Below are 54807 nucleotides of genomic sequence, written 5' to 3'. Positions count from 1 at the left end.
GGCGGCGAACACACGGCGGCCCGGCCGGTTCAGGAGCTCGTCGGCGAGGGCCGACTCCAGCTCGCGCACCCGCTGCGAGAGCGACTGCACCTGGTTCTCGAGCTGCAGGATGCGCGCGATGCCCTCGAGCGAGACGCCCTCGGAGGACAGCCGGGCGACCTCGCGCAACTGCACCACGTCGCGCATCGAGTAGCGACGCGACTTGCCCGCGGTCCGGGTCGGGCTCACGAGCCCGAGCCGGTCGTACTGCCGCAGGGTCTGCGGGTGCATCCCCGCCAGCTCGGCGGCGACGGCGATCGCGAAGACGGGCGTGTTCTCGTCCATGTCTCCTCCTCCGACCGGTCGCGCCGAACCGGTGCTAGTAGCGGGCCTTCTCCAGGATGTCCTCGCGCGGGTCCTCGTCCGGCTCGGCGGCGGCGTAGGCCTCGAGGGCCTCCCGGGCGGCACCGGACAGGTGGCTCGGGACGGCGACCTGCAGGACGGCGAGCAGATCGCCCGTGCCCTTGGGGGTCGTGACGCCGCGGCCCTTGACGCGCAGGACACGGCCGCTCGGGGTTCCGGCGGCGACCCGCAGCTTGACAGGCTCGCCGCCGAGGGTCGGCACCTCGATCGTCGCGCCGAAGACGGCCTCGACGAAGGTGACGGGGACCGCCACCCGCAGGTTCAGCCCGTCGCGCTCGAACACGGGGTGCTTGCGGACCGAGACGGTGAGCACCAGATCGCCGGGCTCGCCGCCGTCCGGACTGGGGCGGCCCTTGCCGCGGACGCGGATCTTCTGGTCGTCGGCGACGCCGGCCGGGATGCGCACCGAGAGTGTGCGCCCGTCGCCGGTCTGCAGCTGGACGGTGTCGCCCCGGGTCGCGGTGCGGAAGTCGATGGTGGTGCTGGCGGTGACGTCGGCACCCTTCTGCGGGCCGCCGAAGCCGCGGTAGCCGCCGCTGGGCTGGCCGAAGCGGTTGCCTCCGCCGCCGAACATGCCGCCGAGGATGTCCTCGAAGCCGGGCGGCGGGCCCTGCTGGGTGCTGTAGGAGGTGCGCCCGCCCTGGCCGAACATGCCGCCGAAGACGTCGTCGAACCCTCCTGGCTGGCCGCCCGCGGTGAAGCGCGCTCCGCCGCCCATGGCGCGGATCTGGTCGTACTCCTTGCGCTGCTCGGCGTCCGAGAGCACGGTGTACGCCTCGCTGATCTCCTTGAAGCGCGCCTCGGCCTTCGCGTCCCCCGGGTTGGAGTCGGGGTGGAACTGGCGGGCGAGCTTGCGGTAGGTCTTCTTCAGGTCCGCGGCGGAGACGTCCTTGGACACGCCGAGGACCTTGTAGAAGTCCTTGTCGAACCAATCCTGGCTGGCCATGTGCCTCTTCCTGTGTCGAATGCGGCGAGGGACCCCGCCCCGGTCCGGCAGCGTGCTGCCGAGCGGGGCGGGGTCCTCCGCGGTGGTGGTGCCGGTGGCGGGGTCAGTCGGCGGGGACTGCCACGACCACCTTGGCGGCCCGCAGCAGCGAGCCTCCGAGGTAGTAGCCCGCCTCGACGACGTCCGCGACCGTGGAGGTCTCGGCGCCGGGGGTGGGCTGCTGGAAGATCGCCTCGTGGATGTTCGGGTCGAACAGGTCGCCCACGGCGCCGGTCTTCACCAGGCCGAGCTTCTCCACTCCGCCGCGCAGCTTCTGCGCGATGGCCGTGAAGGGCCCGCCCTCGGCGAGGTCGCCGTGCTTCTCGGCGCGGTCGAGGTCGTCGAGCACGGGGAGGATGACCTTCACCGCGTCGCCGATCGCCCGCTCCTTGTCGACCTGGCGGTTCGCCTCGGTGCGCTTGCGGTAGTTCGCGTACTCCGCGGTCACCCGCTGGAGGTCGGCGAGGTGCTCGGCCGCGAGCGTCTCGGCGCTGGACTGGCCCGAGAGGAACGAGAGGTCGGCGTCCGAGAGGCTGGTCTCGACGTCGGGCCCCTCGGCCTCGATGAGGCCCTCCTGGTCCTGGGCGTCCTTCGCCGCCTCGGCTCCCGCCTCGCCGCCGGTGACCGGCTGCTCCTCGGGGAGGTCCTGGGGCTCGTTCTCGGCTGCCATGGCTACTTCGTGTCCTTCGGCTCGTCCTCGTCGATGACCTCGGCGTCGACGATGTCCTCGTCGTCCTTCTTGTCACCGTCGGCCGGAGCGTCCGCGGGGGCGCTCTGCGCGGCCTGGTCCTGGGAGTAGATCGCCTGGCCGATCTTGGTCTGCGAGGCGTTGAGGGCGTCGAACGCGGTCTTGACGGCCGCGTCGTCGTCGCCGGCGAGCGCGGTCTTCAGCGCGTCGACGTCGCCCTGCACCTCGGACTTGACGTCCTCGGGCAGCTTGTCCTCGTTGTCCTTGATCAGCTTGTCGATCGAGTACGCCAGGGTCTCGGCGTTGTTGCGGATCTCGGCGGCCTCGCGGCGGGCCTTGTCCTCGGCGGCGTGCTCCTCGGCCTCGCGGACCATGCGGTCGATGTCGTCCTTGGGAAGCGACGAGCCGCCCGTGATCGTCATCGACTGCTCCTTGCCGGTGCCCTTGTCCTTCGCGGACACGTGGACGATGCCGTTGGCGTCGATGTCGAAGGTGACCTCGACCTGCGGGATGCCGCGCGGGGCCGGCGCGATGCCGGTCAGCTCGAACGTGCCCAGGTTCTTGTTGTCGCGCGTGAACTCGCGCTCGCCCTGGAAGACCTGGATCGCGACGGACGGCTGGTTGTCGTCGGCCGTGGTGAAGGTCTCGGACCTCTTGGTCGGGATCGCGGTGTTGCGCTCGATGAGCTTGGTCATGATCCCGCCCTTGGTCTCGATGCCCAGCGAGAGCGGGGTCACGTCGATCAGGAGGACGTCCTTGCGCTCGCCCTTGAGGACACCGGCCTGCAGCGCGGCGCCGACGGCGACGACCTCGTCCGGGTTGACGCCCTTGTTGGGCTCCTTGCCGCCGGTGAGCTTCTTGACGAGCTCGGCCACGGCCGGCATGCGGGTCGAGCCGCCGACGAGGACCACGTGCGCGATGTCCTCGACCTTGACGCCCGCCTCGGCGATGACGTCGGTGAAGGGCTTGCGGGTGCGCTCGATCAGGTCGCTGGTGAGCTCCTCGAACTTGGCGCGGGTGAGCGTCTCGTCGAGGTTCGCCGGGCCGTTCTCGGTGAGCGAGAGGTAGGGCAGCTGGATGCTGGTCGAGGTGCTCGAGGACAGCTCCTTCTTCGCCTGCTCCGCGGCCTCCTTGAGGCGCTGGCGCGCGATCTTGTCCTTCGAGACGTCGACGCCGGTCGAGTCCTTGAAGCGCTTGACCAGGTGGTCGACGACGCGCTGGTCCCAGTCGTCGCCGCCGAGGCGGTTGTCGCCCGAGGTCGCGCGGACCTGGATGGTCGAGAAGTCGTCGTCCTTGCCCACCTCGAGGAGGGAGACGTCGAACGTTCCGCCGCCGAGGTCGAAGACGAGGATGAGCTCGTCCTCCTTGCCCTTGTCGAGGCCGTAGGCGAGAGCGGCCGCGGTGGGCTCGTTGATGATGCGCAGGACGTTGAGGCCGGCGATCTCGCCGGCGTCCTTGGTCGCCTGGCGCTCGGCGTCGTTGAAGTAGGCCGGGACGGTGATGACCGCGTCGGTCACCTTGTCGCCGAGGTACTGCTCCGCGTCGCGCTTGAGCTTGCCCAGGATGCGGGCCGAGATCTCCTGCGGGGTGTACTTCTTGTCCTCCACGCCGAAGGTCCAGTCGGTGCCCATGTGGCGCTTGACCGACGCGATGGTGCGGTCGACGTTGGTGACGGCCTGGCGCTTCGCGGTCTCGCCGACGAGCACCTCCCCGTCCTTGGTGAACGCCACGACGGACGGCGTGGTGCGGAAGCCCTCGGCGTTGGCGATGACGGTGGGCTCGCCTCCCTCGAGGACGGCCACGACAGAGTTGGTGGTTCCCAGGTCGATGCCTACGGCACGGGACATATGCGTTGTTCTCCTTCGCGATCGGCGTCGCGCGGGCGGCAGCCGGTCAGTTGACGGGTGGTGCGGAATCCTCTGCGGGAGTTGAGCCCCGCACGCTCAAGTTTACGCATCCGTCGTCTCGCGTCAAGTCCGGAGGCGAGAAGTTGAGTCGCATCGGCTCAACTCTCAGACTCGCGGGTCCCGCGGCTTCCGGCCGTTCACCTCCTCCCCCTACGGTGGGCCCATGACGACGCGCACCGGCCGCTGGCCCGTCCTCGCCTGGGGCCTGTGGGACTGGGGCGGCTCGGCCTTCAACGCGGTGGTGACCACCTTCGTCTTCACCGTCTACCTGACCACCGACGGGCTCTTCGGCACATCGAGCGGAGTCTCGGCCGCGCTCGGCTGGTCGCTCGCCGCCGCCGGCGTGGTCGTCGCCGTCATCGCGCCGATCACCGGCCGCCGGGCCGACCTCGGCGGGCGCCGCCGGTTCTGGCTGGGGGTCCACTCCTCCGTCGTCGTCCTCTGCATCCTGCTGATGTTCCTCGTGCGCCCCGACCCGGCTCTCCTCTGGCTGGGACTCGGACTGCTCGCGGTCGGCACGGTCTTCTTCGAGTTCGCGAGCGTCAACTACAACGCGATGCTCCTCCAGGTCTCGACCCGGGCGACCATCGGCCGCGTCTCCGGCTTCGGCTGGGGCATGGGGTACGTCGGCGGCATCGTCCTGCTGCTCATCGTGTACGTCGGCTTCATCTCGCCCGAGGTCGGGCTCTTCGGGGTGACGGGGGACGACGGCCTCGACGTGCGCGTCTCGATCCTGGTCGCCGGCGTGTGGTTCGCGGTCTTCGCCCTCCCGGTGCTGGTCGCGGTGCCGGAGACGCCGGCGCGGGCGAGCCGGGCGGAGCGCGTCGGCGTGATCGCCTCCTACCGCGCGCTCTTCGCGCAGGTCGCCGCCCTCTGGCGCGAGAGCAGGAGCACGGTGGCCTTCCTCATCGCCAGCGCGGTGTTCCGCGACGGGCTCACCGGGGTCTTCACCTTCGGCGGCGTGCTGGCGCAGGGCACCTTCGGCTTCGACGCCGGCGAGGTGATCCTGTTCGCGATCGCCGCGAACGTCGTGGCCGGAGTGGCGACCATCTCGGTCGGCGCGCTCGACGACCGCATCGGCCCCAAGGCCGTGATCGTCGCGTCGCTCATCGGCCTGGTCGTCTGCGGCACGGCCGTCTTCGTCCTGCACGACGGGGGGAGCACGGTGTTCTGGATCTTCGGCCTGCTGCTGTGCCTGTTCGTCGGCCCGGCGCAGTCGGCGAGCCGCAGCTACCTCGCCCGCCTCATCCCGGAGGGACGCGAGGGCGAGATCTTCGGCCTCTACGCGACCACCGGGCGCGCGGCCTCGTTCCTCGCTCCCGCCGCCTTCGCGGCCGCCGTCTCGATCGCCGCGGCGGTCTCGGGCAGCGGCGAGGCGAACGTGCAGTACTGGGGCATCCTCGGGCTCGTCCTCGTCCTCGCCGTCGGACTGGTGCTGCTCCTGCCGGTGCGCCGCCCGCCGGCGACCGCCCCCGTCGTGCCGGAGCCGCAGCTCGCTCCGCCCGCCCGCCGGGACTGACGAGGCCCGGCGCACGGAGACGCGGCCGACGTCTCTCCGCGCGCGCCGCCGGACGCGGTCAGACCGTGGCGATCCAGAACACGATCAGCAGGAGCGTGACGAGGAAGCCGGTCAGGAAGTTCAGCGCGAGGAAGCGCTTCCAGCCCGCGTTCGCCTGCTCCGCCTCGGCGTCCTCGAGGGACCGGTACGGCCAGATGCTCACCGCGTACGGCACCGCGAGGATCGCCGCGAGGGTCCCCGGCCAGGGCAGCAGGAGCAGGAGCAGTCCGCTCGCGACGTAGGCGCCGATGGCGAAGCGCGTGGTCGCCTTCGCCCCGATCACGGTCGCGATCGAGCCGATGCCGCCCGCCCGGTCGGCCAGGATGTCCTGCACCGCTCCGAAGGCGTGGCTCGCGATCCCCCAGAGGAAGAACGCCACGAGCAGCGCCACCAGCGGTCCGGTGACCACGGTGCCCGCGAGGGCGATCCCGTAGACGGCGGGGCTGACGAAGTGGGTGGCCGAGGTCAGCGAGTCGACGAAGGGCCGCTCCTTGAAGCGGAGCCCCGGCGCGCTGTAGGCGATCACGGCGAAGACGCTGATCGCGAGGACCAGCCAGGAGACCGGGGACCCGAGCAGCACCAGCGCCACCAGGAACGGCACGTTCGTGGCCACCGCCGCGATCAGCGTCGCGCGGTGCTCGCTCCGGTCGAGCACGGCTCCCTCGACGCCGCCCTTGCGGGGGTTCCGCAGGTCGGACTCGTAGTCGAAGACGTCGTTGATCCCGTACATCGCGAGGTTGTAGGGGATGAGGAAGTAGATCGTGCCGAGCACGAAGGCGAGGTCGATCTCGCGGGTGGTCAGCAGGTACGCCGCCGCGAACGGGTAGGCGGTGTTGACCCAGCTCAGCGGGCGGCTCGAGACGAACAGCGCGCGCAGCCGGTTCACGGCTCGCTCCGACGTCGCGAGGGCAGGAGGACCCAGAGCGCCGGGAGGGCGAGGGCCGCGGCGATCGCGTAGGCGAAGTCCTCGATCGGAGCGACGCCGATCCGGATCCCCGAGATCAGGTCGTCGTCGTAGGCGACCAGCAGGCCCACCCCGATCATGATGTTGTCGAACACGGCGGTCGTCACCAGCAGCACGGCGAGCGTGCCGAGGACGGCGGGCAGGCGCAGGACGCGACGGCGCAGCGCGAGCAGCAGCAGGACCAGCACCACCGCGAGGAACACGGCGTTGAGGAGGAGGTAGGTCACGCGCGCGCCTCCGCCCGCCGGGCGACCCGCTGCGAGAGGAAGCCGTGCACGTCCATCGTCAGGTAGCAGAGCAGGGTGAGGAAGAGGACCTCCTCGACCGGGAGCTCCGGAGCGAGCTGCAGACCGGTCATGTAGGAGGTCTCGCCGCGGAAGAACACGCCCAGGCCGATCCCCACGAGGTCCCAGACCAGGAAGAACGCGACTCCCACGGGCAGCACGATCGCCGCGCGGCGGGCGTCCGCCCAGAAGAACAGCCGGAAGCGGCGGTCGAGCACGATCATCCCGGTGATCGAGACGAGGAGCGCGAGCAGGTAGAGGATCCCCACGCCTACTCCCCCACGGCGACGGGCGCGACCGGAGCCGACGGCGTCTCCCGCACGGGCAGCGGCTCGGTCGACACGTCGCCGCGCACGCGCTTGAGCATGACCTCGGCGCTGATGATGCACATCGGCAGGCCGATGCCGGGGATCGTGGAGCTGCCGGCGAAGAGCAGCCCGTCGACGTGCCTGCTGACGTTCCCGGCGCGGAAGAAGGCGCTCTGCGAGAGGACGTGGGCCGGCCCGAGCATCGAGCCGCGCCAGGCGCCGAGATCGCTCTCGAAGTCGGCCGGGCCGATGGTGCGGCGGACGACGATGCGCTCGGCCAGATCGGTCGCGCCGGTCCAGGTCGCGATCTGCGCGACGGCCTGGTCGGCGATGGCCTCGACGCGCGCGTCGCCCGCGCCGTCGACTCCGCCGTGACCGATCGAGGTGTCGGCCGGGATCGGCACGAGCACGAACAGGTTCTCGTGCCCTTCCGGAGCCGTGCTCGCGTCGGTCGCGCTCGGGCGGCAGACGTAGATCGACGCGGGGTCGGGGACGGTCGGGTGCTCGCCGAAGATCTTGTCGAAGTTGTCGCGCCAGTCCTTCGTGAAGAGCAGGGTGTGGTGCTCGAGCTCGGGCAGCTCCCCGCGCACGCCCAGGAGGACGAGGACGGCGCTCGGGCCGGGCTCGCGCTTCTCCCAATAGGACGGCGGGTAGGTCCGCAGCTCCTCGGGGAGGAGCGACTGCTCGGTGGTGAAGAGGTCGGAGGCGTTGACGACCAGGTCGGCGGGGATCCGCTCCGTGCCGTCGGGGCCCGTGAACTCGACACCGACGACCTCGGCGCCTCGGCGCCCGCCGCGGGGCGAGCGCGCGGTGAGGATCCGCGTCGCGGGCGAGGAGGTGCGGACGGTGACGCCCGCCTCCTCGGCGACGTCGGCGACCGCCTCGATCAGCTTCGTGAATCCGCCCATCGGGTAGAGCACGCCGTCGGCGAGGTCGAGGTGGCTCATCAGGTGGTACATGCTCGGCGCGGCGAACGGCGAGGAGCCGAGGAAGACGGCCGGGTAGCCGAGGATCTGGCGCAGCCGGTTGTCGGTGACCGCCGTCGCCGCGAACGTGTCGAGCGGCGTGAGCAGCAGGCGGCCGAGCCTCCCGGTCCGGCTGAGCACGTCGCGGCGCAGCAGCGGGAGGAAGGAGGAGAAGCTCGTGTAGAGGAAGCGGCGCTTGGCCATCTCGTAGGTGTCGCGCGCGGAGTCGAGGTACGCGCGCATCCGCTCGCCCGCTCCGGGCTCGATGCTCTCGAAGAGCGCGAGGTTGGACTCGAGGTCGGCGAGCACGTCGATCGGCTCGTCGACGCCCTCGCTGTAGACGCGGTAGCCGGGGTCGAGCGTGACGAGGTCGAGGCGCTCCTCGGCGCTGGTGCCCATCAGGCGGAAGAAGTGGTCGAACACCTCGGGCATCAGGTACCAGGAGGGACCGGTGTCGAAGCGGAAGCCCTCGTGCTCCCATGAGCCGGCGCGGCCGCCGACGGCCTCGCGCGCCTCCAGGAGGGTCACGTCGTAGCCGTCGCGCGCGAGCAGCGCGGCGGAGGCGAGCCCGCCGATCCCGCCGCCGATGACGACGGCGCGGTGCGGGCCGGTCCTCGAGCGGGTCGCGCGGACGGGGCCGGGGCCCAGGCGCGGGCCGAGGGTCGAGACGGCCGCCCTCGCGGCGAGCGCCGCCTTGGTGGCCGTGGGCACGCTGACGCGGGCGCGGAGGAGCTCCTCAGCGGGCGTCGCGCGGATCCGGTCGGCCAGGGCGGCGAAGAGGGAGTGGGCGAGCAGGACCGCGCGCCGGCTGGAGCGCGGGAGCTCGGGCACGATGGCGGCGGCCTCGGCGAGGTCGTCGTCGAGGTCGGCGAGCAGCGAGGCCTTGTCGCGCTCGGAGAACGCGCGCGGGTCGATTCCGGGGAAGTAGCTGCGGCCGAGGCCGTCGACGTCGGCGGCGAGATCGCGGAGGAAGTTGACCTTCTGGAACGCGGCGCCCAGGCGGCGCGCTCCGGCCACGAGCCGCTCGCGGGCGGCCTCGGAGACGAGCCCCGCGTCCGGCGCCGCGAGGAACACGTGCAGGCACATCAGCCCCACGACCTCGGCGGAGCCGTAGACGTAGGCCTCGAAGGACTCGGGGGTGTGCTCGGTCTCGCGGAGGTCGGCGCGCATCGAGGCGAAGAACGGACGGGTGAGCTCGGTGCCGAATCCTGTCGCCCGAGCGGTCCGCGCGAAGGCGTGGATCACGAGGTTGGAGCTGTAGCCGGAGGCGAGGGCGCGCTCGGTCTCGGCCTCGAAGGCGTCGAGGGACTCCTCGACCGCGGCCCGGTCGAGACGGGCCTCCTCGGCGACGCCGTCGACGATCTCGTCGGCGACGCGCACGAGGGCGTAGACGTCCTCCACCCGCACGCGGACGCCCGGGGCGAGCAGGCGCGTGGCCAGCCCGAAGGAGGTGGAGTAGCGGCGGATCACCTGCGCGGACGACTCGTGCGCGACGCGGTCGTACAGTTCGCTCTGGCGGCTCATCGTGCCACCGTACGGGGGCTCGGCCGGGCGGAGCGCATCGTCGCGCGCATCCGCGCGTGGCGGGCAGCGCTCATCGGGTGCGTCCGACCACGCTGGCCACCAGCGGACGGACCTCGTTGCGGAACGCCTCCGACACCGCGGGGGTCTCCAGGGCCGCCCAGGCGCGGTCGGCGAACTGGTTCGCGAGCCCCTCGGCGTAGCTGCGGGCGCCGCACTCCTCGAGGATGCCGCGCACCTTCTCCGCGGTCTCCGGCGCGAGGTGCTCGTCGCCGATCAGCGCCTCGATGTCGGGCCAGCAGTCCGTGCCGGCCGCGTGGGCGATGAGGACGGTGCGCTTGCCCTCGCGGAGGTCGCCCAGCGTGGTCTTGCCGGTCTGACCCTCCGAGCCGAAGACGCCGAGCAGGTCGTCGACGATCTGGTAGGCGATGCCGATCCAGCGGCCGAACTCGCCGAGCGCGTCCACCGCGGCGTCCGAGGCTCCGGCGAGGATGGCTCCGGCCTGGAGCGGCGCCTCGAAGGAGTAGACGGCCGTCTTGAGGCGCTCCATCTCGAGCACCTCGTCGACCGAGGGCATGCCCGGCATGAGGGAGAAGTCCACATCGGCCAGCTCACCCGCGGCCGAGGCGAAGACGGCTTCGTCGAGCAGGGTGAGCAGGCGGGCGCGCACGCCGTCCGAAGCGCCGACGCCCTCGACGAGGCGGTGGGCGCCGGTGAGGGCGAGGTCTCCGGCGATCACGGCCACCGAGGTGCCGCGGTGCTCGGCGATCGGGATGGAGAGGCCTGCGGTCGTCGCCTCGTCGCGGTAGCTGCCCGAGACGTTCGGGCCGCCGCGGCGCACGAAGTCGCGGTCGATCACGTCGTCGTGCACGATCAGCGCGGTGTGCAGCAGCTCGAACGCCGCGCCGAGATGGGCGGCGGCCTCCGGATCCTGGCCGCCGTGGGCCTCGTACGCCGAGATCACCATCAGCGGGCGGAAGCGCTTGCCGCCGCGGGTGTTGGCCTCCAGCGTCTGCCAGAGGGTCAGGTAGCGGGGTCCGAGACGCACCGCCCGGGACCTCGCCAACGAGAAGAACCTGTCCAGGACGGCATCGACGTGCTCCTGCCTCAACCGGGACAGAACCACGGGGTCGCGCGTATCCACGTGGGAAGGCTAACAAAGGGGAGAACCCAAACGATAAGCCGGCTGATGTGTTGCGGCGTGCTTGACTTGCGGGTATGACTTCGCCAGCCGCCACTGTGCAGACGGACCGGATCGAGCAGGTGGTCCTCCTCGACGAGGCCGGGAACGCCGTGGGAGTCGCCGACAAGGCGACCGTGCACGACACGGCCACTCCCCTGCACCTCGCGTTCTCCTGCCACGTCTTCTCCCCGGACGGCGCGCTGCTCGTGACCCGCCGCGCGCTGGAGAAGCGCACCTGGCCGGGCGTCTGGACCAACTCCTTCTGCGGGCATCCCGCCCCGGGCGAGCGGATCGAGGACGCCGTCGTCCGCCGGGCCGAGCGCGAGCTCGGCGCCCGACTGGCCACGCTGGAGGTCGCCCTGCCGGACTTCCGCTACCGCGCGGTCGACGCGTCCGGCGTCGTCGAGAACGAGATCTGCCCCGTCTACACGGCGACGTTGTCGAGCCGCGACGCCCTCGATCCGCGCCTCGACGAGGTCATGGACTACGAGTGGGTCGACGCCGAGGCGACGCTCGCCGCCGTCCGCTCGACGCCGTGGGCGTTCTCCCCCTGGCTCGTGCTGCAGCTCCCCCGCCTGCTCGGCTGACCCCCGCGCCCGGATCCCTCCCCGCGAGATGCCACTTCGGTACGCATTCACCGGCGTGTCGCGTACCGAAGTGGCATCTCGCGGAGGGCGTCAGTCGGCGTAGACGTCCGTGCGGTGGAAGTTGAGCGCCGAGCGCGACGCGGTCGGGCCGCGCTGGCCCTGGTACCGCGAGCTGTACTCCGCCGAGCCGTAGGGCTTCTCGGCGGGCGAGCTGAGGCGGAAGAAGCACATCTGGCCGATCTTCATCCCCGGCCAGAGCGTGATGGGGAGCGTCGCGACGTTGCTGAGCTCGAGGGTGACGTGGCCGGTGAAGCCCGGATCGATGAACCCGGCGGTCGAGTGGGTCAGCAGCCCGAGCCGCCCGAGCGAGCTCTTGCCCTCGAGTCGCGCAGCGATGTCGTCCGGCAGCGACACCTCCTCGTAGGTCGAGCCGAGCACGAACTCTCCCGGGTGGAGGATGAACGGCTCGCCCTGCGGCGTCTCGACCAGGCGGGTCAGCTCGGGCTGGTCCTCGGCCGGATCGATGTACGGGTAGCGGTGGTTGTCGAACAGCCGGAAGAAGCGGTCGAGGCGCACATCGACGGACGACGGCTGCAGCATCGACGGATCGTGCGGGGCGAGCCCCACGCGGCCGGAGGCGAGTTCGAGCGAGATGTCGCGGTCGGAGAGGAGCACGCTGCGATCCTAGAGCGTGGCGCGACCCCGGGGCGTGGGCCGGTCGCGGGCCTTGCTACGATGTCCTGGTGCGCCCGAGCGGCGCCGCGCGAGTGTAGTTCAATGGTAGAACTTCTGCTTCCCAAGCAGATGGCGCGGGTTCGATTCCCGTCACTCGCTCTCCTCCCCCTCGCCCGCGACCGGTCCTCCGTCCGAGGCGAGCGGCTCCTCCTCCAGCGCTGCAGCGGCGTCCGTCAGCCCAGCGGCGTCCGGTCAGCCCAGCAGCGGCAGCCGACCGACCATCTTGTCGATCCGGTTCCTCGGCCCCACCAGGCTGACCGCGAGGTACTGCAGCTCGTCGGAGCCGCTCGCCGCCACGGCCTCCCTGTACTCGTCGTACACGCGGTTGGCCTGCGCCGAGGCGGGCATGTCGGCGACGAACGTCCCCGCGTGCGCCTCGGCCTTCGCCCGGATCGCGAGCAGAGCGGCCGCGTCGGCGGCGAGGACCGTGCAGCCGGCCCACGGCAGACCGGGATGCAGCGATCCGGAGGCGTCGGCGGGGCTCGGTCCGAGCAGTCCCGCGACGTGCGCGGCCGTCGCGGCGCCCACGCAGATCGCGGCGTTCACGGCGCGGCCGGCCGGGAGGGACTCGTCGACGACGACCACCCACTTGAGGCGGGCCGAGCGGGTGGGCGCGGCGGTGTCGATCTCGTCGGGGTGGAAGCCGACGGCGTCGGGGACGGGGACGGGGACGGTCATGCTGCTCCTCGGTTCGTGCGAAGTGACGTCACGAACAGTAGGCAGTCGAGATCGCCTGCGGCAGGATCTCCGTATGAACGACCAGCAGAACGGCCCAGGAGCGGCACTCGACGAACTCGACGTCCGGATCCTGCACATCCTGCAGTCGGATGCACGGATCACGAACCGGGACCTCGCAGCCGCCGTGCACGTCTCGCCGACCACCGCCCTCGACCGCACGAGGAGCCTCCGGCGCCGCGGCGTCATCACCGGCGCGACGCTCACTCTCGACTTCGCCGCCCTCGGGCGCGGCGTGCAGGCGCTGATCGCGGTCCGCATCCGTCCGCCGTCGCGGGAGATCATCGAGGCCTTCCGCGACTGGGTCGCCGGCCTCGACGAGACGGTCGGCGTGTTCGTCACCTCCGGCTCGGAGGACTTCATCATCCACGTCGCCGTCCGCGACAACCAGGACCTCTACGCCTTCGTCATCGACGAGCTGACCCAGCGCCGCGAGGTCGCCGACGTGCGCACCTCGGTCGTCTACGAGCACCTGCGCGAGCAGGTCGTCCTGCCGCTGGAGCCGCACGGCCGCGCGGAGCGGTGAGGCACCCGAGCGGCGTTCCGACGCGACACGCCGGGCGGATCCGCGGCCGCGCGCGGGATCGGGGGACGCAGAGGGCAGGGTGGAGGGGTGACAGAGCTCGTCCAGATCCCGTCGCCGGGCGTCGCCCTCGAGTACGGGCACCCCGGCCGGCCCGTGGTGGTCGTGCTGCACGACGTGTTCGGGCGCCTTCCGTGGCTGGAGCCGTTCGCTGAGGCCGTGGCGAAGCACGGCTACCACGTGCTCGTGCCGGACCTCTACGACGGCTGGGCCACGCTCGCCCCGGAGGACGCGCGAGACCTCGCCGCGATGGCCGCGCAGGACCGCACCCTCGCCGCCGTCGCCGAGGCGGTCGGCACCGGAGTCGCGGCCGGGGCCCCGCGCAGCGCCGTCATCGGCTTCGGCTTCGGCGGCCGCCTCGGGCTGCTCGCCGCGGGCACCGGGCTCGTGGACGCGGTCGTCGCGTACTACGCCACCCTCGGCGCCCAGGAGCACGTGCTGGTGCCGTGCCCGACCCTCCTGCACTACGCGCAGAGCGACGAGTGGCCCGCGGGCGACGACCCGGAGTCGTTCGTCGGACGGCTGAAGGAGTCGGGGACGCCGGTCACGGCGCACACCTACCCGGACACGCAGCGGCACTTCGCGAACGGCAACCTGCGCGACGCGGTGAGCCCCGCCTCCGCGGCGCTCGCCTACGCGCGGACGCTCTCGTTCCTCAATCCGCAGCTCATCGACACCTGAGCGCTCAGCCCTGCACGTCGTGCAGGTGGTGCTGGACGTCGTGCAGGTAGTACCGGGCGATCGTGTCGACCGTGAAGGCCGCGCCGTCGCTGCGGCGACCGCGGCGCTGCCACTGGGCGCCGGCGACGGAGTCGAACACCTCGGCGATGCGCTCGGCCGACTCGACCAGCTCGCGGCCGACCGTGGCCGGGTCCTGCTGGTCGTAGCGCTCCTCCACGGCGGTGACGTCCTGGTCCCAGTTGGGGTAGAGCGGGTCGTCGCCGGCGAGCATCAGCTGCACGCGGGTGCGGTAGATGCGGTGCACATCGCGCACGTGCGCGGCGTACTCGAGCGGCGACCAGGTCTCGTCGTCGGGCCGGCCCGCCGCGTCGTCGCGGTCGAGCACGTAGGGCCACGCGGCGGCGTTCTCGCGGATGAGCCCGGCGACCTCGTCGGCGTCGACGAGCGAGGCGTCGAAACCGCACTCGAGGCAGGGGCGCTCGAGGACCCAGGTCCAGTCCTTGGTGTCGGGAGTGATCGGCATGGCACCAGAGTAGGGCGCCGCCGGGTCAGCAGCGCGTCGGGGTGCCCTGTACGGCGCCGCGCTCGCCGTCGGCCGTCCACGGGAGCTCGGGCAGGCCCTCGGCTCCCGCCGCGGCTCCCTGCTCGACGGCGATGGCTGCCAGGGTGCGGGCGACCGTCGCGGCGAAGTCGCCACCGGGCGTCGAGCTGTTGATCGAGACGGCCACGGTCAGGCCCGAGACCGGGTCGGAGTAGGCCGCGGTGACGAAGCCGGGCGCGAGGCCCGAGAAGCCGCGGAGGGGTCCCGCCTCGTGCCCGCCGAGCCCGGCGCGGAGGTAGTCGGCGCGGCCCTGGCCCTGGACGACCGGGTCCTGCCACATCGCGTCGCCCGCGGGATCGGTCGCGAGGCCCGTCGCCAGCCGCCGGAGGTCCTCGAGATCGGTCAGCGCTCCGCCCGCGGCGCCGAGGGCGGACGGGGACGCGGCGGTGACGTCGAGGCGCACGTCGCAGCGCTTCTCCCCGGTCGCCGGGTCCAGCGCGACCGCGTAGCCGCGGGGGGACGGAGCGGGCAGGTCGACCTCGGAGGCGCCGGGCAGCTCCGTGCTGCGCAGCCCGTACCGCGGCACCACGTACTGGTCGTAGAGCTCCCCGATGCTCCGACCGGTCACCTGCGTCGCGACGATGCCGGCGAGCAGCGGACCGGTGGCGGAGTCGGACCACGCCGCTCCGGGCTCGGCCGAGGCGCCGCGCACCTGGGCGGCGGCGAGCAGCTCGAGCGTCGGCCACTGCCGCGGAGGGTTCTGGAGCACGGTCGGCCAGAGGGCCGAGCGGAAGTCGGCCAGGCCGGAGGTGTGCGCGCAGAGCTCGCGCAGGGTGAGCCCGTCGATGCCGGGCAGGGAGCGGAGCGTCTCGCCGACGTCGGCGTCGAGGTCGACCCGGCCGGAGTCGGCGAGGGCGAGGACCACGTCGCAGGTCATCGCCTCGGTGCCGCCGGTGCCGAGCCGCAGGTGCGCGTCGGTGGTGAGGGCGGTGGTGCGCTCGTCCGACTCCCAGCCGACCGCGCCCTCCCAGCTGCCGCCCCACGGCGACCAGACTCCGGCGACCGCTCCGGTCGCGCCGGCGACGCCGACCGTCTCGTCGAGGAACCCCGTCAGCGCGGAGGCGAGCTCCTCCGGTGCTTCCTGCGCGGGCGCCTCCGCCACCCGCGAGGCGGCGGCGGGCGTGCAGCCGGCCAGTGCGAGAACGAGGACCGGGACGACGAGCAGTCCCGTCCGCGTCCGTCTGCGAGATCCCATGCCGTGCGACTCCCCCGTCGTCTGCGAACGGCACCACTGTACGGGGGCGCTGTCCGGCCGGAGAGGGCCGCTGAGCGCCCGATCGCGATTCGTGTCCTGACCGTGACCGGCGGAGTCCACCCCGTTCCCAAACCGGCAGGCGCCGGGTTACGAAGAGAGAGAGTACAGCGCAGAGGCGCTGCTCCAAGGAGGTAAGAGACCATGCGCAGATCCCCCAATCGTCTGCTGGCGACTCTCTTCGGAGCCGTCTACGTCGTCGTCGGGCTCCTCGGCTTCGTCGTCACCGGAGGCGTGCAGTTCCTCTCGACCGAAGGCGGGCTCCTGCTCGGGATCTTCGAGGTGAACCCGCTGCACAACATCGCCCACCTGCTCATCGGAGGCGCGCTGCTGATCGCGGGACTGTCGACCGCCGCCGCGGCGAAGACCGTCAACGTGACCGTCGGAGCGGTGTACCTGCTCCTGGGCATCGTCGGCTTCTTCCTGGTCGACACCGCCGTGAACGTGCTGGCGCTGAACACCGCCGACCACTTCCTGCACCTGGCCAGCGCGCTGGTGCTCCTGGGAGTCGGGCTCGGCACCGAGAAGACGGCGAGGACGCGCACCGCCGCGACCGCCTGACCCGGGCGGCACCCGCCGCCCCCCTCTACTCCGTCCGCCGTGGGCCCGCCGTTTTCCGCGGCGGACGGACTGAACGGCCCCGGACGACACGATGCGGTGTGTCGATCCGGGGCCTCCTCTTCTTCCCCGAACCAGCGAAGGAGCCGCCATGACCACCGTGGCCCGCTGCAACGCCGCTTTCGCCGGACTCGGCGCCGGGCTCGTCCACCTCTCGCTCGCCGCCGGCGGCGAGGGCGTGCAGGCTCCGGTGATCGGTGTCCTCGGCGCCGTCGAGATCCTCTGGGCGGTCCTCGTCCTGGCGCGCGGCCGGATCGTCGCGGCGCGCACGTCGCTGGTCGTGGCGGTCGCCTCCCTGGCGGCGTTCGCGCTCGCTCTGGCACTGGGCGCACTCGCCGAGCCCCTGCCCGCACTGGCCGCCGCGGTCCTCCAGCTGATCGCGGTCGCTGTGGTGGCCGTCTCGCTCCGCTCTCCTCGCGCGGAGGAGAAGGCCGTCTCGCCGTCGCGCGCGCTCGTCGGGCTCCTGGCCGGAGCGCTCACCGTCTCGGCCCTCGCCACCCCCGCCATGGCCGCCTCCTCGGGCGGCTCGGGCGACATGGGCGGGATGATGCACTCGGTCGTCGACGGCGGACACGGGCACTGACGCCCTCTGGTCCCGGCGACTCCGCTCGGCTAAGGTAAGGCCAACCTAAGCAGCGAGGGAGGCCACCGTGTCGAACGTCATCCCGTTCTCCGAGGCCCTGCGCCTGCGCATCGGGCAGTCCGGCGCGGACGACGAGGGCGCCGCCTTCATGACCTCGCTGATGACCGGCTCCGGCAGCCGCGACGACTACATCGCGCTCGTCTCGCAGCACTACTTCGTCTACGAGGCCCTCGAGGCCGTAGCGGAGGACATGGCCGGCGATCCGGTCGCGGAGCCGTTCCTCTCGGCCAAGCTCACCCGGCTCCCCGCGATCGCGGAGGACCTGCGCTTCCTCGTCGGCGAGGACTGGCGCGAGCGCATCCGCCCGCTGCCCTCGACCAGCGCCTACGTCGACCGCATCCGCACCGTGGCCTCGGGCTGGAGCGGCGGCTTCGTCGCCCACCACTACACGCGCTACCTCGGCGACCTCTCCGGCTGCGCGATCGTGCGCGGGCTGCTGCAGCGGCGGTTCGGCTTCGAGACCAACGGCGTCGGCTTCTTCCTCTTCGGCGAGATCGCCGCGCCGTCGACCTTCCGCGCCACCTACCGCGAGCAGCTCGACGCCGCGGGCTGGGACGAGGAGGAGCGCGAGCGGGTCATCGCGGAGGTCGCGGAGGCGTACCGGCTGACGACGGAGCTGTTCCGCGATCTCGCCCGGACCCGCGCGGCGGCCTGAGGCCCCTGCTCCGACGTCCTCCTCCGGGCGTCAATCCGCCGACGCCTCCGCGACAGCCGCCGGCTCCGCCCGCCGCTCGGACATGAACCGCAGCACGTCCTTGTCGACGATGATGTCGCTCGGCCGGAGCGGCCGGGTCAGGTAGAGGCCCTCGAGGCTCGTGATGCGGCTGAGCGCCACGTAGGTCTGCCCGGGCGCGAACGCGCGCTGCCCGAGATCGACCACGGCCGAGTCGTAGGTCTTGCCCTGCGACTTGTGGATCGTGACCGCCCAGGCCAGCCGCAGCGGGAACTGCGCGAACTCGGCGACGATCTCGCGGGTCAGCTTCTTCGTCGCGGCGGAGTAGGAGTAGCGGTAGCGCTCCCAGGTCGCCGGCTCGACCTCGTGGACCTCGCCGTCGACCTCGACCCACACCGTCCCCGCGACCTTCGTCACGCGGCCGATCGTGCCGTTCACCCAGCGCTGCTCGGAGTCGTTGCGCAGGAACATCACGTGCGCGCCGATCTTGAGCTCGAGGTTCTGGTCCGCCGGATACGCGCGCCCGCCGAAGTCGCCGCTGATCTCGGCCGAGGCGGTCTTCAGCGGGCCCTTCAGCCGCGCCAGCGCCGCCTGGTTGATGCGGTTGACCGTGTCGTTGCGGGTCGCGAGCGTGATCGCGTCGTCGGCCGGCGGCGTCCGCGCGCCCGCCGCGTTCAGCACGTCGGCGATCTCCTTCGTCACCATGCCGAAGCGGACCGCGTTGAGCATCCACTTGAAGCGCTCGTCGCTCTGCCGGTGGATCCGGCCGAGCTCGACGATCCGCAGCGGCGCCTCCTGCCAGACGAGGGCGTCGAAGAACCACAGCGAGCGGTAGCGGTCGGCGAAGTAGGCGCGCTCCTCCGGATCGCCGGGGACGGGCGCGAGCTGGAACGGGTCGCCGAAGAGGACGACCTGCACGCCCCCGAACGGCTCGGAGCGCCGCTGCCGCGCCTGCCGGAGGCTGCGGTCGATCCCGTCGAGCAGGTCGGCGTTCACCATCGAGATCTCGTCGATGACGAGCGTGTCGATGGTGTTGAGGAGCTTGCGCAGCTCGGGCGGCTGGTCGAGGTCGGAGTCGGCGATGACGCCGATCGGCAGCCGGAACAACGAGTGGATGGTCTGGCCGCCGACGTTCAGGGCCGCGACCCCGGTGGGGGCGCAGATGACGATCTGCTTGTCGGTGTTCCAGCTCAGGTGGTTGAGCAGGGTGGACTTGCCCGTGCCCGCGCGACCCGTGACGAACAGGTGCTCGCGCGTGTTCTCGATGAGGTCGAAGACCCGCTGCTGCTCGTCGGAGAGGGTCGGCTGAGTCACCGCTCCACTGTACCCAGCGGAGACAGGCGCCCCGCCTCCTCCCCCGTCACCGCCGGCAGGAGCAACGGTGACGGAGGCCTGGGGAGGAGGCTCTGCGACCGGCTCACACGTCTCGGACGCGGGTGACCAGGAGGGCGGGCACGACGGCCGCGGCGACCCAGGCCAGCGAGGCCAGGACGGCGGTGCCGACGCCGACGCCGGTGCCGGACTCGTCCGGCAGGCGGGAGAGCGTCGACCCCAGGCTCGAGAGGAGATAGGCGGACGCATCGGTGATCCACTGCGCGTCGAGGAGCGAGCCCGCCAGCGAGACGACGATCGGGAGCACGAAGAGGACCCCGACGGCGGTGCCGATCGCCGCCGCGGAGCTGCGCAGCAGCGCGCCCAGCCCGACGGCGAAGGCCCCGACGACGGCGAGGTGGAACGCGCCGCCGACGAGTGCGCCGAGGACCTCGCCGTCGACCACCGGCGCCGCTCCCCTGCCCGCCAGCCCGGAGGCGATCAGGGCGAACGACCCGCCCGTGGTGATCAGGCCGAGCACGAAGGCGACGAGGGCGACCATCGCCGTGCGGGCGAGCAGCGAGGGTAGACGGCGTGGGACGGCGGTGTAGGTCGACCGGATCATCCCGGTCGTGTACTCCCCTCCGATCGAGAGGGCGCCGAGGACCGCGACGACGAGGCCGACCAGCTGCAGGTGCACGGTGGCGGCGGCGACCGCCAGCTGAGTCGCCCCCTCGGCGGATCCGACACCGTCGAGGGTCCCCCCGAGGATCGCCGCGAGACCGAGGGCGAGGAGGACCGAGACGCCGAGCGACCACCAGGTGGAGCGGACGGTCGCCAGCTTGAGCGCCTCCGAGGCGACGACTCCCCCGGCTCGGAGCCGGACGCCGTCGAGAGTGGAAGGACGGGGTGCGGTGCTCTGAGCGGTCATCGGACGGCTCCTTCCGTGGCGGAGGCGGTCGCGGTGGCGTACTCGACGGCGTCCGCCGTCATCGCGGTGTAGGCGTCCTCGAGCGAGCGGGTCAGCGGTGTGAGGGCGTGCAGGACGATGCCGCCGCGCAGCGACAGCTCGCCGATCGCGGAGGCGTCGAGTCCCTCCACCTCGAGCCCGCCCTCGGTGCGGGCCACCCGGGCGCCGCCTCCGGCGAGCAGCTCGGCCAGGCGGTCGGCCTCGGGGCTCGCGACGCGCACCCGGGGGCGCGCCTCCGCGAGGAAGTCGGCGAGGGGGGCGTCCGCGAGGATGCGGCCCCGGCCGAGGACGATGATGTGATCCGCCGTCTGCGCCATCTCGCTCATCAGGTGCGAGGACAGCAGGACGCAGCGGCCCTCCGCCGCCTGGCCCCGCACGAAGTCGCGGACCCAGCGCACCCCCTCGGGGTCGAGCCCGTTGACCGGCTCGTCGAGCAGGAGCGTCCGGGGGTCGCCCAGCAGGGCCGTCGCGATGCCGACCCGCTGGCCCATCCCGAGCGAGAAGCCGCCCACGCGCTTGCGGGCGACGCTCTGCAGCCCGACGAGCTCGATCACCTCCTCCACGCGTGCGCGCGGGATGCGGTGGGTCGCGGCGATGACGCGGAGGTGGTCGCGGACCGACCGCCCCCGGTGCGCCGCCTTCGCGTCGAGCAGGGCGCCGACCTCGCGCAGCGGAGCCGAGTGCTCGGCGTAGGGCCGGCCGTTGACGCGGACCGAGCCCGACGTCGGCCGGTCCAGCCCGACGATCATCCGCATGGTCGTCGACTTGCCGGCCCCGTTCGGGCCCAGGAAGCCCGTCACCCGTCCGGGCTCGACGGTGAAGTCGATCGCGTCCACCGCCGTCTTGGCGCCGAACCTCTTGGTCAGTCCTCGTGCCTCGATCATGAGGCCCCCTTCGCTCGTCCGAGCCGCCCGGCGCGGCCTCGGAGGAGGGCCCGGCCCAGCGGCGCGGCCAGTCTAGGAACGAAGGCGCCGTCGGCGTCGGACGTGGCGCGAGATGCGGGGGTGCGCCCACCCGCATCGGGGGGGGGCTGACCCCCGTACCCCGGGGCGTCAGCCGCGCTTCTGCAGGGCGGCCAGGCGGTCGTTGTAGGCCGTGAGCTCGGCCTCTCCGGTGCGGTCGGCCTGACGGTCGCGGCGCTTGGTCTCGCGGGCGTCGGAGCGGCTCCACATCATCGCCACGACGATCGCGAGCGCGAGGGTGGGGATCTCGCCGATGCTCCACGCGATGCCGCCGGCCGCCTGCTGATCGGCGAGCGCGGAGGTACCCCAGCCCATCGCCCCGTACCAGTCGGCGAGGAGCAGCCCCTCCCCCGTCATCAGCGCGAGGCCGAAGAAGGCGTGGAACGCCATCGTGCCCAGCAGCAGCAGGAGGCGCATCGCGTAGGGCACGCGGTGCACGCTCGGGTCCACTCCGATCAGCACGCTGACGAACAGGTACCCGGTGATGAGGAAGTGGACGATCATCCACTCGTGGCCGATGTGGTCCGTGGTGGCCCAGCGGAACAGCGGGGAGTAGTAGAAGCCCCAGAGCGACCCCACGAACAGCAGCGCGGCCACGATCGGGTGCGAGATCGCGGTGGCGAAGCGCGAGTGCACGGCGAGCAGCACCCACTCGCGGGCGCCGCGGGAGCCGTCGGTGCGGCGGGCGGCGGCGCGGGCGATCAGCGTGACCGGTGCCGCCGGGACGAGCAGCAGCGGCACCGCCATCGTGAGGACCATGTGCGAGAGCATGTGGGCGCTGAACAGGTACTTCTCGTACGCGTTCACTCCGCCGTTCGTGATGTAGGCCAGGAGGAGCATGCCCGCGATCCAGAGGATCGTGCGGTGCAGGGGCCAGCGGTCGCCGCGGCGGTGCAGGCGCACCACTCCGGCGACGTAGAACGCGATGGCGAAGGAGCAGACCAGGAGCCAGACCAGGTCGATGTTCCAGAGCGTGAGGAAGTTCATCGCGCTCGCGGGCGGCGGCAGGGGCTCGCCCGTCAGCAGCTGGGCCGGGGTCGGATCAGTCAGCTGGCTCGCGGCGATCTGGTCGACCGGGGTCGCGGTGCGCGCGAGCGCCGCGGCGACTCCGGAGGCGATCCCCATGAAGGCGATCTCGGCGCCCACGAGCCACCAGAAGCTGCGGCCGCCGACGCCGCCCGCCTTCCGCATCCGATCGATGAGGTAGCGGCGCTGCAGCACGCCGAACAGGCCCAGCGCGACCAGGGCCGCGACCTTGACCAGCACGAGGATCCCGTAGCCGGTGAGCAGGTTGTCGAGGGTGGCGAGCCGGAGCTCGGCGCTGACGTAGCCGGACGCCGCGACCACGACGAAGCTCACGAGCGCGAGGCTGGAGTAGCGCTCGATCACGGGCAGCAGGCGGGAGCCGCCGAGCAGGGGCCGCAACGCGATGACGGTGATGAGGCCGCCCAGCCAGATCGCCGCGAAGACGAGGTGCAGGCCCAGCGCCGTGACGGCGGCGTCGTGCCCGCTCGCTCCCGCCGCGTGCCCCTGCTGCGCCATGGGCAGCAGCGTGAGCAGGGCCAGGCCCGTGACGAAGACGAGCGCGGTCTGGTTGCGGACGGCGAAGCAGAGGACGGTGACGACGGCCGCGAGCAGGGTCGTGATGAGCCAGGCCTGGCCGACCTCGATGCTGCCGATGAAGTAGCTGAGCTTGGTGCCGAAGTCGCGGTCGAGGCTCAGGGGCGTCTGCGTGACGTTGAGGAAGGTCAGGAACCCGGTCACCGCGCTGGCCGCCGCGAAGAAGGCGGCGCTGGCGGCGGCGACGTCGAGGGCGATCGAGAACTCGGTGCGCGGCTCGGGCGCGGCCCCGGCGGGCGCGGTGCGCGCGGGGGCGACCGCGGTGCGCGTCGATCCGGCGCGGGACGAGGACTGGCCACCGCGCGAGGAGGCGTGGTCGGCGCGCGAGGAGGCGTGCGCGGTCGACGCGCGGGACGACGACCGGGCGTCGCGCGCGGCGGCGGCGCGGGGGCTCAGCGCGAACAGCGTCAGCACGAGCGAGCCGATCATGCCCGCGGCGCCCAGATTGACGGCGAGCTTGGCGATGGGGAGGCCGTAGCGGACCACGGGGCCGGGATCGTTCAGCAGCGGAGCCGCGGCTCCCCCGCCGAAGGCCAGGGCCGCGAGGAGGGCGACGAGCGCTGCGGCGACGAGCACGAGCGCAGGGCCGACGATCCGGACGGTTCGATTCACCGCTCCAGCCTACGTTCCGCGGCTGATCGGGAGCCGCGTCCGCGGACGATCGGCGGCCGCGTCCGCGGACGACGACGGCCCCGGCGCATGCCGGGGCCGTGTCGGAGGGCGCGACTACTTCGCGGCGGCCTTGAGCTTGGTGCCCGCGGAGACCTTGACCGAGTGGCCGGCGGCGATCTGGATGGTCTCGCCGGTCTGCGGGTTGCGGCCGGTGCGCGCGGCGCGGGAGGTGCGCTCGACGGCGATCCAGCCGGGGATGGTGACCTTCACGTCGTTCGACACGGAGTCGGCGAGGGTGGTGAAGAGCGAGTCGAGGACGCCGTTGACGGCGGCCTGGCTCTGGCCGGAGTCGGCGGCGATCTTCGCGACGAGCTCGGTGCGGTTGAGCGACTTGTCAGCCATGGAGTGTCCTCCCAGGACGTTCTCGCTGTCGGAACAGCTGGTTTCGATGGATCGTCCTCGGCCGGGGACGGACGTCCTCAACCGGTCGGACCGTCGGTAACCTACCAGCCCCGCCCCGGATCTCCGGCGATTCCGACCTCGAGACGCCCGGAACGACGCCGATCGCGCCGGTCGGTCCCTCCACAGGAGGCGCTCGGCGCCCCTCGTCCACCGATCCGCCGATCGCCTCTCCGCGGGGCCCACCGCCTGACGAGGATCGGCGCATGACGACGACGGCATTCCTTCCTCCACCCGCTCCGGCCGGCTCGGGCCTCCCCCGCCCGCCGCGGCTGCACCCTCCCGCCCGTCGACCGTACGAGCCCGGGCTCGCGGCGCTCGCGCTGGGCCTGCTCGCGCTCGCGTCCTCCGTGCATCCGCTCTGGGCGCTCCCCGCGGTCGCCGTGGCGGTCGTCGCGGTGACCGCGTCCGTGCGGGCGCTGCGGTGGACGGGCGAGCGGAGGAGCGCGGTGGCCGGGCTCGCCTGCGCGGCTCTCGCGCTGCTCGTCTGCTCCGTCACGGCACCCGCCTCCGTGCGGGCGGGCCTCGCCGTGCTGGCCTGGATCGCCTCCCTGCGGCCCGGCCCGTGAGCGGGCGCGGCTCCGGTCCAGCCCGCCTCGCTACAGTGACGGCGGCCCGCGCCCGAGCGGGCCGGGAGGACGGCCACGATGGCTCAGACGGACGGTTGGATCTCGACGGCGATCTGGTGGCACGTCTACCCGCTCGGCTTCACCGGCGCCGAGGCGAGCGCCTCGGAGGGTCCGGGTCCGGACGACGAGCCGCAGCACCGCCTCCGCGCTCTGCTGCCCTGGCTCGACGACCTGCTGGCGCTGGGCTGCAACGGGCTGCTGCTCGGGCCGGTCTTCGCCTCCTCCACTCACGGCTACGACACGGTCGACCACTTCCGGGTCGATCCGCGCCTCGGCGACGAGGCCGACCTCGACGCGCTGATCGCCGCGTGCCGCGAGCGCGGGATCCGCGTTCTGCTCGACGGCGTCTTCAACCACGTGGGACGAGAGCACCCCTGGTGGCGTGCCGCGGTCGCGGCCGGCGAGGGCTCCTCCGAGGCGGCGCGCTTCTCCCGCAGCGAGCGGTCGCAGGAGGTCGACGGCCTCCGCGTCGACGTGTTCGAGGGCCACGACGCCCTGGTCGAGCTCGACAACGGGAACCCCGAGGTCGCGGAGCACGTGTCCTCCGTGCTCGCGCACTGGCTCGAGCGGGGCATCGACGGCTGGAGGCTCGACGCGGCGTACGCGGTCGCGCCGGCGGCCTGGCACGCAGCGATCGACCCCGTGCGCCGGCGCTTCCCCGACGCCTGGTTCGTCGGCGAGGTCATCCACGGCGACTACTCCGGCTACGTGCGGGAGTCGGGGCTCGACTCGGTCACGCAGTACGAGCTCTGGAAGGCCGTCCGCAACTCCCTCGAGGAGGCGAACCTCTTCGAGCTGGCCTGGTCGCTGAAGCGCCACGACGAGTTCGTCCGCGAGTTCCTGCCCCTGACCTTCCTCGGCAACCACGACGTGACCCGGATCGCCAGCGCGATCAGCGACGAGCGCCACCACGGCCACGCCACGGCGATCCTCGGCTTCGTCGCCGGCGTGCCGAGCATCTACTCCGGTGACGAGCGGGGCCTGCGCGGCGTCAAGGAGGAGCGGATCGGCGGCGACGACGCGATCCGCCCCGAGTTCCCGGCCGATCCCGCCGAGTGGCCGGGCGGGGAGGCGTACCGGGCCCACCAGGAGGTCATCGCGTTCCGCCGACGGAATCCGTGGCTGGTCGGCGCGAGCACCCGCACGGTCGACCTCTCCAACACCGCCGTGCTGCTCGTGGCGGAGGGCCGGGAGGGACGCACCGCGCGGCTCGCGCTGAACCTCGGCGACGAGACGGCGACCGTCGGCGGCGTCCAGGTCGCTCCCCACTCCTGGTCGCTGCACGACTGACCCGGCGCCCAGGCGGCAGGGCACTGCTCGACGGAGCATCGACCTCCGGGAGCCGGTCCTCTACGCTCGGGCGCATGCCGAGACCTGCACGAGGACCCTCCGACGGGCGAGCCGACTCGATCGACGACGCCGGGATGCCGGCGTCCGGACTGGAGCAGGCGTTCGCCGCCCCCGTCGACCCGGAGAGCGACCCCGGACCGGGCGAGAGGAGCGGCCTCTCGAGCCGCATCGCCCAGGAGCTGCTCGAGGACGGCTTCGGCCTCGACGCGAGCGACGAGGAGACTCCGTCCCGAGCGGTCGAGATCGACGACCCCGCCCGCGCCGTCGGCGACGATCCCGCCCACCCCGTGCACGGCTCGATGTCCGGCGAGTTCGAGCGCCGCTGAGCCCGGCCGCCCGCCGTCGGTCGGCCGTCGTCACCCCGGCGGTGCCGCGCCGCCCGCCGCCGGAGCCGGGTCCGGATCGCCCGCCTGCAGCTCGGCGAGGAATCCGGGACGGAGCACGCGCGCCTCGATCGACGAGGCTCCCGAGGTCCAGCCGTCGCCGAGCGGACGCCCGGGCGTGAGCAGCACGTGTCCCGGCGTCCCCGCTCGGCCGAGCACGGCGGCGACGCGGCCCTCCGGGTCGTAGAGGGCGTGGTCGACGAGCGGTCCGTAGACGGCGTGCACCGCGAAGTCCTCACGGCGGCCGAGGAGGACGGGCAGCAGCTCCTCGCCCGGGCGCAGGCCGTGGGGCCACCAGCGGAAGCGCTCGACGAGCTCGTGGCAGGAGGCGCACGAGGGCGAGAAGAAGACGAGGTGCGTCGCCGGGCGGGACAGCTCCTCGAGCGTCAGGAGCTCGCCGGCCACCGTGACGAACGCGAGGTCGGCGGCCGAGAGGTCGCCCTCGGGCGCGGGCCCCGGCGCGGACCCCCGGTCGGCTGCGGAGAAGCGGGCGGCCGCCCGGACGCGAGCGGCCGTCGACGCCGCACGGCGGTCGCGCACCAGCGCGAGCGAGACCGCGGCGAGCGCGGCGGCGAGGCCTGACGCCGCCGCCGAGGCCCCGCCGCCGCCGAGCAGCGCGGCCGGAGCGAGCCCGCCGAGCGCCCCGGCGACCGCCAGCACGAGCAGCACCGCGTTCCTCGCGACGGTGCGTCCGGTCATCCGCGCCGAGCCCAGGCCGCCGAAGCACTCGCAGTCGACGTCCTCCCTGGCGCGGACCGCGCGGACGGCGACGACGAGGAACACGGCGTCGAGGAGCGCCACCGGCACGAGGGCGGCACGGTGCAGCGGAGCGGGCGCCAGCACCACTGCGGCGCCCAGCGCGATCTCGACGACGGGGAAGGCGGCCGCGAACCAGCCGCGGCGCCGGAGGAGGGGCGGGACCCCGAGCGCCTCGAGGCTCACCCGGAACCGCTCCGTGCGGCCCAGCTTCAGGGCACCGCTGACGACGAGCACCGCGCCCGCGCACCACGCGGCGATCGCGAGAACCGCCTCCACCATCCGTCGCCTCCTCGCTCGGCACCGACCCGCGCGACGCTACCGGCGAGGACGGGCCTCCCGCGGCCGAGGCGGGGAACGGGACGGAGACGGCGCGAACGGGCGCCTTCCGCCCGCCCGACGAGCCGCTGCCGACACGTCCGGCGCGCCGATCCGTCCAGGCGTGGCGCTCCCGGGCTCCCTCCCGGTCCCGGACGCCCGCTCCGCCGTACACTGCGAGAGGATCGGAGGGGTCATGCGGGGACGGCGAGCGCGCGACGAGCGGCACGGCACTGCCGCGACCCCGACGGCGGACGCCGCTCCCCCGGCTCCGGTCCCGGCTCCGGTGCCCTCGGACTCGCCCGACGACGCCTCGGGCGACGTCTCGACCGGCATGCGGATCGCCGCCGCCTGGTCGTGGCGGTTCCTCGCCGTCGCCGGTCTCCTCTACCTCCTCGTGCGCCTCGTCTCGCTGCTGCCCGTGATCGTCGTGCCGGTGCTGATCGCCCTGCTGCTCACCGCGCTCCTCACCCCGCTGCGGAACCGGCTCGAGCGCCTGCGGCTCCCCCGCCCGCTCGCGGTCCTGGTCTCGATCGTCCTGATGCTCCTCCTGCTGACCGGCCTCGTCGGGCTGGTGGTCGTGCAGTCCCGCTCCGGCTTCAGCGGCGTGGGGCAGCGCGCTCTCGACGCGGTCGACGGCGTCGAGGCGTGGCTGCGGAGCCCGCCGCTGTCGTTCTCGGACGTGCAGCTCTCGGACTGGGCGCAGCGCGCGGTCGACTGGGCCGACGCGCAGGCGTCGACCATCGCGTCCGGAGCCCTCGCCGTCGGCTCCCAGCTCGCCGAGGTCTTCGCCGGGACGCTGCTCACGCTGTTCTCGCTGATCTTCCTGCTCCTCGACGGCCGCCGGATCTGGCACTGGTTCCTCCGCCTCCTCCCCCGCCGCGCGCGCCCCGCGATGGAGCGCGGCGGTGCCGCCGGCTGGCGGACCCTCAGCCAGTTCGTGATCGCGCAGCTCGGCGTCGCCGGGATCAACGCCGTCGGCATCGGCATCGGCGCGCTCGCGCTGCAGCTGCCGCTCGTCGTGCCGATCGCGATCGTGGTGTTCCTCGGCTCGTTCGTCCCGATCCTCGGCGCGATCGTGACCGGTGCGCTCGCCGCGCTGGTCGCGCTGCTGTTCAGCGGGCCGGTCGCCGCGCTGGTGATGGTCGGCGTCGTGATCCTGGTGCACCTGCTCGAGGGGCACGTGCTGCAGCCGCTGATCCTCGGGACCGCCGTGAAGGTGCATCCGCTCGCCGTGGTCCTCGGAGTCGCGACCGGGCTCGAGGTGGCCGGGCTCGCCGGGGCGCTGTTCGCCGTGCCGGCCATCGCGACGCTGAACGCGGCGGTCACCGCCATGCGGGCCCGCGCGCCCGTCGCGGAGTGAGCGCGTTCGATCCGGGCGCCCGACCCGGATCGACGGTGCTGCCCGCCCTCGCCTGCCCGGTCTGCGGCGGTGAACTCGCCCCCGATGCGCTCCCCCGGCCCTCCTCGCTCCGCTGCCCTCTCGGGCACAGTGCAGACCTCGCCCGCCAGGGCTACGCCTCGCTGCTGCGCGGCAGGCACGCGACCTCGGGCGACACCGCGGCGATGGTGCAGGCCCGCGCCGACCTGCTCGGCTCCGGCCACTACCGGGTGATCCAGGACGCGGTCGCCGCGGCCGTCCCCGGCGACGCGCGGCTCGTGGTCGACCTGGGCTGCGGCACCGGGGCGTACCTCGCGGCCGTGCTCGACGCGCATCCGGCGGCGGACGGGCTGGGCCTGGACCTCTCGGCCCCGGCCGCCCGCCGCGCCGCCCGCGCGCACCCCCGGGCGGCGATCGCGACCGCGGACCTCTGGCAGCCCCTCCCGCTGGCCGACGCCTCCGCCGACGCGCTGCTCACCGTCTTCGCGCCGCGGAACGCCCCGGAGATGCGGCGGGTGCTCCGTCCTGGCGGCGTCGCCGTCGTCGTCACTCCGCGCGAGCGGCACCTGCACGAGATCCGCGAGCGGTTCGGGATGCTCGGCATCGACGCCGGCAAGGCTGAGCGGCTCGACGAGCAGCTGGCGGGGTTCGCGCTCGGGGAGCGCATCGAGCTGGACACGGCAGTGCTGATGAGCGTCGACGAGCTGCGCGCCGAGGTGCTGATGGGGCCGAGCGCCCACCACGTGGACCCCGAGGCGCTGGACGCTCGACTCGCGGCAATGGAGGGGACGACCGCGGTGACGGTCGCGGTCACCGTGTCGCGCTTCGTGCGCGCGGAGTAGCGGCGGGCGCGCCGCCGGCCCCGCGTCAGTACGTCTCGCGCCGGCGCTCCTGGTCGACCACTGCTTCCCGGTCCGCGAGGCGGCGCAGGCCCGCGAGGGGCTGGGCCATCCGGTGGTTGCCGCGGAGGACCGGCTCGGCCCGGTCGAGGAAGGCCCAGTAGCCGGCGGTCACCGGACAGGCGTTCTCGCCCAGGCGCACCTTCGGGTCGAAGCGGCAGCCGCCGCAGTAATCGGACATCCGGTTGATGTACGCGCCGCCCGACGCGTAGGGCTTCGTCGCGACGACGCCGCCGTCGGCGTGCTGGGACATCCCGATCACGTTCGCGGGCATCACCCACTCCGTGCCGTCGACGAAGACGTCCACGAACCAGTCGTTGAGCTCCGCCGGGTCCCAGCCCCGCTGCAGTCCCCAGTTGCCGAGCACCATCAGGCGCTGGATGTGGTGAGCCCAGCCGTGACGGTGCACGTCGTCGAGAGTCTCGTGCAGGCAGTTCGCCTCGATGCCGCTCGGGTCGAGAGCGAGCAGCTCGGCGGGCAGCGGCGTGGAGGCGCCGAGCGCCCGGCTGCGGTTCCGGTACTCCGGGCCGAGGTGCCAGAACAGGTTCCAGACGTAGTCGCGCCAGCCGAGGATCTGGCGGACGAAGCCCTCCGTGGCCGCGATCGGGGCGCCGCCGGCGGCGTACTCGGCCTCGGCCGCGTCGATGACGGCGCGCGGATCGAGGACGCCGAGATTCATCGGGGCGCTGAGCAGCGAGTGCGCCATCGTCCAGTCGCCCGAGAGCATCGCGTCCTCGTAGGTCCCGAAGTCGCCCAGGCGCGACGACACGAAGTCGGCGAGCGCCGCCTCGGCCTCGGCCGGGGTCGCGGCGAAGCGGCGCGGACCGTCCGCACCGACCAGTCGGACCGCTCCCTCGGCCTCCCAGCGCGCCAGGTCGGCGCGCACCTCCTCGTCGACGTCGTCCTCCTCCGGCCACCACGGGTCGGGCAGGCCGAGCCGGGAGGCGCCCTTGGGCGGCGGCTGGCGGTTGTCGTGGTCGTAGTTCCAGCGGCCGCCCTCGGGCTGGTCGCCGCGCATCAGCACGCCGGTGCGCTCGCGGCTCCACCGGTAGAAGTCCTCCAGCAGCAGGCGCTTGCCGGAGCGGGCGAGCGCCCACTCGCGGAAGTCCTCCTCGGCCGTGATGAAGCCGCGGCTGGGCAGGACGCTCATGCCGAGCCGGCGGGCGAGGCGGCGGCCGCCGCGGGTCGGCGGATCGATGACCTCGAGATCGTCGCGCCCGGCGAGGGCCTCGCCGAAGGTCTCGGAGCGGACGTACTCGGCGCGGTCGCCGAGCTCGCGGGCCCGGTGGCGCAGCGCCGACAGCAGCAGCTGCGCCTTCGCGCGGTGCATCGGGCGGCGCCCGAAGGCCGATCGGGCCTCGACCAGCAGCATCGGGCCGCCGTCGTCGAACGCCGGGCCGAGCTGGCCGATGACGCTCCAGCGGGTGCGAGGGGGTCTGCTCATCCTCGGAGGCTAGGCGGACGGATCCGGCGCCGGTAGGAGTTGCGCGGCACGGATGTGCAGCCGCCACGTCTTGCACCCCCGCCCGCGATGCAGAAGTCTCGGAGCGAGCGCGGCCGATCCGACCGCGCACCGACGCGACGAAGCGAGGAGGCCGCCATGGCCCACCACGACCACGACAACGAGCACCACGAGGGTCACGAGCACCACGACCACCACGAGGGTCACGACGAGCACACCGCCGGCCACGGCCGTCACGTCGCCGAGGGCACGAGCACCGAGGACACCGAGGGCGGCGAGTACACCTCGACCGAGGGCGTCTCGCACACCGCCGGCGAGGCCGAGGGCAGCTACGTCGACACCTCGGTCAACGAGCAGGCCACCGCCGACAAGGGCAGCTACGTCGACACCAGCGCCGCGGGCACTTCCGCCGAGGGCGAGGGCGAGTACACCGACCGCGACGAGTGACCCGCGCTCGCGCCCAGGCGCCGCGCGTCCCGGCGGACCACCGCGCTCCGGCCGGTGTCCCGGCGGGGAGCCGGCGCCTCGGCGGGACGCGGGTGTCCGCCGGAGCTTCAGGCGGGCTTCAGCGGGCCCGCGGCTAGCCTGGGCTCGCGCGGGACTCCGCGCGCCGAGCCCGGGGAGGCCGCCATCCGCATCCTGGTCGTCGACGACGAGATCAACCTGCTCCGCGCCCTCGAGACGGGCCTGGAGGCCGAGGGCTTCGCCGTGGACACCGCCACCTCCGGCACCGACGCCCTCTGGTACGCGCAGGAGGCCGACTACGCCGCCATCGTCCTCGACCTGATGCTCCCGGACCTCAGCGGGTTCCGCGTCTGCGAGCGCCTGCGCGCCGCCGAGGACTGGACCCCGATCCTGATGCTCACGGCGAAGGACGGCGACCTCGACCAGGTCGAGGCCCTCGACACCGGAGCAGACGACTACCTCACCAAGCCGTTCTCGTTCCCGGTGCTCGTCGCGCGGCTGCGCGCCCTCATCCGCCGCGGAGCCGCCGAGCGGCCGACCGTGCGCGTCGTCGGCGACCTCGTGCTGGATCCCGCCTCCCGGAGCGTCGAGCGGGGCGGAGTGGCCGTGCCGCTGACCGCGCGCGAGTTCAGCGTCCTCGAGTACTTCGTCTCGCGGACGGGCGAGGTCGTCTCCAAGCGGGACGTCCTCGGAGCCGTCTGGGACTTCGACTACGACGGCGACCCGAACATCGTCGAGGTGTACGTCCGCACCCTGCGCAACAAGATCGACCGGCCCTTCGGCCGCGACACCCTCCGCACCCGGCGCGGGGCGGGCTACACGCTGGTGGCCGGGTGAGCCGCCGGAGCCTGCGGACCCGCATCACCGCGGCCGCGACCGCCGTGGTGGCCGCCGCCGCGCTCCTCGGGAGCGTGCTCTTCGTCCTGGTCCTCTCCTCCGTGCTCGCCTCGAGCACCGCCTCCGCCGCCGACGCCGAGGCGGAGCGGGTCGCGGCGCTGGTGGAGCAGGGCGGGCCGGAGGCGGTCCGCGGCTCGGAGGGACTGGTCCAGCTCGTGGTGGACGGGCGGGTCGCCGCGGCGGGCGAGGACGCGGAGGACCTCCCTCCGCTCGCGCGGGCCGAGAGCGACGACCCGGTCACGGTCGACGTGGACGACGAGGGGCCGGTGGTGGTCGCCGCCCGCCGGCTCGACGACGACTCCCTCGTGGTGGTCGGCGTGCCCGACGAGGGCCGCGAGGAGGCGGTGTCCACCACGATCGGACTGCTCGCGGTCGCCGTCCCGCTGCTGATCGCGCTGGTGGCGGTGGTGTGCGCCCTCGTCGTCGGCCGGGCGCTGCGCCCCGTGGAGCGGATGCGCACGGAGGCCGAGGCGGTCACCTCCTCCGCCCTGGACCGCCGGATCGCCGCCCCCGGCTCCGGCGACGAGGTCGACCGGCTGGCGCACACCCTCAATCGGATGCTCGATCGGCTGCAGAACGGGCAGGAGCGGCAGCGGCGCTTCGTCTCGGACGCCTCGCACGAGCTGCGCTCCCCCGTCGCGGCGCTGCGCCAGACCGCGGAGGTGGCGCTCGCGCACCCGGACCGGCTCGACTCCGCCCGGCTGGCGAGGACGGTCGCGGAGGAGTCGGTGCGGCTCGGCGGCCTGATCGAGGGCCTGCTGCTGCTCGCCCGGGCGGACGAGGCGCGCCTGGCCGTGGCGGCGGCCCCGGTGGACCTCGACGACCTCGCCCTCGGCGAGGTGCGGCGCCTGCGCGACTCCGGAGCCCGAGTCGACGCGAGCGGGATCTCGCCCGTGCAGGCGGTGGCCGACGGATCCCTGCTCTCGCGGGCGCTGCGGAACCTCGTCGACAACGCGATGCGGCACCGCTCCTCGCAGCTGGCGCTCTCGACCCGGATCGACGGAGCGGAGGCGGTGCTCGCGGTGGACGACGACGGACCGGGGATCCCGGCGGCGGAGTGCGAGCGGGTGCTCGAGCGCTTCGTCCGCCTCGACGAGGGCCGGGCGCGCGACGCCGGAGGATCGGGGCTCGGCCTGGCGATCGTCGCCGGGATCGCCCGGGCGCACGGCGGACGGGTCGTCGTGGGCGACTCGGCGCTGGGCGGCGCCCGGGTCGAGGTGCGGGTGCCGCTCGTCCGCTGAGCGGGCGCTTCAGGCTGGCTTCAGCGCCCGACCGCGAGAGTGCTGGAGGCGTCGACGAGCGGCGCCGGGACGGAGCCGTCGTGCAGAAGAAGACGAAGATCATCGCCGGGATCGCCGGAGCGGTCGTGCTGATCGGAGCCGGGACGGGCATCGCCTACGCCGCGACCGACGGCTTCGAGGGATCCGACTCCCTCACCGGCAGCGACCTGGACCGCGCGAGCGAGGCAGCCCTCGCCGAGATCGGTGGCGGGACCGTCACCTCGGCCGAGCGCGACGACGACGGCGCCACCGGCTACGAGCTGGACCTGACCGGCCGCGACGGCCTCGAGTACGAGGTGCGCCTCGACGACTCCTTCGCCGTCGTGTCCGTCGACCCCGACGACCGCGCTCTCGAGGCGGGCTCCGGCGACGCCGTCGCCCCGGCCGGCGGCGGCGACCCCACCGCGGCCGCCGTGGATCCGGACGACCTCACCGGCGACGACCTCGCCCGTGCGAGCGAGGCCGCGCTGGGCGCAGTCGGCTCGGGGACGATCACCGAGGCAGAGCGCAGCGACGACGCCGACCACGTCTTCGAGGTGGAGGTCACCCGCGAGGACGGCACCGACGTGGACGTCGAGCTCGACGCCGCGTTCGTCGTGCTCTCGACGCAGGAGTAGCGCTCTAGCGGCCGCCGGGGCCCTTCGCGGCCCCGGGCGCGGCACCGCTGCCCGCGGGAGCGCCGACTCCGGTCGCTGCGCCGCGAGCGCCGGGACCGTTGCCGTTGCCGCCCGCGTTGCCGTTGCCGTTGCCGTTGCCGTTGCCGTTGCCGTTGCCGTTGCCGTTGCCGTTGCCGTTGCCGTTGCCGTTGCCGTTGCCGTTGCCGTTGCCGGGAGCGTTCCCGCTGTTGCCCGGTGCGTCGCCGCCGTTCCCCGGAGCGTCGCCGCTGCCGCCCGGAGCGTCGTCGCCGGGAGCGGCCGGGGTCTCCTCCGCGGGCTCCTCCGGCTCGGTCGGCGTCTCCTCCGGCTCCGACTCCTCGGGCGAGGGCGCGGGGTCGTCCTCGGTCTCGACGGGAGCGGGAGTGTCCTCCGGCTCCTCCTCGACCGGGGTCGTCTCCTCGGGAGCCGGCGCCGTCGTCTCGGCGGGCGTCGGCTCCGGGGCTCCCGCGATCAGGGACTCGAGGTCGCCGCGGACGACGTCGACCTGCGTCTGCACCGTCGCCGCGCGGTCGGAGCTGACCGAGCCCTCGGCGAGCGCGGCGTCGAGCGCCGACTGCAGTGCGGCGAGCTCGGTGAGGGCGCCCTGGTAGTCGTCGGCCGAGGCCTTCTCGGCGACGGCCACCACCGCGTCGTCGAGGGTCCGGGCGGTGCCGTCGTCGATGCCCTGCGGCGCGGAGGAACAGCCGCTCAGCAGCAGGACCGAGGCGAGCACGGCGCCGGCGGCGCGCAGTCGGAGGCCCCTCACGAGCGGATGCTCTCGCGCAGCTGACGCAGGTGGTCGCCCAGCTCGCCGTCCACCTGCGGCAGAGGAGACTGGGGACCGTCGATCAGGATGATCGCGAGCCCGACGGCGACCGCGACCAGCGCGAGCACCAGCACGATGAGCCACGGGCTCGGGCCGCGGCGCTGCGGAGCCGCGGACGCGGAGCGGAGCGGGGCCGTGCGCGGCGCCGGAGCGGTCTGCGGCGCCGGAGCGGTCTGCGGCGCCGGAGCGGTCTGCGGGGCCGGAGCGGCCTGCGGGGCCGGAGCGATCCGCTCGGTCGCCGTGAAGCGCTGCGTCGGAGCGATCGCCTCCGTGGCCGGGTCGGTCGCGAGCCGGCGGGTCGGGTCGAGAGCCTCCGTCCGCGTGATCTGCTCGGTCTCGGGGAGGGGCTCCGTCGACATCACGCGGGTGGCGGGGACGTCGGGGACGACGATGGCCGCAGGCGGGGAGTCGCGCCGCGGATCGATCAGGCGGCGCGCCGACTCCGCCACCTGCAGCGCGGCGGGGCGCTCATCGGGCTCGCGCCGCGTCATCGCGGTCAGGAGCGAGGTCCAGCCGCTGCCGAGCGACTCCGAGACCTCGGGATCGCGGAGCAGGCGGGCGAGCGTCACCTCGATCGCCGAGCCCGTGAACGGGCGGCGGCCGGTCAGCGACTCCAGGAGCACCAGGCCGAGGGAGTAGATGTCGCTCGCCGAGGTGACCGGATCGCCGTGCGCCTGCTCGGGGCTGAGGTAGGCGGCGGTGCCGATGAGAGTGCCGGGGGCGGTGATCCGCGTCGCGTCGATGAGGGAGGCGATGCCGAAGTCGGCCAGCTTCGGGCGGAACTCGCGGCTGGTCAGCGGGCTCGGGACGAGCAGGACGTTCGACGGCTTCACGTCGCGGTGCACGACTCCGGCCGCGTGGACCGTGTGCAGCGCCTCGCCGAGGTCGCCCGCCATCGAGGCGACGTCGTTCGGCGCGACCGGGCCCTCCGCGAGCCGCTCGGACAGGCTCGGGCCCTCGGCGAGCTCCATCACCATGTAGGCCTGTCCGTTGGTGTCGTCGCCGCCGTCGTGCGCGTCGTAGAGGGTGACGAGGGCGGGGTGGTTGAGGGCCGCGAGCAGCCGGATCTCGGACGCCTTGCGCTGCAGGTCCTGCGCGTCGTCGATGCCGGGGGCGAACATCTTCAGCGCGACGGAGCGGCCGAGGACGCCGTCGCGCGCCCGGTAGACCGTGGCCATGCCGCCTCGGCCGATGAGCTCCTCGATCGTGTACCGGCCGTCGACCGTCGTCCCGACGATGCGGGTGTCGCCTGTCCGGTGGGATGCCACGGGTCCTCCTCGCGGTCGGCGGCGGGTGTGCCGCGCCCCCCGGTGCGACCGTCGACCCAGGGTAGTACGTCGACCCTGCACGCCGCCCTCCCTCGGCCGGGCTGTCAAGCGGGTGCCCCCGCGGACGCCCCGACGTAGCGTCGGAGGTCCCGACGAAAGGCGACGACATGGACCAGGACCGCACGGAGCAGGACGACCAGGGCTCGACCATCGGCAAGCCGGACGGGGCGGCGCCCGCCACCTCCTCCGAGAGCGAGACCATCGAGAAGGACATCTCGGAGTCGCCCGGCAGCGAGCGCGAGACCGAGGCCAAGCAGGACTCGGACCCGGCGGAGAGCCGCACCGAGGTCTCCGGCTCGGCGGAGGTGAAGGCCGTGCCCGGCACGGGCGGCCCGGACGACGTGGGCGACGTCGAGGTCGACCCCGACGAGGTCTCGCTGAACGGCAAGCCGTTCCCGGGTCACGCCGGCACGAAGTAGGACGCCCGGGAGGGGCGGGGCCGCGGCTCCGCCCCTCCCGCGTTCTCACAGGGGCGACGCGGGCGAGGGAGGGAGGCGCCGGCCGTGGCGCGGATCAGCCCGGGCCTGTCAGGCGAGCGGCGTCAGCAGGCCCGGGTCGCGGCGGTCGACGGTGCGGGAGTTGTTGACGCGGCGGTCGACCGGGTGGGCCGTGACGGTCGAGGCCATCGCGACGGACGCCCGGTCGAGGGTGGCGAGCATCTCCTCGGCGGAGGCGAGCGGCGCAGGGTCGAGCCAGGCGTCGCGCACGTCGGGGGTGAGGAACACCGGCATCCGGTCGTGCACCTCGCCGGAGGCGTCGCGCGCCTCGCGGGTGATCACCGTGAAGGAGACGCGCCAGTCGTCGCCCTCCTTGCGCGCCGTGTAGAGGCCGGCCGCGGCGAGGATCGGCTCCTCGCCCTGCAGGAACCAGGGCTGCTTGCCGTCGGCGCGGGTCTCCCACTCGTAGTACCCGCGCATCGGGACGATCGCGCGCTGCTTGGCGAACGCTCCGCGGAACAGGCCGTTCGTCGCGACCGTCTCGAGGCGCGCGTTGATCGGCGAGGGCCCCTTGCCCTTCGACCAGGACGGGGTGAAGCCCCAGGACGCGAGCTCCAGCTCGCGCTCCCGCTCTCCCTCGTGGAGCCGCTCGCGCACGATCGGCGCGATGTCGGTGGGAGCGACGCTGTAGTCGGGCGCCCAGTCCTCGGCGCGCCCGCCCGCGGCGACGAACTCGCGGATCAGCTCATCGGTCTCGGAGTCCATCGCGAAGCGGCCGCACATGCGGGACAGGCTACGCCGCACCTCCGACGCCGCGCGAGGCGCCCGATCCGACCACCCGGGACTTCGCGGACCAGAAGCGCATCAGCGCGCCGGCGAGGATCGAGCCCAGCGCACCCGCGGCGAGATCGCCGAGCGTGTCCTCGTAGCCGACGAAGATCGAGGAGTCGATGAAGCGGTGCCCCGCCCACTCGCCCCACTCCCACAGCACGCCCGCGGTCGTGCCGAAGCAGGCGCAGAGCACGACCGCCGGGAGCAGCGGCCCGCGATCGCCCGCGACGGCCGGCACCACTCCGGCCCGCGCAGCGACGACGTAGGCCACCGCGGCGATCAACCCGTTGAGCACGCAGTGCACGACCAGGTCCCACTGCGGCCAGGCCTCGTAGAGGCCGAGGACGCTGCTCCAGGACGCCACGAGCAGCGCGAGCCCGAAGAGGGCGTCGAGCGCCGGCCGGATGCCGAGGAAGCGCGGCAGCACCAGCCCGATCGCCGCGAGCGCGAGCACCGCCACGTCGACCAGGTCCCAGCCGATCGCGGCCGCCACGATGCTCGCCGCCCCGATCGCGCGGATGCCGTCGGCCGTCCACTCCCCGCGTGTGCGCGGGGGCTCGAGGAAGGTCTCGACGAGGGCGGTGCCGCTCACGGGTTCGTGAAGCGCAGCACGGCCTGGACCGGCTCGTGGTCGGAGGGCGCCGCTCCCCCGTAGCGGACGGCGTTGATCCCCGCGGAGACGACCTCGAACGCGCCCGCGCTGACGAGCAGCCAGTCGATCCGCTTGCCCGGCGCGGGCGGGCGGTAGTTCGAGAAGGTGCTCCAGGAGTGGGTGAGGTGCTCCTCCGCCGTCTCCCACGCGTCCACGAGGCTGCCCTCGTCGAGGATCGTCCGGTAGGGGACGGTGTCGACGTCGGTGTTGGTGTCGCCCATCACGATCGCGGGGCGTCCGAGCTCGAGGACGCGGCGGGCGATCAGCTCGGCGGAGCGCTGGCGCGAGCGCCGCGAGATGTGGTCGAAGTGGGTCGAGATCACGGTGAGCTCGCGGCTGGTCGCGTGATCGGTCAGCTCCGCGATCACGGCCGTGCGGGGGATGCGGTTGCCCCAGCTGCGCGAGCCGGCGACGTCCGGGGTGTCCGACAGGGCGATCTGAGTCCAGTGCCGGACGGCGTAGCGGCTGCGGTCGACGAAGAGCATCACGCGCTCGCCGCCGCGGTCCGCGTCCCGGCCGAAGCCCATCGCCTCGAAGGAGGAGCCCAGCGCCTCGTGCACGGCGGCCGACTGGTCCGGCAGCGCCTCCTGCACGGCGAGGATCGAGGGGCGCTCCTGCTCCAGCACCCGCTGGACGAGCGGGCGGCGGCGGTCCCACTGGTCGACGGCACGGGAGGTGAGGCGCGGCATCCGGCGGCGGATGTTGTAGGTCATCACGTGCAGCTCGGGCGCCTCGGTCGGGCCGATCAGAGGCGTCGCGTCGGTCATCACTCCACCCTACGGGGGCGGATCGAGGTGGCAGGGAGGCTTGCGGTGACCGCTCGCGGCCGCTCTACTTCGGTCATGCCCCTCTCCCCGGACCTCACCGCTCTCGCCGACGAGCGCTTCGTCTCGCTCACCACGTTCCGCAAGTCCGGGGACGCCGTCTCGACCCCGGTCTGGATCGCCCGCGACGGCGACGAGCTGATCGTCACCACCCCCCGCCGCAGCGGCAAGGTGAAGCGCCTCCGCAACGACGCGCGGGTGACTCTCGTCCCGTGCGACCGCCGCGGCCGCGTCTCGGACTACGCGGTGCCGGTCGAGGCCGCCGCGGAGATCGACGCCGACCCCGGCGAGGTCGAGCGCCTGGGCCGCGTGTTCCTGGCGAAGTACCGGCTCGAGTACCGCGTCTTCCTCCTGATCGAGGGCCTGGTGACCCGCGCCGACCGCACCCGCGTGATGCTCCGCGTCTCCGACCGCTGACCCCGCGCGGCCCTACACCCCCGGAGGCTCCCGCTGGAAGGCCTGGGGGCCGCCGGACCCCGGGTCTACGGTGAGGCGATCGCCGGTGCCCCTGCGCGCTTCCCGCGCGCGCTCCGGCGGCAGTCAGAAGGAGCACGCAATGAGCATCGGAGCAGGGATCTTCCTCCTCGTCGTCGGCGCGGTCCTCGCCTTCGCGGTGGACGTGCAGGTGTCCGGGATCGACCTGAAGCTGGTCGGCTACATCCTCATGGCGGCCGGAGCGGTCGGCCTGATCCTCGGGCTGGTCCTGCTGACACGCCGCCGTCAGGCCGTCTCGACCACGCGCTCGGCCGTCGACCCGGCCAGCGGCGAGCAGGTCACCCGCCGCTCGAGCGAGAGCGACGGTCCGCTGATCTGATCGGCGGAACGACGAAGGGCGGGACCTCGCGGTCCCGCCCTTCGTCGTTCACGGCCCTACTCGGTGGGCTCGTCCGGCTCTCCGCCGGAGACGGTGTCGGTGTCGCCGCCACCGGAGGAGGTGTCCGTCCCGGTGCCGTCGGGGAGGTCCTCGGTCTTCTCGGTGTCCTCACCCGTGGTGCGGTCGGTGCTCATGGCGCTCTCCCTTCACGTCGGCGACCTGCCGACCCTCCCACTCTGCTCCGCCCGCGCCTCGCGGGGCAGGGGGTAGCGGAGGCGGAGGCCGGCGTGGAAGGCGCCTACTCCTCGACGACGATCGTGGTGATGACCGGGTTGCGGCGGTGGCGGCGGGTCAGCCAGCGGCCGAGGGTGCGCGTGATCAGCGCCTCCATGGCCTCGAGCTCGACCGGCTTGCCCGCGGCCTGCAGGACCGCGTCGTCGATCGCCTTGCTCGCGTTGGCCTTCCAGCCCGGCTCCTCGACGAAACCGCGGGTGAAGAACTCGACCGGCTCGCCAAGGGTGCCGCGGTCGAGGTCGGCGATGGCGAGGACCGTGATGGCCCCCTCCTCGGCGAGGACGATGCGGTCGTTCATCGCGTCCTCGGTGGCGACGCCCATCGTGGTGCCGTCGACCAGGATCTGGTCGGCCGGGATGCGCCCGCTGATGCGCGAGCGGCCCTTCACCAGGTCGATCGAGACGCCGTCCTCGATGACGAAGACGTCCTTCTCGTCGATCCCGGTGCGGGTCGCGATCGCCGCGTTCGCAGTGAGGTGGCGCCACTCGCCGTGCACGGGGAGCACCGCGGTGGGGCGGAGGATGTTGTAGCAGTAGGCGAGCTCGCCCGCGCTGGCGTGACCCGAGACGTGCACCTTGGCGTTGCCCTTGTGCACGACGGTGGCGCCCCAGCGGGTGAAGGCGTTGATGATCCGGTAGATCGCGTTCTCGTTGCCGGGGATCAGCGAGCTGGCCAGCAGCACGGTGTCGCCGGGGCCGATGTCGATGATGTGGTCCTTGTTGGCCATGCGCGAGAGCGCCGCCATCGGCTCGCCCTGCGAACCGGTGCAGATCATCACGATCTCGGTCGCGGGGAGCTTCTCGAGCACCTTCATGTCGACGACGAGGCCGGCCGGGATCTTGAGGTAGCCCAGGTCGGCGGCGATGCCCATGTTGCGGACCATCGAGCGGCCGACGAAGGCGACCTTGCGGCCGTGGCGCTGCGCGGCGTCGAGGACCTGCTGGATGCGGTGCACGTGGCTCGCGAAGCTGGACACGACGATGCGGCGCGGCGCGGTGCGGAACACCTGGTCGATCGCGGGGGCGAGGTCGCCCTCCGAGATCGCGAAGCCGGGGACGTCGGCGTTGGTGGAGTCGACCAGGAACAGGTCGACGCCCTCGTCGCCGAGGCGCGCGAAGCCGGGGAGGTCGGTCGTGCGCCCGTCGAGCGGGAACTGGTCCATCTTGAAGTCGCCCGTGTGCAGCACGAGGCCGGCCTCGGTGCGGATCGCGACGGCGAGCCCGTCCGGGATGGAGTGGTTCACGGCGAGGAACTCGAGGTCGAAGACGCCGGCGTCGATCCGGTCGCCCTCCTTCACCGGGCGCGTGCGCGGGGTGATGCGGTGCTCCTGCAGCTTCGCGCTGATCAGCGCGAGGGTGAAGGTCGAGGCGATGATCGGGATGTCGCCGCGCTCCTTGAGGAGGTAGGGCACACCGCCGATGTGGTCCTCGTGGCCGTGGGTGAGGACGATGGCCTCGATGTCCTTCAGGCGCGAGCGGATCGCGGCGAAGTCGGGGAGGATCACGTCGATGCCGGGCTGGTTCTCCTCCGGGAAGAGGACGCCGCAGTCGACGATGAGCAGCTTGCCCTTGTGCTCGAAGACGGTCATGTTGCGGCCGATCTCGCCGAGGCCGCCGAGCGGGGTGATCCGCATGGCGCCCTTCTCGAGGGGCTTGGGCTTGGGGAGCTCGAGGTGGTGGCGGGCGGGCTTGGCGGTTCTGGCGTTTCTCATGCGGTTCTTCCGGGAGGGAGTGGCTGGACGCGGGCGCGCGGCGCAGGGTCCGACCGCGCGCCCGGTCGGGCCGCGGTGATGTGTCGCTCCGGCGCTGTGAGCGCTGTCGGGAGCGGGTGGAGGTGTGCGGGACGGGTCCGGGCGGGGCCGCTCTCAGCGGGCGGTGCCGTCCGTGCGGCGCGCTCTCGCGCACCGGCCGTCCCGTACATCCTGCCAGCGTTCCCTGGGTCGCGGGTCCAGGAGGCGGGATCCGGCCCTCGCAGGCGCTCAGGCGCGCGCGTCCTCCGGGGCCTCGGCGGCCTCCTCCGCCGCGCGGAGCACGCGCAGGGTGTTGCGTCCGGCCAGGTCGAGCAGCTCGGCGTCGCTCCAGCCGCGGTCGGCCAGCTCGGCGAGCAGGCGCGGGTAGCCCGAGACGTCGCCGAGCCCCTCGGGCAGGTCGGCGACGCCGTCGAAGTCGCTGCCGAGGCCGACGTGCCGCGACCCGACCGCCTGTCGGGCGGCGTCGACGTGGTCGGCGACCTGCGCGACGGTGACCAGCGGCGCCGGATGCGCGAGGCGCCACTGCTCGAAGGCGGCGAGCGCGGCGGGCTCAGCCACTGGGAACGCGGCCCGGTTCGCCCGGGCGGCGTCCTCGGGCGCCTCGGAGGGGCGGGGGGCGCGGGGCCAGGGCATCGAGGTGGTGATCCCGAGCTCGGCGCGGGCGGCGTCGGCCTCGGCCGACCAGTCGGCGAAGGCGCGCGAGACGAACTGCGCGACGAAGGCGATCTGCAGCACTCCTCCGTTCGCGGCGAGCGCCGCGAGAGCGCGGGCGGAGACGTTGCGCGGGTGCGCGGCGACGTCCGCGACTCCGGAGTGGGAGTAGAGGACGGGAGCGGAGGCGGCGGCGAGCGCGGCGAGCTGGGTGCGCTCGGAGGTGTGCGAGAGGTCGACGACGACGCCGAGCCTGTTCAGCTCGCGGACGACGGCTACCCCGTCCGCCGTCAGCCCGCCCTCGACCGGGGTGCCGGTGGCGGCCTCCGCCCAGTCGAGCGAGCTGTTGTGCGTGAGCGTCATCGTCCGGACGCCCAGCCGGGCGAGCATCCGGAGCACGCCGAGGGAGGAAGCGACGGAGTGGCCGCCCTCGATCCCGAGGAACGAGGCGATCCGACCGGAGGCGATCGCCTGCTCCGCCTCCCGCACCGTGGTCACGATCCGGAGGTCGCGCGGGTGGGCGGCGGCGAACCGGTACGCGGCGTCGATCTGCTCCAGCGTCGCGGCGACCGCGTCGCCCTCGCTCTGCAGGGCCGAGACGAAGACCGACCAGACCTGCGCCGAGACTCCCCCCGCGCGCAGCCGCGGCAGGTCGGTGTGGAACTCCGGGCGGAGCCGGTCGAAGCCCTCGACGCGGTACCCCTCGTAGCGCCGCAGCCCGCAGAGCAGGTCGTTGTGCGTGTCGAGCAGCACCTCGCCCTCGAGGAGCCGGCGGAGGCGCTCGGCGCTCACGCGTCGTCGTCGGTGGGGATCGGCCCGACGCCGCGCCAGCGGGAGAACACCAGGGTCGTGTAGGTGTCGGCGACCACCGGATCGGAGGTGACGCAGTCGAGCACGAAGTCGCTCAGCTCGTCGGGGCTCGCGGCGACCACCTCGATCAGGTAGTCGTCCTCGCCCGCGACCAGCCACAGGTTCACCACCTGGGGCAGCTTCGACATCGCCTCGGCGAAGCGGGCGTTCTCGGCCCGCGAGTGCTCGCGCAGCTGCACGCGGAGGATCGCGCGGATGCCCTTGCCGAGCAGGCGCGCGTCGACCTCGGCGTGGAAGCCCGAGATGACTCCGCTCTCGATCAGCGCCCGCACCCGGGCCAGCGAGGAGGAGGGGGCGAGGCCGATCCGGTCGGCCAGCTCCTTGTTCGGGATGCGCCCGTCCTGCACCAGGACGTTGATGATCGCGCGGTCGACCTCGTCGAGCCGGACCGGCCTAATTATGTTCGGCAAGGGAGACACCTTTCGAGGGCGTGAGCCGCTTCTGTGCGGCCAGAGTGGGAATCGCTGTACAGGATACAGACCATTTGCCTCAGGAGGCATCACCGTGCAGACTTTCTGCGAGATCACCGAACGCATGCGCCAGTCCCCTCGATGACGCCGCACCCTCCCGACTCCCCCGAGTCTCCCGATGCACCACACACGAAGGGGTACCTCCTCCCATGAAACGGCTCCCGAAGCTCCTGATGGCGGCGGTCGCGATGACCGCGGCCGTCGGCCTGCTGTCCGCCTGCGGCACCGACTCGACGTCGTCGAGCCAGGCCGGCACGTCCTCCCACGTCCTCACCGTCGGCAAGCTGCTCCCCCTGCAGGCCGTCGATCCGCACAAGGTGAACGACGGCATGTCGAACGAGGTGCTCACCGCCGTCTTCGACGGCCTCTACACGCTCGACGCCGACGGCCAGATCGACCCGCTGATGGCGGAGAGCGTCGAGAAGTCCGACGACGGCCTGACCTACACGTTCACGATCCGCGACGCGTCGTGGAGCAACGGGACGCCGGTCACCGCGCAGGACTTCGAGTACTCGTGGAAGCGCCTGGTGAACCCGGCCACCGCGGCTCCGAACAGCAACGAGGCGGTCGCCGCCGGCATCAAGAACGCCAACGAGATCGTCAACGAGGGGATGGACTACACCCAGCTCGGCGTCACGGCGCTCGACGACAAGACCCTGCAGGTGCAGCTCGCCGCCGACGTGCCCTACTTCCAGGCGCTGCTGGTGCGGCCCGCGTTCCTCCCGGTGAACCAGGCCTACCTCGAGAGCGTGGGCGACACCTACGGCCAGACCCCCGAGACGACGATCTACAACGGGCCCTTCGTCTGGGACTCGTGGGACTTCGCCAACAACTTCTCGGTCGCCAAGAACGCCGACTACTGGAACGCCTCCGGGATCGACCTGGACGCGATCAAGTGGCAGGTCGTGAAGGACTCGCAGACCGCGGCGCTCCTCCAGGAGAGCGGCGACCTCGACTTCACCGAGATCTCCGGCAGCCTGATCGACCGCTACACCGACTCCCCCGAGCTGACCACGGCGCTCGAGGTGCACATGTGGTACTTCTACCCCAACCTCCAGAACCCGGCGCTCGCGAACGAGGACATCCGCACCGCGCTGGCCACCTCCTTCGACAAGGAGGCGCTCGCCGACGAGGTGCTGAAGAACGGCGCCCAGCCGGCCGACTACTTCGTCGGGCAGAACCTGGCGGTCGGACCCGACGGGAAGCAGTTCCGCGACACCGGCGGCAGCTACCTCGCCTACGACCTCGACGCGGCGCAGGCCGCCTGGACGAAGGGCCTCGCCGCCCTGGGCACCGACTCCGTGAGCCTGAAGCTCTCGTACTGGGACGACGAGGCCTCGATCGCGCAGGCCGAGTACGTCGCCTCGCAGTGGGAGGCCAACCTGCCCGGCCTGAGCATCGAGCTCACCAGCCAGCCCAAGGCGACGGCGAACGAGCAGGCCACGGCCGGCGACTTCGACCTCTACCTCTTCCGCTGGGGCCCCGACTACAAGGACCCGATGGCGTTCCTGGAGCTGCTGTCCTCCACCTCCGCCCGCGACTTCGGCGGCTACGCGAACCCGGAGTACGACTCGATCATCGCCGCGGCCCGCACCGCCGACATGCTCTCCCAGCCGGAGGCGCGCTGGCAGAGCCTGCACGACGCGGAGGACATCCTGATGGGCGACGTGGCGGTGATCCCGACCGTGCAGAACGGCATCGCGATGCTGATCAACCCGGCCGTGCAGGGCATGGAGGTCCGCAACGTGAGCCTGACCTGGAACTACCGCCTCGTCACGAAGGGCGACTGATGCGGACCACCCCCCGAGAGGAGACGGCACGATGACCGCGACGAGGACCCTGCGCGAGCTGATGGAGTCCGGGAGCGTCCTGGCCCCCTGCGTCTTCGACTGCTCCTCCGCCCGCGCGGTCGAGCTGGCCGGCTTCGAGGCGATGCTGCTGAGCGGATCGGAGGTGTCGATGTCGATGAAGGGCATCCCCGACCTCGGGCTGCTCTCGCTGGAGGAGCTCCTCTGGGCGGTGGAGCGGATCGTCGACATGTCGCCGCTGCCGCTCGCGGTCGACATCGAGGACGGCTTCGGCGCCAGCCCCCTGCAGGTCTACGAGACCTGCAGGCGGGTGGCCAAGGCCGGCGCGATGGCGGTGCTGATGGAGGACGAGTTCGAGCCCGGCTACGCCCGGGACGTCTCGGCCGACAACATGATCCCCCGCGAGGAGTACTACGCGAAGGTGCGGGCCGCCGTCCGCGCCGTCGAGGGCACCGACTGCATGGTGATCGCGCGCAGCAACTACGGCAGCGCGAACCTGGAGGAGGGCATCCAGCGGATGATCGACTGCGTCGCGCTCGGAGCGCACGCGACGGTCGTGGTCAACGTCACGACCCTCGCGGACGCCGCCGAGGTGGCCCGACGGGTGCCGGGGCTGAAGATGTTCGCCGACATCAACGCCAAGCGCGGCCTCGAGCAGATGTCGTTCGCGCAGCTGGCGGAGCTGGGCTTCCAGCTGGTCACGATGCACTTCACGATGAAGGCGGCCATGGCCGGGATGATCGAGGCCGGCCGGGCGAACCTCGCCGAGATGGGCAACACGTACTCGAACGAGCTGATGCCGGAGGAGTACCCGGGTCACAGCGGCATGGCGTTCTTCGCCGCACAGGAGCTGCTCGACCTCGAGTCGGAGTTCTCGGGCCGCGTCCAGTCGTTCAACGACCCGCGGACCGTGCACACGGCCCCGGCCGGCTGAGCGCGACCGCACCGCAGGAGGGCCGTCCGCCCGCGCCTCGAGCGCGGCGGGCGGCCCTCCGTCGTGCGCGGGGCGCGGGGGGCGCGGCGCCGAACATCGTTCGGCCGACAGCCCCCATCGCCGCACACCGCCGAATCCGCTTCGGCAGCAGCCGCGCTTCAGCGCTTCTGTTCGGCTGACTTGCTGCTGATTCGCGTTCTATGCAGACTTGAGCCACTACCACCGAACGACCGAGGCTCCGAAGCCGGATCAACGAAAGAGACTCACTCCCATGACTGAACTGGCACAGACGAGCGGAACCGCCACGATCGGCTCCTCTCAGCCCGACTTCGTCGAGATCGACGGCTTCACGCTCACGATCGAGGACATCGCCCTCGTCGCCCGCGGGCTCTCGGACGGCACCTTCCCCGAGGTCGTCCTCAGCGACGAGGCCCGCCGGGTCACGAACGAGGCCCGGGCCTACGTCGACGAGCACTTCCTCGCCCCCGACGCCCCCGCCATCTACGGCATCAACACCGGGCTCGGCCGGCTGATGGACGTCCGCGTCCCCGCCGAGGACCAGGCCCGCTTCCAGCGCCTGGTGATCAACTCCCACTCGGCGGGAGTCGGCGAGCCGCTCCCCCTGGACGAGACCCGCGCGCTCCTGCTGCTGCGCACCAACGCGATCGCCAAGGGCATGTCGGGCGTGCGGATCGAGTGCATCGACCGCCTGATCGCGATGCTCAACGCCGACGTCCTGCCGGTCATCCCGGGCCAGGGCTCGGTCGGCGCCTCGGGCGACCTCGCCCCCCTCGCTCACATGGTCAGCGTGATGGTCGGCCACGAGAAGGCCGAGGCCTACCACCGCGGCGTGCGGATGCCCGCCGTCGAGGCCCTCGAGGCCGCCGGGCTCGCCACCGAGTTCGAGCTCAAGCCCAAGGACGTCCTCGCCCTGATCAACGGCTCGACCATCTCGCTCGCCACCGCCTGCCTCGCCCTGCACGACGCGTGGAGCCTCACCCGCCAGGCGGACGTGGCCCTCTCGCTCTCGCTCGAGGCGATCCGCGGCGAGCTCGACGCGTTCGACGAGCGCATCCACCTCGCGCGGAACGCCCCCGGCCAGGTCGACGTCGCCGCGAACGTCCGCGCCCTCACCGCGGGCAGCGAGCGCACCGTCGAGGAGGCGCGCCGCCTCCGCCTCCCGGACGAGCAGCGCGTCGGCGGCGTCTACAAGCCGCGCGTGCAGGACGCCTACTCGCTCCGCTGCGCGCCGCAGGTGCACGGCACGACCCGCGAGTCGCTCCTGTTCGCGCAGACCCTGCTGGTGCGCGAGGCCAACGCCGCGACCGACAACCCGCTGGTGCTCCCGAACGGCGAGGGCGGCTACGACGTGCTCTCCGGCGGCAACTTCCACGGCGAGCCGATCGGCGTCGCGGCCGACCTCATCTCGATCGCGGTGGCCGAGATCGGGGCCATCTCCGAGCGCCGCTCGTTCCGTCTCACCGACCCCAACCTCAGCTACGGACTGCCGCTCAACCTCGTCGGAGGCCAGCTCGGCCTCAACACGGGCTTCTCGATCGTGCACTGCGCGGCGGCGGCCATCGCCTCCGAGAACAAGGTGCTCTGCTTCCCCTCCGTCGTCGACTCGATCCCGACGAAGGCGAACCAGGAGGACCACGTCTCGATGTGCACCTTCTCCTCGCGGAAGGCGCGCAGCATCATCCACAACACGCAGGTGATCCTCGGAGTGGAGTTCATCCTCGCCACCCAGGGCATCGACCTCGCGTCGCCGCACCTGGAGGACCGGGCGCTCGGCGAGGGCAGCACGGCCGCCTACGAGGCGGTCCGCTCGATCGTCCCGATGACCCGCGAGGACATCTACCAGTCGGAGCAGATGATCAACGCGCAGGCGATGGTCGTGCTCGGCACCGTCCTCACCGCCGTCGAGGCGCGCATCGGAGCCGTGCGGTGAACGCGGGCGGGACGGTCGTCCACGGCCGCGTCGTCACGCCGGGCGCCGTGATCGAGGACGGGGCGGTGGTCGTCGAGGACGGCCGCATCGCCGCCGTGCTCCGCGGACGCGAGGCGGCGCGCGCCCTCGCGGAGGCCTCGGTCGTGATCGGCGGCGCGGGGATGCTCGTCCTGCCCGGCGCGGTCGACGCGCACGTCCACGCCTTCTCGGAGCCGACCGAGACGTTCACCGGCGCGACCGCGGCCGCCGCGGCGGGCGGGGTGACCACGATCCTCGACATGCCCTACGACGCGGGCAGCCCGGTGAACACGGCCGCCGCCGTCGTCGCCAAGCGCGAGCGCCTCGAGCGCGAGGCCGTCGTCGACGTCGCCCTGCACGGCACGGTCCGCCCCGGGGACGGCGCGCGGGACGTGGCCGGGATGATCGACGAGGGCGTCTGCGGATTCAAGGTCTCGCTGTTCGAGACCGACCCGATCCGCTTCCCCCGCATCCCCTCCGACCAGCTGCTCGAGGCCTTCGCGATCATGGCCGAGCGAGGCGTCCGCGTCGGCGTGCACGCGGAGGACGGCGAGATCATCGGCGCGCTCGTCGCGGCGGCGAGGGCCGCCGGCCGCACCGCCCCCCTCGACCACGTCCGCAGCCGCCCGCCCGTGTCCGAGACCTCCTCGGTGGCGCTCGGACTCGAGCTCGCCTCGGCGGCCGGTGTTCCCTTCCACATCTTCCACGCGAGCCTCCCCGGCACCGTCGAGCTCGTGACGGCGAGCGCCGCCCGCGGGCTCGACGCGACGCTGGAGACCTGCCCGCACTACCTCGTCCTCACCGAGGACGACATGGAGCGCCTCGGCGCCCTCGGCAAGATCAATCCGCCGCTGCGCACCGCCGAGCACGCGCGCGGGATGTGGGAGGCGCTCGCCGACGGCCGGATCGGCCTGGTGACCTCCGACCACGCGCCGTGGCCGCTGGCGAAGAAGAGCGCCGACGTGATCTTCGACAACGCCTCCGGAGCGCCCGGCGTGCAGACCCTGCTGCCGATCGTGGTCGGCGCCGGCTACCTCGGCGGCCGCCTCTCGCTGCTGCGCGCCGCCGAGGTCCTCGCGACGAACCCCGCCCGCGCGTTCGGCCTCGGCCACCGCAAGGGCGCGATCGAGGCGGGCCTGGACGCGGACTTCGCCGTGGTCGACCCGTCCGGCACGACCGTGATCGACGAGACGCCGATGCTCTCGACCGCGACCTGGAGCCCCTACGCGGGCATGTCCTTCCCCGGGCGCCTCGAGACCACCGTGGTCCGCGGGACCCCCGTCTTCAGCCGGGAGGCGGGCCTGCTCGGCCGGCCGGGCGACGGCCGCTTCGTCGCGAGGGCCGCCTGATGGGCGAGCAGTCCCTCCGCGCCTACGTCGACGCGCTGCCGGCCGACGAGCTCGTCACCGTCGAGCGCAGCGTCGACGCCCGCTTCGAGCTGGCGAGCGTGCTCGCGCTCCTGGACCGCGGGCCCGCCGTGCGCCTGACCGCGGTCGCCGGCTCCGCCCACCCCGTGGTCGGCAACGTGCTCTCCAGCCGCGAGCGGATCGCCCGCGCCGTCGGCTGCCGGGTCGACGAGCTGCTCGACCGGCTCACCGCCGCGGTCGCCGACCGCACCCCGGTGCGCGTGGTCGAGGACGCCCCGGTGCAGGCCGTGCGCCTGCCCGCCGCCTCCGTGTGGGAGGAGGTCGTCGCTCCGGTCTGGTTCGAGAAGGACTCCGGCGGCTACCTCACCGCCGGGCTCATCGTGGCGTTCGACCCGGTGACCGGGCACCGCAACGCCTCCTACGCGCGGATCAAGCCGCTCGACGCGACCACCGGCTTCGTCGGGATCGCGCCGAACCACCACCTCACCGCGCTCTCGCGCTCGGCCGCGGCCGTCGGCGGGCTCCCCGTCGCCGTGGTCCTCGGAGCGCACCCGGCCGTGCAGCTCGCCGCCTGCTGCTACCTCGCCCTCGGCGACGACGAGCTGGAGCACGCCGCCCACCTGCTCGGCGAGGAGGTGCGGGTCGCGCGGGCGACGACCAGCGACGTGCTCGTCCCCGCCGACGCCGAGATCGTGATCGAGGGGATCCTGCACGCCGACCGGCCGGTGCACGAGGGCCTCGTGAACGAGTACCACGGCATGTACGAGGACTACGGCGACGGGATCACCCTCGAGGTCACCGCCGTGACCCGCCGCGAGTCCCCCGAGGTCCAGGTGATCCTCCCCGGCCTCTCCTCCGAGCACAGCTACATCGCGGCGCTGCCCATCGCCGCCGGCATCCGGCACGCGCTGCGGAACGTCGGCTGCGACATCGTCGACGTGGCGGTCACGCACTCCGGCGGCGGTCGCGTCGACGTGGTGGTCGCGATCGCGAACGGCCGTCCGGGCACCGCCAAGCGCGTGATGTTCGGCGCGTTCGCGGCCGTCAGCATGGTCAAGCAGGTCACCGTCGTCGACTCCGACGTGGACGCCTGGGACCCGGAGCACGTGCACTGGGCCCGGACGAGCCGGATGCGGTGGGACCGCGACCTGATGCTGGTCGACGGGGTCGCCACCGACCGCAACGTGCCGATGCAGGTCGGCGGCACCGTGACGAAGGTCGGGATGGACGCGACCCGCAAGGAGGGCGACCGCGCCCTCGGCGCCGAGCTGGCCGTCCCGCCCGGCGACGTCCTCCGCCGCGTGCGCGACGCCCTCGTCGCCGACGGGCTGACCCTCCGCCCCGCGATCGTCGTGCACGGCTCCCTGGCCGACGGCGGGGAGGACCCGCGATGACCCCCGACGTGCGCTTCCCCGACACGGCCCGGCTGACCCTCGACCTCGAGGAGATCGCCGGCCTCGTCGACTCCTCGCGCCCCGGCTGGAGCCGCGTGGCGATGACCGAGGTCGACACCGACTCCCGCCACTGGGTCGCCGAGCGGATGCGCTCCGCGGGCCTCGAGGTCCGGATCGACGGGATCGGCAATGTGATCGGCACCCTCGCCGGCACGGGAGCCGCCCGCCGCGCGATCGTGATCGGCTCGCACACCGACACGGTGGACGGCGGCGGGCGCTACGACGGCATCGTCGGCGTGCTGGGCGCGATCGAGGTGGCGCGCCTGCTGCAGGAGTCGGGGATCCGGCTCCACCACGACCTGCGCGTCGTCGACTTCTACAACGAGGAGGCCAACCGCTTCGAGCTCTCCTGCCTGGGCAGCCGCGCGCTCGCCGGCTCGCTCACGGGCGAGCACCTCTCGGCGACCGACGACACCGGGCGCACCCTCGGCGCCGCGCTCGAGGCCGCCGGCTGGTCCGATCCGCTCTCGGGCACCCGCTGGAGCCCCGACGAGGTGCTCGGCTTCCTCGAGCTGCACATCGAGCAGGGGCCGGTCCTCGAGCGCGAGGGGCTGCCGCTCGGAGTCGTCACCTCGATCGCGGGGATCTCGCGGTTCCGCACCCTCTTCTCGGGCCGCCGCGACCACGCGGGCACCATGCCGATGGCGCTGCGGCACGACGCCGGCTGCGCCGCGGCCGGCGTGGTCCTCGCGGTCGAGCGCATCGCCTCCCGGGCCGCGGAGGCGGTCGGCACCGTCGGCGCCGTCACCTTCACCCCGGAGGCGACCAGCGTCGTCACCGAGAGCGCCCTGGTCACCGCGGAGTTCCGCAGCCCCGACCCCGGCTGGTTCACCCTGGCCCGCGAGCAGATCGCCGAGGCCGCGGCCTCCGAGGCGGCGGCGCGGGGCCTCGGCCACGAGGTGACCTGGCTGCCCTGGGAGCGCCCGACGGCCATCGACCCCCGCCTCGCGGACGGCATCGGCCGCTCCATCGAGCGCCTCGGCCACCCCGCCGCCCGCCTCTACAGCGGAGCCGGGCACGACGGGGTGCAGATGGCGAGACTGGGACCCATCGGCATGATCTTCATCCCCTCGCAGGACGGCCGCAGCCACTGCCCGGAGGAGTACACCGGGATCACGGACATCGCGGTGGGCGTGCACGCGCTCGCGCAGTCCGTGCTCACCCTCGACAAGGAAGGCCTCGCATGAACCGCACCCGCCAGGAGCCCCCCGGCCGCGTGATCGTCGCCATCACCGGCGCCTCCGGAGTCGGCATCGGGGTCCGCATCCTCGAGCTGCTGCGGATGGATCCGGGGCTGCGCAGCGACGTCATCGTCTCGAAGGCGGGCGCGATGACGCTCGACCAGGAGTGCGGCCTCACCCAGAAGCAGGTGGAGGCGCTCGCCGACACGGCTCATCGGCCCGCGCACATCGGCGCCTCCATCGCGTCGGGGTCCACGCCAGCCACAGCGATGGTGATCGCGCCCTGCACGATCAAGACCCTCAGCGGCATCGCCTACGGGCTCGCCGACAATCTGATCACCCGGGCGGCCGACGTCTGCCTCAAGGAGGGCGTGCCGACCCTCCTGATGGTGCGGGAGTCGCCGCTGCACCGCGGGCACCTCGCCGCGATGGACGCGGTGGCCCGCTCGGGCGGCATCATCGCGCCGCCGGTCCCCGCGTTCTACACGCGGCCGGCCTCGGTGGAGGAGATCATCGACTCCCTCGCCCGCCGCGCCCTGGTGCGCGTGGGGCTGACCCAGTTCCACGCCCGCTCCTGGGCCGGCATCCCCGAGGACGGCGCTCGCACCGAGATCGCCGAGGGGTCGAGCCGGTGACGAAGTACGTCGCCACCCGGCTGCTCACCTCGGTCTTCACGATCGTCGCGATCGCGATCGTGATGTTCGCGCTGCTGCAGCTGCTCCCGGGCTCGCCCTTCAACAGCGAGAAGCTCGACGCGGTGCAGAAGGAGCTGCTCACCCAGAAGTACGGGCTCGACGAGCCGGTGCTCCTGCGGCTGGGCACCTACCTGGTGAACCTCGCCCGCGGCGACTTCGGCATCTCGTACAACCTCATCCCGGACTTCCCCGTCTCGGAGATGCTCGGCAGCCGCCTGCCCGTCACCATCCGCATCGGACTCCAGGCCCTCGTCCTCGGCGTGGTGCTGGGCCTGCTGATCGGCATCGTCTCGGCGATCCGCCCGCGCGGCTGGTTCGACAACCTCTCGACGTTCGTCTCGGTGATCGCCTTCAGCGTCCCCTCGTTCGTGATCGCGCTGCTGCTGGTCTACTTCGTCGGCTTCGAGTGGAAGCTGCTGCCGATCCGGTACTCCGAGTCGGACCCCTTCACCTCGAGCGTGCTGCCGACGATCTCGCTCGCCGCCTACGTGATGGCGGTGACCGCCCGCTACGCCCGCTCCGAGATGCTCGACTGCCTCGAGAGCGACTACATCCTCCTGGCGAAGGCGAAGGGCATCGGCCCCTCGAAGGTGATCGGGCGGCACGCGCTGCGCAACACCCTGGTCTCGATCATCACGGTGCTCTCGCCGCTGCTGATCGGCCTGATCACCGGGTCCGTCGTCATCGAGCAGATCTTCGGAGCGCCGGGCCTGGGCCAGCTGCTGCTCACGGCGATCCAGAACGTCGACTACAACATCGTCATCGCGATCAGCCTCGTCTACAGCATCATCTACATCCTCGTGATGCTGCTCGTCGACGTGCTCTACGGACTGATCGACCCCCGCATCCGACTGGCAGGACAGGCAGCATGAGCGACCGCGTCTCCCCCACGGCCGGCCTCGACGCCGGCGTCCCGCCCGAGGGCCTGCGCCTGGTCTCGCCGGGCAACCGGCCCGCCGGCCCGCCGACCACCTCGACCCGCATCATCCGCGGCGGCGGCCGCGACATCGCCCGGCGCTTCCGCGGCAACTGGCCCGCGATGGTCGGCCTGGTGCTGCTGGTGGTCATCGTCGTGCTGAGCCTGGTGGTCCCCTTCTTCCCCGCGGCCGGAGGAGGAGCGGACGTCGGCTCGCGCTTCCTCCCGCCGCGCGTGCCGCTGCTCGAGGGCCTCGGGATCCTCGACGGCACCCGCGACGGCCAGGACGCGTACGCCGCGGCGGGCCTGCCGCCCGGCACCTACTTCCTCTTCGGCACCGACGAGCTGGGCCGCGACGTGTGGTCGCGGGTCTGGAGCGGCACGCGCGTCTCGCTCCTGATCGCCGTGATCGCCTTCGCGATCGACGTGGTCATCGGCATGACCTACGGCCTCGTCTCGGGCTACTTCGGCGGC

Annotated in this window: 56 protein-coding genes, 1 tRNA gene and 1 pseudogene (1 of these 58 only partly in view); 29 read left to right on the top strand and 29 right to left on the bottom strand. The window is 73.0% G+C overall.

Annotated elements, in window-relative coordinates; all coding sequences use genetic code 11:
- The 4 genes from C5C24_RS06965 to dnaK all read right to left on the bottom strand — a co-directional run.
- Positions 1-324, bottom strand: the 5' portion of a protein-coding gene (locus tag C5C24_RS06965) for a heat shock protein transcriptional repressor HspR (RefSeq protein ID WP_104276235.1). The gene continues 117 nt to the left of window position 1, outside the view; only the first 324 of its 441 coding nucleotides appear in the window; it begins with the start codon at positions 322-324; the stop codon falls past the left edge of the window.
- Positions 325-358: 34 nt separating this feature from the next.
- The gene (locus C5C24_RS06960; protein ID WP_104304607.1) at positions 359-1348 is read right to left on the bottom strand and encodes a DnaJ C-terminal domain-containing protein; all 990 of its coding nucleotides are present in this window, start codon (positions 1346-1348) and stop codon (positions 359-361) included.
- 103 nt (positions 1349-1451) lie between these two features.
- Positions 1452-2057 carry a nucleotide exchange factor GrpE gene (locus C5C24_RS06955; RefSeq protein WP_104276237.1) on the bottom strand — a complete coding sequence of 202 codons (606 nt, stop codon included), beginning with the start codon at positions 2055-2057 and terminating at the stop codon, positions 1452-1454.
- A gap of 2 nt (positions 2058-2059) precedes the next feature.
- Positions 2060-3922, bottom strand: coding sequence for a molecular chaperone DnaK (gene dnaK, locus C5C24_RS06950; protein ID WP_104222890.1), 1863 nt, complete (start codon positions 3920-3922; stop codon positions 2060-2062).
- Between the two features lie 223 nt (positions 3923-4145).
- Between dnaK and C5C24_RS06945 the strand changes: the two genes are divergently transcribed.
- A complete protein-coding gene (locus tag C5C24_RS06945) occupies positions 4146-5501 on the top strand; it encodes an MFS transporter (protein ID WP_104276238.1) in 1356 nt (451 codons plus the stop codon).
- Positions 5502-5559: 58 nt separating this feature from the next.
- Here C5C24_RS06945 and C5C24_RS06940 read toward each other — a convergent pair whose 3' ends face one another.
- From C5C24_RS06940 to C5C24_RS06920, 5 genes are all read right to left on the bottom strand, one after another.
- Positions 5560-6426 (bottom strand): prenyltransferase, encoded by an 867-nt coding sequence (locus tag C5C24_RS06940; RefSeq protein WP_104276239.1) that lies wholly within the window; start codon positions 6424-6426, stop codon positions 5560-5562.
- A complete protein-coding gene (locus C5C24_RS06935) occupies positions 6423-6731 on the bottom strand; it encodes a lycopene cyclase domain-containing protein (protein ID WP_104276240.1) in 309 nt (102 codons plus the stop codon). Before C5C24_RS06935 ends, C5C24_RS06940 begins: the two co-directional genes overlap by 4 nt.
- Positions 6728-7057: a lycopene cyclase domain-containing protein gene (locus C5C24_RS06930; protein WP_104276241.1), complete on the bottom strand. Its 330-nt coding sequence runs from the start codon at positions 7055-7057 to the stop codon at positions 6728-6730. Before C5C24_RS06930 ends, C5C24_RS06935 begins: the two co-directional genes overlap by 4 nt.
- 2 nt (positions 7058-7059) lie before the next feature.
- Entirely contained in the window at positions 7060-9585 is a 2526-nt protein-coding gene (gene crtI, locus C5C24_RS06925) for a phytoene desaturase family protein (protein ID WP_104304606.1), read from the bottom strand.
- A 70-nt stretch (positions 9586-9655) separates the two neighbouring features.
- Entirely contained in the window at positions 9656-10630 is a 975-nt protein-coding gene (locus C5C24_RS06920) for a polyprenyl synthetase family protein (protein ID WP_244229492.1), read from the bottom strand.
- 170 nt (positions 10631-10800) lie between these two features.
- Here C5C24_RS06920 and idi point away from each other — a divergent pair, with 170 nt between their 5' ends.
- On the top strand, positions 10801-11352 hold the full coding sequence (idi, locus tag C5C24_RS06915) for an isopentenyl-diphosphate Delta-isomerase (RefSeq protein WP_104222897.1): 552 nt from the start codon (positions 10801-10803) through the stop codon (positions 11350-11352).
- A 90-nt stretch (positions 11353-11442) separates the two neighbouring features.
- Here idi and dcd read toward each other — a convergent pair whose 3' ends face one another.
- Positions 11443-12027 (bottom strand): dCTP deaminase, encoded by a 585-nt coding sequence (gene dcd, locus C5C24_RS06910; RefSeq protein WP_104304605.1) that lies wholly within the window; start codon positions 12025-12027, stop codon positions 11443-11445.
- 88 nt (positions 12028-12115) lie between these two features.
- On the opposite strand from dcd, the gene C5C24_RS06905 reads away from it, so the two are divergent.
- Positions 12116-12186: transfer RNA gene (locus C5C24_RS06905), tRNA-Gly, on the top strand.
- A gap of 93 nt (positions 12187-12279) precedes the next feature.
- Here C5C24_RS06905 and C5C24_RS06900 read toward each other — a convergent pair.
- Complete coding sequence (locus C5C24_RS06900) at positions 12280-12765, bottom strand: DUF2000 domain-containing protein (RefSeq protein ID WP_104304604.1); 486 nt, start codon at positions 12763-12765, stop codon at positions 12280-12282.
- 73 nt (positions 12766-12838) lie between these two features.
- Here C5C24_RS06900 and C5C24_RS06895 point away from each other — a divergent pair, with 73 nt between their 5' ends.
- Both C5C24_RS06895 and C5C24_RS06890 read left to right on the top strand, forming a co-directional pair.
- Positions 12839-13348 (top strand): Lrp/AsnC family transcriptional regulator, encoded by a 510-nt coding sequence (locus tag C5C24_RS06895; RefSeq protein WP_104276246.1) that lies wholly within the window; start codon positions 12839-12841, stop codon positions 13346-13348.
- A gap of 87 nt (positions 13349-13435) precedes the next feature.
- Positions 13436-14086 carry a dienelactone hydrolase family protein gene (locus C5C24_RS06890; protein ID WP_104281342.1) on the top strand — a complete coding sequence of 217 codons (651 nt, stop codon included), beginning with the start codon at positions 13436-13438 and terminating at the stop codon, positions 14084-14086.
- Positions 14087-14090: 4 nt separating this feature from the next.
- On the opposite strand, the gene C5C24_RS06885 is transcribed toward C5C24_RS06890, so the two are convergent.
- Positions 14091-14609 (bottom strand): DinB family protein, encoded by a 519-nt coding sequence (locus C5C24_RS06885; RefSeq protein ID WP_104304603.1) that lies wholly within the window; start codon positions 14607-14609, stop codon positions 14091-14093.
- Positions 14610-14634: 25 nt separating this feature from the next.
- Positions 14635-15882 (bottom strand): serine hydrolase, encoded by a 1248-nt coding sequence (locus tag C5C24_RS06880; RefSeq protein WP_104304602.1) that lies wholly within the window; start codon positions 15880-15882, stop codon positions 14635-14637.
- A gap of 201 nt (positions 15883-16083) precedes the next feature.
- Here C5C24_RS06880 and C5C24_RS06875 point away from each other — a divergent pair, with 201 nt between their 5' ends.
- The 3 genes from C5C24_RS06875 to C5C24_RS06865 all read left to right on the top strand — a co-directional run bounded on the left by C5C24_RS06875 (position 16084) and on the right by C5C24_RS06865 (position 17855).
- Positions 16084-16500, top strand: coding sequence for a DUF4383 domain-containing protein (locus C5C24_RS06875; protein WP_104281340.1), 417 nt, complete (start codon positions 16084-16086; stop codon positions 16498-16500).
- A gap of 148 nt (positions 16501-16648) precedes the next feature.
- Complete coding sequence (locus C5C24_RS06870; protein WP_104281339.1) at positions 16649-17140, top strand: hypothetical protein; 492 nt, start codon at positions 16649-16651, stop codon at positions 17138-17140.
- A 67-nt stretch (positions 17141-17207) separates the two neighbouring features.
- The gene (locus tag C5C24_RS06865; protein ID WP_104281338.1) at positions 17208-17855 is read left to right on the top strand and encodes a heme oxygenase (biliverdin-producing); all 648 of its coding nucleotides are present in this window, start codon (positions 17208-17210) and stop codon (positions 17853-17855) included.
- 30 nt (positions 17856-17885) lie between these two features.
- Here C5C24_RS06865 and C5C24_RS06860 read toward each other — a convergent pair whose 3' ends face one another.
- The 5 genes from C5C24_RS06860 to C5C24_RS06845 form a co-directional block, all read right to left on the bottom strand.
- Positions 17886-19187, bottom strand: a complete 1302-nt coding sequence (locus C5C24_RS06860; protein ID WP_104222908.1) for an ATP-dependent RecD-like DNA helicase — start codon at positions 19185-19187, stop codon at positions 17886-17888.
- Between the two features lie 103 nt (positions 19188-19290).
- Positions 19291-20115, bottom strand: a complete 825-nt coding sequence (locus C5C24_RS18370; RefSeq protein WP_258065076.1) for an ABC transporter permease — start codon at positions 20113-20115, stop codon at positions 19291-19293.
- Positions 20112-21038 carry an ABC transporter ATP-binding protein gene (locus tag C5C24_RS06855; protein ID WP_104276254.1) on the bottom strand — a complete coding sequence of 309 codons (927 nt, stop codon included), beginning with the start codon at positions 21036-21038 and terminating at the stop codon, positions 20112-20114. Before C5C24_RS06855 ends, C5C24_RS18370 begins: the two co-directional genes overlap by 4 nt.
- 168 nt (positions 21039-21206) lie before the next feature.
- Positions 21207-23348 (bottom strand): bifunctional copper resistance protein CopD/cytochrome c oxidase assembly protein, encoded by a 2142-nt coding sequence (locus C5C24_RS06850; RefSeq protein WP_258065075.1) that lies wholly within the window; start codon positions 23346-23348, stop codon positions 21207-21209.
- 114 nt (positions 23349-23462) lie between these two features.
- Positions 23463-23750: an HU family DNA-binding protein gene (locus C5C24_RS06845; protein ID WP_056037903.1), complete on the bottom strand. Its 288-nt coding sequence runs from the start codon at positions 23748-23750 to the stop codon at positions 23463-23465.
- A 263-nt stretch (positions 23751-24013) separates the two neighbouring features.
- Here C5C24_RS06845 and C5C24_RS06840 point away from each other — a divergent pair, with 263 nt between their 5' ends.
- From C5C24_RS06840 to C5C24_RS18365, 3 genes are all read left to right on the top strand, one after another.
- Positions 24014-24376 (top strand): hypothetical protein, encoded by a 363-nt coding sequence (locus C5C24_RS06840; RefSeq protein ID WP_104304601.1) that lies wholly within the window; start codon positions 24014-24016, stop codon positions 24374-24376.
- 78 nt (positions 24377-24454) lie between these two features.
- Positions 24455-25726, top strand: coding sequence for an alpha-amylase family glycosyl hydrolase (locus tag C5C24_RS06835; RefSeq protein ID WP_104276256.1), 1272 nt, complete (start codon positions 24455-24457; stop codon positions 25724-25726).
- A gap of 74 nt (positions 25727-25800) precedes the next feature.
- Positions 25801-26112: a hypothetical protein gene (locus C5C24_RS18365; protein ID WP_146082543.1), complete on the top strand. Its 312-nt coding sequence runs from the start codon at positions 25801-25803 to the stop codon at positions 26110-26112.
- A 30-nt stretch (positions 26113-26142) separates the two neighbouring features.
- Here C5C24_RS18365 and C5C24_RS18360 read toward each other — a convergent pair whose 3' ends face one another.
- Positions 26143-27207 (bottom strand): MauE/DoxX family redox-associated membrane protein, encoded by a 1065-nt coding sequence (locus C5C24_RS18360; protein WP_104304600.1) that lies wholly within the window; start codon positions 27205-27207, stop codon positions 26143-26145.
- 232 nt (positions 27208-27439) lie between these two features.
- On the opposite strand from C5C24_RS18360, the gene C5C24_RS06820 reads away from it, so the two are divergent.
- Together C5C24_RS06820 and C5C24_RS06815 are read left to right on the top strand one after the other, a co-directional pair.
- Positions 27440-28606, top strand: a complete 1167-nt coding sequence (locus C5C24_RS06820) for an AI-2E family transporter (protein ID WP_104304599.1) — start codon at positions 27440-27442, stop codon at positions 28604-28606.
- Positions 28603-29466: a methyltransferase domain-containing protein gene (locus C5C24_RS06815; RefSeq protein WP_104304598.1), complete on the top strand. Its 864-nt coding sequence runs from the start codon at positions 28603-28605 to the stop codon at positions 29464-29466. Before C5C24_RS06820 ends, C5C24_RS06815 begins: the two co-directional genes overlap by 4 nt.
- A gap of 25 nt (positions 29467-29491) precedes the next feature.
- Here C5C24_RS06815 and C5C24_RS06810 read toward each other — a convergent pair whose 3' ends face one another.
- Positions 29492-30967, bottom strand: coding sequence for a cryptochrome/photolyase family protein (locus tag C5C24_RS06810; protein ID WP_104304597.1), 1476 nt, complete (start codon positions 30965-30967; stop codon positions 29492-29494).
- A 156-nt stretch (positions 30968-31123) separates the two neighbouring features.
- Here C5C24_RS06810 and C5C24_RS18230 point away from each other — a divergent pair, with 156 nt between their 5' ends.
- From C5C24_RS18230 to C5C24_RS06790, 4 genes are all read left to right on the top strand, one after another.
- A complete protein-coding gene (locus C5C24_RS18230) occupies positions 31124-31432 on the top strand; it encodes a hypothetical protein (protein ID WP_104276262.1) in 309 nt (102 codons plus the stop codon).
- A 183-nt stretch (positions 31433-31615) separates the two neighbouring features.
- Positions 31616-32287 carry a response regulator transcription factor gene (locus tag C5C24_RS06800; RefSeq protein ID WP_104304614.1) on the top strand — a complete coding sequence of 224 codons (672 nt, stop codon included), beginning with the start codon at positions 31616-31618 and terminating at the stop codon, positions 32285-32287.
- Positions 32284-33588, top strand: a complete 1305-nt coding sequence (locus C5C24_RS06795; RefSeq protein WP_104304596.1) for a cell wall metabolism sensor histidine kinase WalK — start codon at positions 32284-32286, stop codon at positions 33586-33588. The genes C5C24_RS06800 and C5C24_RS06795 overlap by 4 nt, the downstream gene beginning before the upstream one ends.
- 80 nt (positions 33589-33668) lie before the next feature.
- Complete coding sequence (locus tag C5C24_RS06790) at positions 33669-34244, top strand: PepSY domain-containing protein (RefSeq protein WP_104304595.1); 576 nt, start codon at positions 33669-33671, stop codon at positions 34242-34244.
- 4 nt (positions 34245-34248) lie between these two features.
- Here C5C24_RS06790 and C5C24_RS06785 read toward each other — a convergent pair whose 3' ends face one another.
- Both C5C24_RS06785 and C5C24_RS06780 read right to left on the bottom strand, forming a co-directional pair.
- Complete coding sequence (locus C5C24_RS06785) at positions 34249-35028, bottom strand: hypothetical protein (RefSeq protein WP_104304594.1); 780 nt, start codon at positions 35026-35028, stop codon at positions 34249-34251.
- Positions 35025-36356, bottom strand: coding sequence for a serine/threonine-protein kinase (locus tag C5C24_RS06780; RefSeq protein WP_258065074.1), 1332 nt, complete (start codon positions 36354-36356; stop codon positions 35025-35027). The genes C5C24_RS06785 and C5C24_RS06780 overlap by 4 nt, the downstream gene beginning before the upstream one ends.
- Before the next feature lie 167 nt (positions 36357-36523).
- Here C5C24_RS06780 and C5C24_RS06775 point away from each other — a divergent pair, with 167 nt between their 5' ends.
- Positions 36524-36835, top strand: coding sequence for a hypothetical protein (locus tag C5C24_RS06775; protein ID WP_104222919.1), 312 nt, complete (start codon positions 36524-36526; stop codon positions 36833-36835).
- A gap of 108 nt (positions 36836-36943) precedes the next feature.
- On the opposite strand, the gene C5C24_RS06770 is transcribed toward C5C24_RS06775, so the two are convergent.
- The 3 genes from C5C24_RS06770 to C5C24_RS06760 are packed head-to-tail and all read right to left on the bottom strand — an operon-like array spanning position 36944 to position 39103.
- Positions 36944-37636 carry an SOS response-associated peptidase gene (locus C5C24_RS06770; protein WP_104276267.1) on the bottom strand — a complete coding sequence of 231 codons (693 nt, stop codon included), beginning with the start codon at positions 37634-37636 and terminating at the stop codon, positions 36944-36946.
- Positions 37637-37646: 10 nt separating this feature from the next.
- Complete coding sequence (locus C5C24_RS06765; protein ID WP_104304593.1) at positions 37647-38276, bottom strand: hypothetical protein; 630 nt, start codon at positions 38274-38276, stop codon at positions 37647-37649.
- Positions 38273-39103: an endonuclease/exonuclease/phosphatase family protein gene (locus tag C5C24_RS06760; protein WP_104276269.1), complete on the bottom strand. Its 831-nt coding sequence runs from the start codon at positions 39101-39103 to the stop codon at positions 38273-38275. The genes C5C24_RS06765 and C5C24_RS06760 overlap by 4 nt, the downstream gene beginning before the upstream one ends.
- Before the next feature lie 75 nt (positions 39104-39178).
- Here C5C24_RS06760 and C5C24_RS06755 point away from each other — a divergent pair, with 75 nt between their 5' ends.
- Together C5C24_RS06755 and C5C24_RS06750 are read left to right on the top strand one after the other, a co-directional pair.
- The gene (locus tag C5C24_RS06755) at positions 39179-39577 is read left to right on the top strand and encodes a PPOX class F420-dependent oxidoreductase (protein ID WP_104281326.1); all 399 of its coding nucleotides are present in this window, start codon (positions 39179-39181) and stop codon (positions 39575-39577) included.
- A 139-nt stretch (positions 39578-39716) separates the two neighbouring features.
- Positions 39717-39974: a DUF6458 family protein gene (locus C5C24_RS06750; RefSeq protein ID WP_104222924.1), complete on the top strand. Its 258-nt coding sequence runs from the start codon at positions 39717-39719 to the stop codon at positions 39972-39974.
- Positions 39975-40030: 56 nt separating this feature from the next.
- On the opposite strand, the gene C5C24_RS17895 is transcribed toward C5C24_RS06750, so the two are convergent.
- From C5C24_RS17895 to C5C24_RS06735, 4 genes are all read right to left on the bottom strand, one after another.
- Positions 40031-40168: a hypothetical protein gene (locus tag C5C24_RS17895; RefSeq protein ID WP_181110003.1), complete on the bottom strand. Its 138-nt coding sequence runs from the start codon at positions 40166-40168 to the stop codon at positions 40031-40033.
- Between the two features lie 104 nt (positions 40169-40272).
- Positions 40273-41979 (bottom strand): ribonuclease J, encoded by a 1707-nt coding sequence (locus C5C24_RS06745; protein WP_104222925.1) that lies wholly within the window; start codon positions 41977-41979, stop codon positions 40273-40275.
- Between the two features lie 267 nt (positions 41980-42246).
- Positions 42247-43461 (bottom strand): dipeptidase, encoded by a 1215-nt coding sequence (locus C5C24_RS06740; RefSeq protein WP_104276271.1) that lies wholly within the window; start codon positions 43459-43461, stop codon positions 42247-42249.
- On the bottom strand, positions 43458-43949 hold the full coding sequence (locus C5C24_RS06735; RefSeq protein ID WP_208543320.1) for an Lrp/AsnC family transcriptional regulator: 492 nt from the start codon (positions 43947-43949) through the stop codon (positions 43458-43460). The genes C5C24_RS06740 and C5C24_RS06735 overlap by 4 nt, the downstream gene beginning before the upstream one ends.
- A 209-nt stretch (positions 43950-44158) precedes the next feature.
- On the opposite strand from C5C24_RS06735, the gene C5C24_RS06730 reads away from it, so the two are divergent.
- The 9 genes and pseudogenes from C5C24_RS06730 to C5C24_RS18560 form a co-directional block, all read left to right on the top strand.
- The gene (locus C5C24_RS06730; RefSeq protein WP_104304592.1) at positions 44159-45799 is read left to right on the top strand and encodes a peptide ABC transporter substrate-binding protein; all 1641 of its coding nucleotides are present in this window, start codon (positions 44159-44161) and stop codon (positions 45797-45799) included.
- Between the two features lie 31 nt (positions 45800-45830).
- Positions 45831-46751: an oxaloacetate decarboxylase gene (locus C5C24_RS06725; protein ID WP_104276273.1), complete on the top strand. Its 921-nt coding sequence runs from the start codon at positions 45831-45833 to the stop codon at positions 46749-46751.
- 271 nt (positions 46752-47022) lie between these two features.
- Positions 47023-48702 carry a histidine ammonia-lyase gene (hutH, locus tag C5C24_RS06720; protein ID WP_104276274.1) on the top strand — a complete coding sequence of 560 codons (1680 nt, stop codon included), beginning with the start codon at positions 47023-47025 and terminating at the stop codon, positions 48700-48702.
- The gene (locus C5C24_RS06715; RefSeq protein ID WP_104304591.1) at positions 48699-50069 is read left to right on the top strand and encodes a dihydroorotase family protein; all 1371 of its coding nucleotides are present in this window, start codon (positions 48699-48701) and stop codon (positions 50067-50069) included. Before hutH ends, C5C24_RS06715 begins: the two co-directional genes overlap by 4 nt.
- The gene (locus tag C5C24_RS06710) at positions 50069-51481 is read left to right on the top strand and encodes a UbiD family decarboxylase (RefSeq protein WP_104304590.1); all 1413 of its coding nucleotides are present in this window, start codon (positions 50069-50071) and stop codon (positions 51479-51481) included. Before C5C24_RS06715 ends, C5C24_RS06710 begins: the two co-directional genes overlap by 1 nt.
- The gene (locus tag C5C24_RS06705) at positions 51478-52728 is read left to right on the top strand and encodes a M20 family metallo-hydrolase (protein ID WP_104304589.1); all 1251 of its coding nucleotides are present in this window, start codon (positions 51478-51480) and stop codon (positions 52726-52728) included. The genes C5C24_RS06710 and C5C24_RS06705 overlap by 4 nt, the downstream gene beginning before the upstream one ends.
- On the top strand, positions 52725-53357 hold the full coding sequence (locus tag C5C24_RS06700; RefSeq protein ID WP_104276278.1) for a UbiX family flavin prenyltransferase: 633 nt from the start codon (positions 52725-52727) through the stop codon (positions 53355-53357). Before C5C24_RS06705 ends, C5C24_RS06700 begins: the two co-directional genes overlap by 4 nt.
- Positions 53354-54289 carry an ABC transporter permease gene (locus C5C24_RS06695; protein ID WP_104276279.1) on the top strand — a complete coding sequence of 312 codons (936 nt, stop codon included), beginning with the start codon at positions 53354-53356 and terminating at the stop codon, positions 54287-54289. Before C5C24_RS06700 ends, C5C24_RS06695 begins: the two co-directional genes overlap by 4 nt.
- Positions 54286-54807, top strand: a pseudogene (locus tag C5C24_RS18560) (hypothetical protein); the annotation flags it as partial. The gene C5C24_RS06695 and the pseudogene C5C24_RS18560, both read left to right, overlap by 4 nt.

Origin of the sequence: Rathayibacter sp. AY2B3, assembly GCF_002931755.1 — a bacterium.
Classification (GTDB): domain Bacteria; phylum Actinomycetota; class Actinomycetes; order Actinomycetales; family Microbacteriaceae; genus Rathayibacter.
This window is presented reverse-complemented; position numbering and strand designations above follow the sequence as displayed.

Bases quoted from the DNA above. Each gene is read 5' to 3' on its own strand.
- C5C24_RS18360 (WP_104304600.1), bottom strand. From the start codon at position 27,207: ATGGTGGAGGCGGTTCTCGCGATCGCCGCGTGGTGCGCGGGCGCGGTG.
- C5C24_RS06725 (WP_104276273.1), top strand. From the start codon at position 45,831: ATGACCGCGACGAGGACCCTGCGCGAGCTGATGGAGTCCGGGAGCGTC.
- C5C24_RS06895 (WP_104276246.1), top strand. From the start codon at position 12,839: ATGAACGACCAGCAGAACGGCCCAGGAGCGGCACTCGACGAACTCGAC.
- crtI (WP_104304606.1), bottom strand. From the start codon at position 9,585: ATGAGCCGCCAGAGCGAACTGTACGACCGCGTCGCGCACGAGTCGTCC.
- C5C24_RS06775 (WP_104222919.1), top strand. From the start codon at position 36,524: ATGGACCAGGACCGCACGGAGCAGGACGACCAGGGCTCGACCATCGGC.
- hutH (WP_104276274.1), top strand. From the start codon at position 47,023: ATGACTGAACTGGCACAGACGAGCGGAACCGCCACGATCGGCTCCTCT.
- idi (WP_104222897.1), top strand. From the start codon at position 10,801: ATGACTTCGCCAGCCGCCACTGTGCAGACGGACCGGATCGAGCAGGTG.
- C5C24_RS06880 (WP_104304602.1), bottom strand. From the start codon at position 15,882: ATGGGATCTCGCAGACGGACGCGGACGGGACTGCTCGTCGTCCCGGTC.
- C5C24_RS06870 (WP_104281339.1), top strand. From the start codon at position 16,649: ATGACCACCGTGGCCCGCTGCAACGCCGCTTTCGCCGGACTCGGCGCC.
- C5C24_RS06885 (WP_104304603.1), bottom strand. From the start codon at position 14,609: ATGCCGATCACTCCCGACACCAAGGACTGGACCTGGGTCCTCGAGCGC.
- C5C24_RS17895 (WP_181110003.1), bottom strand. From the start codon at position 40,168: ATGAGCACCGACCGCACCACGGGTGAGGACACCGAGAAGACCGAGGAC.
- C5C24_RS06840 (WP_104304601.1), top strand. From the start codon at position 24,014: ATGACGACGACGGCATTCCTTCCTCCACCCGCTCCGGCCGGCTCGGGC.
- C5C24_RS06900 (WP_104304604.1), bottom strand. From the start codon at position 12,765: ATGACCGTCCCCGTCCCCGTCCCCGACGCCGTCGGCTTCCACCCCGAC.
- C5C24_RS06945 (WP_104276238.1), top strand. From the start codon at position 4,146: ATGACGACGCGCACCGGCCGCTGGCCCGTCCTCGCCTGGGGCCTGTGG.
- C5C24_RS06810 (WP_104304597.1), bottom strand. From the start codon at position 30,967: ATGAGCAGACCCCCTCGCACCCGCTGGAGCGTCATCGGCCAGCTCGGC.
- C5C24_RS06855 (WP_104276254.1), bottom strand. From the start codon at position 21,038: ATGATCGAGGCACGAGGACTGACCAAGAGGTTCGGCGCCAAGACGGCG.
- C5C24_RS06745 (WP_104222925.1), bottom strand. From the start codon at position 41,979: ATGAGAAACGCCAGAACCGCCAAGCCCGCCCGCCACCACCTCGAGCTC.
- C5C24_RS18370 (WP_258065076.1), bottom strand. From the start codon at position 20,115: ATGACCGCTCAGAGCACCGCACCCCGTCCTTCCACTCTCGACGGCGTC.
- C5C24_RS06750 (WP_104222924.1), top strand. From the start codon at position 39,717: ATGAGCATCGGAGCAGGGATCTTCCTCCTCGTCGTCGGCGCGGTCCTC.
- C5C24_RS06845 (WP_056037903.1), bottom strand. From the start codon at position 23,750: ATGGCTGACAAGTCGCTCAACCGCACCGAGCTCGTCGCGAAGATCGCC.
- C5C24_RS06730 (WP_104304592.1), top strand. From the start codon at position 44,159: ATGAAACGGCTCCCGAAGCTCCTGATGGCGGCGGTCGCGATGACCGCG.
- C5C24_RS06875 (WP_104281340.1), top strand. From the start codon at position 16,084: ATGCGCAGATCCCCCAATCGTCTGCTGGCGACTCTCTTCGGAGCCGTC.
- C5C24_RS06835 (WP_104276256.1), top strand. From the start codon at position 24,455: ATGGCTCAGACGGACGGTTGGATCTCGACGGCGATCTGGTGGCACGTC.
- C5C24_RS06755 (WP_104281326.1), top strand. From the start codon at position 39,179: ATGCCCCTCTCCCCGGACCTCACCGCTCTCGCCGACGAGCGCTTCGTC.
- C5C24_RS18365 (WP_146082543.1), top strand. From the start codon at position 25,801: ATGCCGAGACCTGCACGAGGACCCTCCGACGGGCGAGCCGACTCGATC.
- C5C24_RS18230 (WP_104276262.1), top strand. From the start codon at position 31,124: ATGGCCCACCACGACCACGACAACGAGCACCACGAGGGTCACGAGCAC.
- dnaK (WP_104222890.1), bottom strand. From the start codon at position 3,922: ATGTCCCGTGCCGTAGGCATCGACCTGGGAACCACCAACTCTGTCGTG.
- C5C24_RS06760 (WP_104276269.1), bottom strand. From the start codon at position 39,103: ATGACCGACGCGACGCCTCTGATCGGCCCGACCGAGGCGCCCGAGCTG.
- C5C24_RS06710 (WP_104304590.1), top strand. From the start codon at position 50,069: ATGGGCGAGCAGTCCCTCCGCGCCTACGTCGACGCGCTGCCGGCCGAC.
- C5C24_RS06770 (WP_104276267.1), bottom strand. From the start codon at position 37,636: ATGTGCGGCCGCTTCGCGATGGACTCCGAGACCGATGAGCTGATCCGC.
- C5C24_RS06960 (WP_104304607.1), bottom strand. From the start codon at position 1,348: ATGGCCAGCCAGGATTGGTTCGACAAGGACTTCTACAAGGTCCTCGGC.
- C5C24_RS06955 (WP_104276237.1), bottom strand. From the start codon at position 2,057: ATGGCAGCCGAGAACGAGCCCCAGGACCTCCCCGAGGAGCAGCCGGTC.
- C5C24_RS06700 (WP_104276278.1), top strand. From the start codon at position 52,725: ATGAACCGCACCCGCCAGGAGCCCCCCGGCCGCGTGATCGTCGCCATC.
- C5C24_RS06820 (WP_104304599.1), top strand. From the start codon at position 27,440: ATGCGGGGACGGCGAGCGCGCGACGAGCGGCACGGCACTGCCGCGACC.
- C5C24_RS06705 (WP_104304589.1), top strand. From the start codon at position 51,478: ATGACCCCCGACGTGCGCTTCCCCGACACGGCCCGGCTGACCCTCGAC.